The 56981-nt window shown below is 56.8% G+C and carries 52 protein-coding genes and 3 pseudogenes (2 of these 55 only partly in view); 28 read left to right on the forward strand and 27 right to left on the reverse strand.

The window, feature by feature from the left end; genetic code table 11:
- On the reverse strand, positions 1-1498 hold the 5' portion of the coding sequence (locus IMX18_RS07875) for an AAA family ATPase (protein WP_217191322.1). It extends 917 nt beyond the left edge of the window; 1498 of the gene's 2415 nt are visible here — the first part of the coding sequence; it begins with the start codon at positions 1496-1498; its stop codon lies off the left edge, out of view.
- 236 nt (positions 1499-1734) lie between these two features.
- On the opposite strand from IMX18_RS07875, the gene IMX18_RS28260 reads away from it, so the two are divergent.
- A complete protein-coding gene (locus tag IMX18_RS28260) occupies positions 1735-1908 on the forward strand; it encodes an LrgB family protein (protein WP_325169224.1) in 174 nt (57 codons plus the stop codon).
- 218 nt (positions 1909-2126) lie between these two features.
- Here the strand turns inward: IMX18_RS28260 and IMX18_RS07880 are convergent, their stop codons facing one another.
- The 3 genes from IMX18_RS07880 to IMX18_RS07890 form a co-directional block, all read right to left on the reverse strand.
- Complete coding sequence (locus tag IMX18_RS07880) at positions 2127-4301, reverse strand: DEAD/DEAH box helicase (RefSeq protein ID WP_217191324.1); 2175 nt, start codon at positions 4299-4301, stop codon at positions 2127-2129.
- Positions 4294-5958, reverse strand: a complete 1665-nt coding sequence (locus IMX18_RS07885) for a dsDNA nuclease domain-containing protein (protein WP_217191326.1) — start codon at positions 5956-5958, stop codon at positions 4294-4296. The genes IMX18_RS07880 and IMX18_RS07885 overlap by 8 nt, the downstream gene beginning before the upstream one ends.
- Before the next feature lie 684 nt (positions 5959-6642).
- Positions 6643-7011, reverse strand: coding sequence for a hypothetical protein (locus tag IMX18_RS07890; RefSeq protein ID WP_217191327.1), 369 nt, complete (start codon positions 7009-7011; stop codon positions 6643-6645).
- A 487-nt stretch (positions 7012-7498) separates the two neighbouring features.
- On the opposite strand from IMX18_RS07890, the gene IMX18_RS07895 reads away from it, so the two are divergent.
- Together IMX18_RS07895 and IMX18_RS07900 are read left to right on the forward strand one after the other, a co-directional pair.
- Positions 7499-9859, forward strand: a complete 2361-nt coding sequence (locus IMX18_RS07895) for a UvrD-helicase domain-containing protein (RefSeq protein WP_223175416.1) — start codon at positions 7499-7501, stop codon at positions 9857-9859.
- 131 nt (positions 9860-9990) lie between these two features.
- Positions 9991-10359, forward strand: coding sequence for a histone-like nucleoid-structuring protein, MvaT/MvaU family (locus IMX18_RS07900; protein WP_217191331.1), 369 nt, complete (start codon positions 9991-9993; stop codon positions 10357-10359).
- 94 nt (positions 10360-10453) lie between these two features.
- Here the strand turns inward: IMX18_RS07900 and IMX18_RS28440 are convergent, their stop codons facing one another.
- The 3 genes from IMX18_RS28440 to IMX18_RS07915 all read right to left on the reverse strand — a co-directional run bounded on the left by IMX18_RS28440 (position 10454) and on the right by IMX18_RS07915 (position 13679).
- Positions 10454-10786 carry a type II toxin-antitoxin system RnlB family antitoxin gene (locus IMX18_RS28440; protein WP_411829495.1) on the reverse strand — a complete coding sequence of 111 codons (333 nt, stop codon included), beginning with the start codon at positions 10784-10786 and terminating at the stop codon, positions 10454-10456.
- A 15-nt stretch (positions 10787-10801) separates the two neighbouring features.
- Positions 10802-11875 (reverse strand): type II toxin-antitoxin system RnlA family toxin, encoded by a 1074-nt coding sequence (locus IMX18_RS07910; protein WP_217191335.1) that lies wholly within the window; start codon positions 11873-11875, stop codon positions 10802-10804.
- Positions 11876-12101: 226 nt separating this feature from the next.
- Positions 12102-13679: a hypothetical protein gene (locus IMX18_RS07915; RefSeq protein ID WP_217191337.1), complete on the reverse strand. Its 1578-nt coding sequence runs from the start codon at positions 13677-13679 to the stop codon at positions 12102-12104.
- Positions 13680-13957: 278 nt separating this feature from the next.
- Between IMX18_RS07915 and IMX18_RS07920 the strand changes: the two genes are divergently transcribed.
- The 6 genes and pseudogenes from IMX18_RS07920 (at position 13958) to IMX18_RS07945 (ending at position 20263) form a co-directional block, all read left to right on the forward strand.
- Positions 13958-14386, forward strand: a complete 429-nt coding sequence (locus IMX18_RS07920) for a LexA family protein (RefSeq protein ID WP_217191340.1) — start codon at positions 13958-13960, stop codon at positions 14384-14386.
- Positions 14373-14693 (forward strand): annotated as a pseudogene (locus tag IMX18_RS07925) (Y-family DNA polymerase); the annotation flags it as partial. The gene IMX18_RS07920 and the pseudogene IMX18_RS07925, both read left to right, overlap by 14 nt.
- A gap of 76 nt (positions 14694-14769) precedes the next feature.
- Positions 14770-16059: a site-specific integrase gene (locus IMX18_RS07930; RefSeq protein ID WP_034039555.1), complete on the forward strand. Its 1290-nt coding sequence runs from the start codon at positions 14770-14772 to the stop codon at positions 16057-16059.
- Positions 16052-17782: a site-specific integrase gene (locus IMX18_RS07935; RefSeq protein ID WP_034039553.1), complete on the forward strand. Its 1731-nt coding sequence runs from the start codon at positions 16052-16054 to the stop codon at positions 17780-17782. The genes IMX18_RS07930 and IMX18_RS07935 overlap by 8 nt, the downstream gene beginning before the upstream one ends.
- A complete protein-coding gene (locus tag IMX18_RS07940) occupies positions 17779-19818 on the forward strand; it encodes a hypothetical protein (protein ID WP_155684878.1) in 2040 nt (679 codons plus the stop codon). The genes IMX18_RS07935 and IMX18_RS07940 overlap by 4 nt, the downstream gene beginning before the upstream one ends.
- Complete coding sequence (locus IMX18_RS07945) at positions 19799-20263, forward strand: hypothetical protein (RefSeq protein ID WP_023443007.1); 465 nt, start codon at positions 19799-19801, stop codon at positions 20261-20263. The genes IMX18_RS07940 and IMX18_RS07945 overlap by 20 nt, the downstream gene beginning before the upstream one ends.
- Positions 20264-20330: 67 nt before the next feature.
- Here IMX18_RS07945 and IMX18_RS07950 read toward each other — a convergent pair whose 3' ends face one another.
- Entirely contained in the window at positions 20331-23021 is a 2691-nt protein-coding gene (locus tag IMX18_RS07950) for an AAA family ATPase (RefSeq protein ID WP_058131653.1), read from the reverse strand.
- Between the two features lie 439 nt (positions 23022-23460).
- Complete coding sequence (locus tag IMX18_RS07955; RefSeq protein ID WP_003152690.1) at positions 23461-24018, reverse strand: TetR/AcrR family transcriptional regulator; 558 nt, start codon at positions 24016-24018, stop codon at positions 23461-23463.
- A gap of 179 nt (positions 24019-24197) precedes the next feature.
- Between IMX18_RS07955 and IMX18_RS07960 the strand changes: the two genes are divergently transcribed.
- The 5 genes and pseudogenes from IMX18_RS07960 (at position 24198) to IMX18_RS07980 (ending at position 31819) form a co-directional block, all read left to right on the forward strand.
- On the forward strand, positions 24198-25361 hold the full coding sequence (locus IMX18_RS07960; protein WP_034039546.1) for a multidrug efflux RND transporter periplasmic adaptor subunit TMexC3: 1164 nt from the start codon (positions 24198-24200) through the stop codon (positions 25359-25361).
- Between the two features lie 15 nt (positions 25362-25376).
- A complete protein-coding gene (locus IMX18_RS07965) occupies positions 25377-28511 on the forward strand; it encodes a multidrug efflux RND transporter permease subunit TMexD3 (RefSeq protein ID WP_034065037.1) in 3135 nt (1044 codons plus the stop codon).
- A gap of 4 nt (positions 28512-28515) precedes the next feature.
- Positions 28516-29949: a multidrug efflux transporter outer membrane subunit TOprJ1 gene (locus IMX18_RS07970; RefSeq protein ID WP_003152694.1), complete on the forward strand. Its 1434-nt coding sequence runs from the start codon at positions 28516-28518 to the stop codon at positions 29947-29949.
- Positions 29950-30378: 429 nt separating this feature from the next.
- Positions 30379-31347: pseudogene (locus IMX18_RS07975) on the forward strand (DinB/UmuC family translesion DNA polymerase); the annotation flags it as partial.
- Between the two features lie 25 nt (positions 31348-31372).
- Positions 31373-31819: a GIY-YIG nuclease family protein gene (locus tag IMX18_RS07980; protein WP_225903924.1), complete on the forward strand. Its 447-nt coding sequence runs from the start codon at positions 31373-31375 to the stop codon at positions 31817-31819.
- 220 nt (positions 31820-32039) lie between these two features.
- Here IMX18_RS07980 and IMX18_RS27965 read toward each other — a convergent pair.
- Positions 32040-32479, reverse strand: a pseudogene (locus tag IMX18_RS27965) (hypothetical protein).
- A 17-nt stretch (positions 32480-32496) separates the two neighbouring features.
- Between IMX18_RS27965 and IMX18_RS07985 the strand changes: the two are divergent.
- A complete protein-coding gene (locus tag IMX18_RS07985; RefSeq protein ID WP_217191257.1) occupies positions 32497-32862 on the forward strand; it encodes a hypothetical protein in 366 nt (121 codons plus the stop codon).
- Between the two features lie 19 nt (positions 32863-32881).
- Here IMX18_RS07985 and IMX18_RS28445 read toward each other — a convergent pair whose 3' ends face one another.
- Complete coding sequence (locus IMX18_RS28445; RefSeq protein WP_225903940.1) at positions 32882-33142, reverse strand: HAD hydrolase-like protein; 261 nt, start codon at positions 33140-33142, stop codon at positions 32882-32884.
- A gap of 197 nt (positions 33143-33339) precedes the next feature.
- Here IMX18_RS28445 and IMX18_RS07995 point away from each other — a divergent pair, with 197 nt between their 5' ends.
- Positions 33340-34092 carry a BrnT family toxin gene (locus IMX18_RS07995; protein WP_217191261.1) on the forward strand — a complete coding sequence of 251 codons (753 nt, stop codon included), beginning with the start codon at positions 33340-33342 and terminating at the stop codon, positions 34090-34092.
- Positions 34093-34138: 46 nt separating this feature from the next.
- On the opposite strand, the gene IMX18_RS27970 is transcribed toward IMX18_RS07995, so the two are convergent.
- Positions 34139-34768 carry a metallophosphoesterase family protein gene (locus tag IMX18_RS27970; RefSeq protein WP_225903925.1) on the reverse strand — a complete coding sequence of 210 codons (630 nt, stop codon included), beginning with the start codon at positions 34766-34768 and terminating at the stop codon, positions 34139-34141.
- Here IMX18_RS27970 and IMX18_RS28450 point away from each other — a divergent pair.
- Entirely contained in the window at positions 34763-35335 is a 573-nt protein-coding gene (locus IMX18_RS28450; protein WP_425355282.1) for a hypothetical protein, read from the forward strand. The genes IMX18_RS27970 and IMX18_RS28450 overlap by 6 nt on opposite strands.
- 571 nt (positions 35336-35906) lie before the next feature.
- On the opposite strand, the gene IMX18_RS08010 is transcribed toward IMX18_RS28450, so the two are convergent.
- Positions 35907-36293, reverse strand: coding sequence for a hypothetical protein (locus IMX18_RS08010; protein WP_217191265.1), 387 nt, complete (start codon positions 36291-36293; stop codon positions 35907-35909).
- Positions 36294-36718: 425 nt separating this feature from the next.
- Here IMX18_RS08010 and IMX18_RS08015 point away from each other — a divergent pair, with 425 nt between their 5' ends.
- Positions 36719-36937, forward strand: a complete 219-nt coding sequence (locus IMX18_RS08015; RefSeq protein ID WP_217191266.1) for a hypothetical protein — start codon at positions 36719-36721, stop codon at positions 36935-36937.
- Between the two features lie 11 nt (positions 36938-36948).
- Positions 36949-37314 carry a hypothetical protein gene (locus tag IMX18_RS08020; protein WP_217191268.1) on the forward strand — a complete coding sequence of 122 codons (366 nt, stop codon included), beginning with the start codon at positions 36949-36951 and terminating at the stop codon, positions 37312-37314.
- Positions 37315-37466: 152 nt separating this feature from the next.
- On the opposite strand, the gene IMX18_RS08025 is transcribed toward IMX18_RS08020, so the two are convergent.
- Positions 37467-38663, reverse strand: a complete 1197-nt coding sequence (locus tag IMX18_RS08025; RefSeq protein ID WP_217191287.1) for an IS256 family transposase — start codon at positions 38661-38663, stop codon at positions 37467-37469.
- Positions 38664-39009: 346 nt separating this feature from the next.
- On the opposite strand from IMX18_RS08025, the gene IMX18_RS08030 reads away from it, so the two are divergent.
- Positions 39010-40074, forward strand: a complete 1065-nt coding sequence (locus IMX18_RS08030) for a hypothetical protein (RefSeq protein ID WP_225903927.1) — start codon at positions 39010-39012, stop codon at positions 40072-40074.
- Positions 40075-40090: 16 nt separating this feature from the next.
- Here the strand turns inward: IMX18_RS08030 and IMX18_RS08035 are convergent, their stop codons facing one another.
- From IMX18_RS08035 to IMX18_RS08050, 5 genes are all read right to left on the reverse strand, one after another.
- On the reverse strand, positions 40091-40504 hold the full coding sequence (locus IMX18_RS08035; RefSeq protein WP_217191269.1) for a helix-turn-helix domain-containing protein: 414 nt from the start codon (positions 40502-40504) through the stop codon (positions 40091-40093).
- 2058 nt (positions 40505-42562) lie between these two features.
- Complete coding sequence (locus IMX18_RS28455) at positions 42563-42706, reverse strand: DUF7706 family protein (protein WP_425355283.1); 144 nt, start codon at positions 42704-42706, stop codon at positions 42563-42565.
- A gap of 287 nt (positions 42707-42993) precedes the next feature.
- Positions 42994-43263, reverse strand: a complete 270-nt coding sequence (locus IMX18_RS08040) for a hypothetical protein (RefSeq protein ID WP_217191271.1) — start codon at positions 43261-43263, stop codon at positions 42994-42996.
- Positions 43264-43348: 85 nt separating this feature from the next.
- Positions 43349-43600: a hypothetical protein gene (locus IMX18_RS08045; RefSeq protein ID WP_225903928.1), complete on the reverse strand. Its 252-nt coding sequence runs from the start codon at positions 43598-43600 to the stop codon at positions 43349-43351.
- Positions 43601-43696: 96 nt separating this feature from the next.
- A complete protein-coding gene (locus IMX18_RS08050) occupies positions 43697-44251 on the reverse strand; it encodes a DUF262 domain-containing protein (RefSeq protein ID WP_217191272.1) in 555 nt (184 codons plus the stop codon).
- 993 nt (positions 44252-45244) lie between these two features.
- On the opposite strand from IMX18_RS08050, the gene IMX18_RS08055 reads away from it, so the two are divergent.
- From IMX18_RS08055 to IMX18_RS08075, 5 genes are all read left to right on the forward strand, one after another.
- Positions 45245-45460, forward strand: a complete 216-nt coding sequence (locus IMX18_RS08055; protein WP_080671134.1) for a helix-turn-helix domain-containing protein — start codon at positions 45245-45247, stop codon at positions 45458-45460.
- 617 nt (positions 45461-46077) lie between these two features.
- Positions 46078-46353, forward strand: a complete 276-nt coding sequence (locus IMX18_RS08060; RefSeq protein WP_043935716.1) for a hypothetical protein — start codon at positions 46078-46080, stop codon at positions 46351-46353.
- Between the two features lie 42 nt (positions 46354-46395).
- A complete protein-coding gene (locus IMX18_RS08065; protein WP_043935714.1) occupies positions 46396-47553 on the forward strand; it encodes a two-component system sensor histidine kinase NtrB in 1158 nt (385 codons plus the stop codon).
- Between the two features lie 6 nt (positions 47554-47559).
- Positions 47560-49005: an ATPase domain-containing protein gene (locus tag IMX18_RS08070; protein ID WP_015270879.1), complete on the forward strand. Its 1446-nt coding sequence runs from the start codon at positions 47560-47562 to the stop codon at positions 49003-49005.
- Between the two features lie 11 nt (positions 49006-49016).
- Positions 49017-49370 carry a response regulator gene (locus IMX18_RS08075; protein ID WP_015270878.1) on the forward strand — a complete coding sequence of 118 codons (354 nt, stop codon included), beginning with the start codon at positions 49017-49019 and terminating at the stop codon, positions 49368-49370.
- Between the two features lie 45 nt (positions 49371-49415).
- On the opposite strand, the gene csrA is transcribed toward IMX18_RS08075, so the two are convergent.
- The 8 genes from csrA to IMX18_RS08115 form a co-directional block, all read right to left on the reverse strand.
- Positions 49416-49613: a carbon storage regulator CsrA gene (gene csrA / locus IMX18_RS08080; RefSeq protein ID WP_004375914.1), complete on the reverse strand. Its 198-nt coding sequence runs from the start codon at positions 49611-49613 to the stop codon at positions 49416-49418.
- 253 nt (positions 49614-49866) lie between these two features.
- Complete coding sequence (locus IMX18_RS08085; protein WP_015270877.1) at positions 49867-50889, reverse strand: DNA topoisomerase IB; 1023 nt, start codon at positions 50887-50889, stop codon at positions 49867-49869.
- A 57-nt stretch (positions 50890-50946) separates the two neighbouring features.
- A complete protein-coding gene (gene modC / locus IMX18_RS08090; protein WP_217191273.1) occupies positions 50947-52038 on the reverse strand; it encodes a molybdenum ABC transporter ATP-binding protein in 1092 nt (363 codons plus the stop codon).
- Position 52039: 1 nt separating this feature from the next.
- Positions 52040-52720 carry a molybdate ABC transporter permease subunit gene (gene modB, locus IMX18_RS08095; protein WP_015270875.1) on the reverse strand — a complete coding sequence of 227 codons (681 nt, stop codon included), beginning with the start codon at positions 52718-52720 and terminating at the stop codon, positions 52040-52042.
- On the reverse strand, positions 52720-53478 hold the full coding sequence (modA, locus tag IMX18_RS08100) for a molybdate ABC transporter substrate-binding protein (protein ID WP_054572097.1): 759 nt from the start codon (positions 53476-53478) through the stop codon (positions 52720-52722). Before modA ends, modB begins: the two co-directional genes overlap by 1 nt.
- Before the next feature lie 80 nt (positions 53479-53558).
- Positions 53559-54647, reverse strand: coding sequence for an NAD(P)H-dependent flavin oxidoreductase (locus IMX18_RS08105; RefSeq protein ID WP_054572096.1), 1089 nt, complete (start codon positions 54645-54647; stop codon positions 53559-53561).
- 43 nt (positions 54648-54690) lie between these two features.
- Positions 54691-54861: a hypothetical protein gene (locus tag IMX18_RS08110; protein WP_013973186.1), complete on the reverse strand. Its 171-nt coding sequence runs from the start codon at positions 54859-54861 to the stop codon at positions 54691-54693.
- Between the two features lie 7 nt (positions 54862-54868).
- On the reverse strand, positions 54869-55171 hold the full coding sequence (locus IMX18_RS08115; protein ID WP_004375922.1) for a DUF1883 domain-containing protein: 303 nt from the start codon (positions 55169-55171) through the stop codon (positions 54869-54871).
- Positions 55172-55331: 160 nt separating this feature from the next.
- Between IMX18_RS08115 and IMX18_RS08120 the strand changes: the two genes are divergently transcribed.
- The 3 genes from IMX18_RS08120 to IMX18_RS08130 form a co-directional block, all read left to right on the forward strand.
- Entirely contained in the window at positions 55332-55691 is a 360-nt protein-coding gene (locus IMX18_RS08120) for a hypothetical protein (protein WP_015270872.1), read from the forward strand.
- 77 nt (positions 55692-55768) lie between these two features.
- Positions 55769-56419 carry a c-type cytochrome gene (locus IMX18_RS08125; protein ID WP_015270871.1) on the forward strand — a complete coding sequence of 217 codons (651 nt, stop codon included), beginning with the start codon at positions 55769-55771 and terminating at the stop codon, positions 56417-56419.
- Positions 56416-56981, forward strand: partial view of a c-type cytochrome gene (locus IMX18_RS08130; RefSeq protein WP_054572095.1) — the 5' portion only. 349 nt of this gene lie beyond the right edge of the window; 566 of the gene's 915 nt are visible here — the first part of the coding sequence; the start codon lies at positions 56416-56418; the stop codon falls past the right edge of the window. The genes IMX18_RS08125 and IMX18_RS08130 overlap by 4 nt, the downstream gene beginning before the upstream one ends.

Consider the following 56981-nt stretch of genomic DNA (forward strand, 5'->3'; position numbering starts at 1 on the left):
TTTTTTGAAGGATTTCTTTAGTGGATGGGGTTGGAAGATAGAAGGCCTTATATTGATAGGATTGAAATGGGCCGTGCTTGGATAATTGCCAAATTGTCCTGTCTGTAATAGGGCAAATAATAAAGCAGCTCTTGATCGATCTGTACAGGGACTGAGCGTACTGGAAAACAGCTTCTTGGAATTCACGGGGAAAGTGGTCGGCGTTGTCAAAGATGAGGCATGGCATCAAATTGCGGGCACCAACGGCATGCCACAGTAAATTTGATAGATATAAGCCTGTTTCTTTTAGTCTTTGCTCCTTGATAAAACTACCGAAATCTATTTTGAATTGATTTTTGTCAGTTTCATAAAGATGCTTCATCTCTCCCTGCGACCAACGCTTATATTCTCTCCAGTAGACGCCGCGAAGGTCATCGTATGTAGGCTCATCGGGGAATAGTAATGATTCGCAAAGTTCAGATAGCTTGGTGTCTAGCCACCGAGTTATGGAGCTCGTATCTCCAGGGGATAGCCGCAGGTCAACCTTGAGCACGAGGCATTTCGACCGTAAGGTACTTTCTAAAGTTAATTTAAAAAAGCGATCTATATAGGTTGACTTTCCGGCGCCTTTGTTTCCTATAATTAGAGCGAAGTCACCCTTTTCGCTGTCGACAGCATCTCGTATATCGGCTTGCAGGCCATAGTTTGTATCAATATATGAAATTCCATCTATGATGTTCTTGGCTATTCGCTGAAGACTAACATCAGTTTCACGACTTTCCTTGCTCTCGACGAAGCAGTTAATAAGCATTTCAGAGTCTTCGTCGCCAGACATTGAGGTAAAAAATTTCGTAAATACTTTTTCAATGTCTCTTGATATTTCAGATTTTCTCATAAATTGTGGGTTGTCAGTTCTGATGTTAAGCAGGTCTTCAGCCTGACTCACCGAGTTGCCTTCCTCTTCATTGAAATAGGTCTTGAAAATATCTTTTGAAATCGCTTCCGCTGAGAAAAGCTCGTAGAATTGAAGGAAGCTGCTCTGAATGGCCTCTAGGGAAGGAAAGACTGCAATCTTGTAGTCTGATTTTGAGCGCCCGTCTCCCCTGATGGCCCAGTGCCCAACCCACTCCACGCCATTTGTTGCTGCGCAAAACTGCACGCCTGTGTCCAGGCAGTAGCCTTCAGCTTGTCTAAGTACAGGCGTAGCTGATTTAGAGCTGGGGCCGTTAAATTTGAAAAAATTTAGTGTGTCAGCTTTGGTATCAACCAAAGTCGCTGATGTTCGCTTGGCTTCTACTACTAACTTGTTTCGGCCACCTTGGAGGAGTAGGTAGTCAATTCTGCCTTCATCGAGATGTGGTTCAGTTCGGATTGACTCTCTGGGCCATCCCAAAACATCGACTAACATCTGGTCAATTAATTGAAAGCGAGCGTCTTGTTCTGTAATGATGGCGCTAATATTTTCTTCAGCATGTTTTTTTAAACGTTGAAAGGCGACGTAAGCATCATCAGATCTCATCCTGCACCATTCCCTAGCAAAAATTCTTAGCTTTTTGGCAGACCAAGATTCAGCTTAGCTGGAAACCGAGAAGTTGCTATGAATGGAGGAGTTCTTGCTCTGGAGGGGCGAGAAGCGAGTGAGGCGCCAAGGCGGCGAGTCGAGTCCCCCATCCATCACCGTGCTCTAATACCCAGAGCCTCTGATCGAATTGCCTACCTAAGGCGTTGGTAAGGTAGTTCATTCGGTACGGAAAGGTGCCTGGCTCATTGGTTGATACCGCTCGCACCCGACTTGCAAAAGGAGCCCCACTTGGCGCCGCAGCGCAAGGATTCGGTCTGAGCATTGCTCGAAGCTTTGGTCATGAGGAGGGGGCGGTAGTGAGCCTGACGATGGTGCTGTCATTCATGATTGCGAGGATTGTGGCTTGATTGCCCGATGCATTACGCAGTCCTTTTTTGTGATTCAGATCGTAGGATGCACGTGACTCCTACCAAGATGACGGAAGGGCGCTGCTATCTCTCCGAGTTCCCCAATGAGGTCGAGGACACCTGGTAAATCACGATAATTACCAGGGGCCAAGCCTGCGGTTGAGTTGAGCTGGCTGAAGATAAAGGGCGCCAAATGGCGCCCTTGTTCATGTGGCCTTCTACCGTTTTACTCGACCTAGAGCTCGATCAATGAAATGACGCTCCAGAGGCGTAAGGCGTTGAAGTCGATGTAGGTTTTCACGCAGGGTTCGAGAAGCGTCGTCAACGCTTGCCTCTTCTGCAAATGGAAAAAGTGTTCCAAGCTTATGAAGCAGTTGAACGGGGATTCCCATTTCTTCAAGCCCGGCCCATGCCGGGTGCAAGTGATAGTTTTCGAAAATACTGCGCAGATGCCCGTAAGATGCCCGGAAGTCTACGCCCCTCTCTTCGAGCTTTAGATTGACGATATCTTCAAGCAGGGCCAGTGCTTTAGGTATCGAATGGCCAAATATTCGACTAGCGAAGTTCAGGGCATGGTTTATTTGCTCGGACAACGCCTCGCTTTCGGTACCGGATGGTATGCGTGATATTTGTTGTATAAGGTACTTTTCGTGGCTTGGCGCCATTAGGTAGGCAGAGACTCTAGCATTGATAACACTAATGTTATTGATGAGCCCCAGCTTTTTAAGCGAGCCAGAGCATACGCGATCAACGAAGCGAGATAGGAGGTTAGCAAATCCTGTCTTTGGGACGCCTGAGAATAGACAGCTTTGAAATTCGCTTTCATCGCAAATTTCTATGAAGCTAAATGCTGCTTCAATGGTTTCGAACTTGAATGATGCGTGCTTCCTCAGAAAATCTTTACCTGCCTTGCTGGCTGATGTTCCAGCCTCAAATCTTGATTGGGAAAAGTCAGTCAAGTGTTCTGGCTGAATGCCGGCGAGGAAGTTTAACGGCAATTCTTCGGTTTGCTTGCCTAGAGGTATCTCTACCTCAAAACAGTCGCTTTGCTTGGGTAGATCTTCCATGCAAAAAACTTTGCCGACGAAATGCTCGCCCATCCGTCCCGCTCGGCCTTTGATGTTGCCGTGAGTGAAACGATCAATGCTAAAGTTACCGGCCCGGTTGTCGTATATGAAAACGTTTTTGGCGACAGTATTTACACCTTCAATAATGGTTGAGGTGCAGATGAGAAACGGCAATTCGCCACGGTTGAATTTGTCAATCGTGTATTGTTGCATGGCCCTGGGAAGTCCGCCGTAGTGAAGACCGATTCCATTTCGAAATGCTCGGGTGTACTCCCATTTAGGGTGGTAGTGCTGATCCAGCCACGCTAGATAGTCATCTTCTACGGATTTTACATAGCCGGATTTTAATAGGAATTTAGCAACCTGTACCGCGCGCCCTGGTGATTTACAGTAAATAATGGTAGGGCCATTAATCTGTTTTAGTGTTCTGGCTAATGCCTCGTTTTTCTCATCAACGCTATCAGGCTTGATGTTGAAAAACTCGACGTCAACTGCGACGGTGTTATAGTCGGTGGGGATGAATGTGTAATTCAGGTTGGTCTTGGGCAGTCCGCTGACGCCATTGATAAACGGGCCTGTCATGAAGAACTGCTCGGAGCAACGTAGAAGCTTGCTTAGGGCTGAGTTGAGAGCAGGTACTCGCTCATCTTCATCGTCAATCTCGCCGTCTTTCTTGCGTTTGAAAGCTAGCTTGTAGAATTCATCAAGTACAAATAAATCAATGTTCTCGAGATCGTCTCGGTCATTTACACGCTCCTGTGTGAGGACGTAGAGGATCTTTTCCTGCCCTGAGCGCTGGGTTCCATGATGAATAATCTGAAATGTTTGGCCAAATCGTTCTTCAAGTCTGCGTCGAGTCTCGTCTACCAAGGCGACAGTAGGGAGAACTATAACGAGTTTATTAAATTTGCCTGACGCTATTAGGGAGTCCACGATGGCGCTTTTTCCCATGCTAGTGGGGGCGCTCAAGATCACATTGCGCTTTTCTAGAAGGAGTTCGTAGATTTTATACTGCATGGAGTGAAAGACGATATCAGTCGAGATAGGCGTCTGATAGGCCTCAAGGACACACTCTTCCGCAAGCGATAGATCTTGGAATTGTGTTTTCAGATATGGATAGAGTCCCGATTTTCGCACTAAGTGCCGCAGTAAAGCATGTACAGCCGAGAACCGGCTTCGAGAGTCCAGAGCCCGGATAACAAGTTCTCGGCCTGAGCTTCTGTATTTGGGATTCGACAGAAGCTGATCAGCGGTTTTTAAATAGGCAAAAGCCGAGAAGCTCTGTTGTTGGAGGCTTTGCAGTGCGGATTCGTAGTGTTCAAGCACAAGCTTTCTCCAGTGCTTTTTTTACTTCGGATAGCAGTTTGTCTATGTCCGGCACAGGGTAGAGGTGGAGCTCGATCAACACCTCTCCGAATCCGCTGGTATTCAAGTCTGAAGAAAAATCGTCGAACAGTTTCTTGGTTTCTGTTAAAAGGTTCGGCTCGTACCCTGGTGTTTTGGGGTCGGTCAATAGGGCGGAGTTATAACCGAGGAAAACTATAAATCGATATCTGTTTAGGTGTGTGTCGAAGGCTTGACTGGTCTCAAGAAGCTCATCGATATCGTGTTGGAGCAAGTAAGAGTCTTGTTTGATTTCAAGGATCTTGGATCTAGCTGAGTCTATGTTGTCGGTAATATCTGTGTATAGGATGGTGCGGAGGCTCTGAAGACATTCAACTATGTCTGTGCCAGTGTAGAGATGACTAAATCCTACCCAAAGCTCATCACCCTCTGAAGCTCGAGGCACGATGTGAACGTTTTCGAGAACTTTCACTTCGAACGGCTTCTCGATGTACAACGACGCGGGTATTGGCTGGCTCGTATGATGGCTTCGGATGCAGGAGTGAAGTAAGACTTTGCCAAGAAAGTCACCAAGCTCGGCCATAGAGGCTTTTAGCCGAGATAACAGCGTTCGGTATCGGTCAGAAGTAGATATGCCATTGACGTCTGCGATTTCCTCAGGCATTAGCAGGATTTCATCAATCCACTTTATGACGCTTTCCGAAATGTAGCCATATCTGTATTTATTAATGCTGTAGTTCTGGTGCATTACTTTTCCGCACCGTGTGATGCTCCCGCAGCTTGGCGTGTGGGTATGGAAGTGGTTGAGGATAGGTTGTAGTTTTTTGTTTGCGTATATCTTTGTTCTAGTGTGTGAGGATTTTTCGTGTATTAAAATTTCAGATTTGAACCAGTCGATGAGATTGTTTCGATGGTAGGTCTTGTCGTCTTCGCAGTAAACCTTTCTCGAGAGGGCGCTTTTCTTGGTTAGCGTATAAACGATGTCTCTCCAAATTGCCTCGGCGGCGGCGTCAGAGCTCAGCGTTACCCCAACGACTTCTAGAGCAGCATTGCGGATGTTTTTAATGCCCAGTAATTCGATTTCGCGTTCCGACGCATATACCTGCCACCAGGTGGAGTCTACCCAGTGGCCAACGTCATTTTTGGATGCTGCAACAAAGTTGGAGGTTCGCTGGTTGAGGTCATCGACTAACTCCTGCCTTCCTGGCCTGCCAGCTCGTGAGGCTGGTAATACCCGTAGGTACTCCAGAAGGCCGGTTGGGCGCTCTGCGGAGACGATTCGGAACTTGCACTTGTCAACTGGAGTGGTCGCTTGCTTCATCGACTTATGTACCATCGATGAATCAGGTATGCGTTTTTTTCGCGGTTTGCCTGTGGGCTTGCTTTTGGTCGAGGCGACAGCAGTGCTTGTAGAGTTTTCGGTGATCGTGGTCGGTGTCCACTTCTTTTCGGCAGCAGCTTTGACCTGGATGAACTCTGTGAAACCGTCCCAGACGACATCTACATCGTCAACGGTCTCGACACGTACTGCACGCATGTCCCTGTCCATGAGCATCTCAGTGGCGAGCCAGGCCGCGACGCAGTCCTGATAAAGGAAGCCGTACTTCGCTGCTACGCCTCCTGAGTCGGTAATTTCCATTGCACTCTTTATCCATGGCACTTTGCTATGCCAAGCCTATGAGATTGTGCGTTTCCAGTCTACGGCTCTCCCGGTCGCGTTAGCGGCTCGGAAGAGCCTTGCCAGACCAGTAGAGCTGGGAGGATTGGTGAATGTTCTGGTGCCGTATGGCTCAGAATTACCTCGACTTATGAGAGGGGCAATTCGCGAGCTGGCCAGGAGGCGAGGGGTGGAGCGGGTTTACCGGGCGTGCTTCCGCGACAGCAAGGCGGAGGTGTTGCTGCTCGACCTCAGACAGCCAAACGAGAAAACCCGAGGCCTGTACGCGGCGGCAGCCAGTTGCGAGTAAGGAGCTGATGAGGGTGCTAGATGCTGTGAATGGCAGGTGGGGAGCAATTTGACTAGAGCGTGTTTCCATTGATGATAATTCGATACAGGTGGGTGGTATGGCAGGTAATCTGCATCAGCGACCAGATCAGTTTGGGTTAACAGTGCCTTTCCGGTTTAGGCCAGTTGCAGGTACAGGGAACTGGCCCAACCACTGATTCTGAGAATCGGGCTTGATTCAGTGTCAGTGCCGTCAACGAGCCCTTGAGTTACGGGGCAGCAGAGGGCTGGCTGGGCGAACGCTCGTCTTGATGCCGCAAAGGTCTCCCCCGAGTGCATCAACTATCATCGAGGGGGTAACTGGTGACTCTTGGTTGCCTAGCCCGACAGCCCTCGAGTGATCCTGTTGATGTACAGGAAGCGCTCTGCCGAACCACGTGATCTCCAGGTTTCTACAGCCCGTTGGACAAGCCTCGTGGTTTCGCAAAAATTGAGCTGATGCTTGGTGGAAAGCATGAATGTAGAGATCCACCATGGATTGCCCTCAACCATGATGCGAGGTTGATAGAAATAGATGGATGGGCCATTTCCGCGCCAGTTTTTCATCTTGGCTTCGGCCTGATTTCTCAGCTCTCCAGCCCTCTCATCCATGATGGAGCTCAATATCACCACGTGGTGATGATTGAGCTCCTCAACGAGGTCTTCGACATCGAGGACTGTGTGGTTCAGTACAACTGCCTGATGCACCGTTTGTCCCTCCTGCTTCTAGTGGCATTTGAGCCATAGGCTTATAGTGGCATTCAAGCCATAGGCTTACCCCTCCACACCTTGCTCGTCCAGCGTTCATCACGAACAAAGGATGCGGCCAACAATCTAGTGGCTGAGATCAGCTGCGGTGCCACCTTAATGCTCGTCACTATGGATCTTCTTTGCCACCTCGGCTTGCTGGTTGGGTATGGCACCGTGCTACCTTCCTTCGTAGTGCCCCCAGCCACAACAGCCTGAAGGCTGAATGATGATCGACGGACAGGGTGTCTGACTGTTTCCGGTGCGCTGGGGTGATTAGCGCAGAACAGCAGGCGGCTTGCCGCCTGGGTGATAGGAAATCGTAAAAGGTTGGTACCAAGTGGGATCTCTACACGAATCAGGTAACAAAGCACCTTCTCAAGGCAAGCAGAAAAGCGTGCCATCGAGTAAGCAATTGACCCCCCAGGATGGGACGTGGGGAAAAACGGTGCATACCTTTGCCGAATGGCTGCTAAAGAAAATCAACGCTCATGACACCACGTCTTGGGCGGCGGGTAATGCCTCCGGCTACGAATCTGGTTATGAAGAGGGTTATGAAGCCGGGAAGCTCGTACTCGAGCTGAAGCCGAGCGCTCGGCATACGGATGTTGCGCCAGGCGTGGACAGTAACCTGTTTGAGCACTTCGACTTCCCCATTTCGCAGCAGCTTGAGCAACGCATCCGCGCTGACATCAGAGAAAAGCTGCCGGAACACCAGCAGCCCACTGACCCTCAGTGGGAAATGATCCTGTCCAAAACCCCATCCACCTGCGTTGTTGCCGGCGCCGGCAGTGGCAAGTCCACCACGATGGTCTTGCGGCTCCTTGTGTTGAAGCACTACCTGAAAGTGCCAGAATCAAAAATCACCGTCGTGACGTTCACGCGTGACTCCCGGTTCGACTTCATCTCCAAGGTAGTCAAGGTGTTCACCAAGTGGGAAATTCCAATGGACGAAGAGAAGGGGAAATCTTTCGTTCGGACATTCCACTCTCGCATTCTTGATTTTTTCAGGTGGTCGCCGCAGCTTCAGGGCGCCAAGGCATTTGAGTTCCTCAGCAAAGACGCGACCGACGAAGACGAAGAGCCAGAGAACGTACTGGACATCCGGCTCAACGTGCGGCAGCTGGACTTGATGGATCGGTGCTACCAAAACCTCTTCGAGACTGACAAGCGCTTCCGAAAGCTCATCCTGGCCTTGTTCGAGCATGGTATCGGCGTAGGAGATCGCCTAAACCCTGAAGATCCAGAAAACGCCAAACGCATCTCTGCCATCAAGGCTTGCTCGGCTCGGGATGTTGAGGCCTGCCAGACCGTGGAGGCGTTGTGGCGAAAAGCCGGGCACTGGCCTCTGCCAGGGATTACTGCCCAGCTTAATCAGGTCACCCTCTACGGTGAGACATTCCATGCCCATGGCTATGCTGAAGACCTGAAAGCTTATGTAGTGCTTGGGCTCGACGCAAATGAGCCATCTAGCATAAAAATCAAAGATGGAAAAAAGCAGGTCAGTCTTTCCCAGGCACTGCACATGCGGAGAATTTTCTTCCAGCTCTTCTTCTCGAATAGAGTTCTCTACTTCACCAGTTATGCCGACGCGCTACATTCTCTTGAGACCTTGCGAGGTAAAGTTTCAGGGGTGCCGAAGTTTAGCTACCAGGTCGGAGGCGATATCAAGCCGGCGCCTATTATGGCAGCGTTCCACAGCTGTGCCTCTTTCTTGGAGAACCTCGGACTGGACGTGCCTACCGCCACCAAGGGCATGAACTTCAAAGAAGGTGCTATAGAGGCAAAATTCTTTGAGGCACTTGGTATTTTCTGGCCGGCATTTGAGGAATTTCTCTCTAATCAGAGCACGCCAATTTTTACGTTCAATAAAATGTTCGCGATGTTTAGTGAGCATGCCAAAGAAAACTTTAAGAATATTCCGAGTGCCATACTGGACGCCCAGATGGTTACGCTGGTTGACGAATTCCAGGACTGCGGTGCGAACACCATCAGTTGGTTGCGTGGTGTCCTAGGAGAGCTCCGACGTCGTGGCCTAAAATTCCATTCACCTGAGGGTATGATCTTCCCATCCCTCATGGCGGTCGGAGACGATTGGCAGAGCATCTACGGGTGGAGGGGAAGCTCTCCAAAGTTTTTCCTACATTTCAAGAAATACTTCCCGTCTCCTAGAACGCTGGATCTCAAGCTGCAGCAGAATTACAGGTCTCAGCAAATGGTGATTGATGCTGCGGAAAGTATCGTGAAGGATACTCGCAGCGGTGAACCTAAGCATGGGGTAGCGGCGCACCCTGACGTGAAGGATTTGCATTATCCAGTCCAGCTTTGGGATAAAGATGATAAGCAACTGGTCAACTTGGTCGAGCAGCATTACGAGCAGGGCCACGAGATCATGGTGCTTTCTCGATCCAGAAGTACGCTTAAAGAAGCTGGTCAACTGCTTAGCCGTATCAAGCAACGAGCGAAGGAGGATAAGCATCCCGACCAAATTCGACTCATGACCTACCATGGCTCCAAGGGCCTGGAGGCCGATGCCGTGTTCATGCTGGGAGACTGTGAGCAGCTAACCTCATCCGATTGGCGTAACCAGGCCTATAAATTAGCCAAGCTCGAGATGGATGGAGAGGCTAGGGCCTATGATCTTGCGCAAGGAGAGGAGGTGATGAGGCTTGCGTATGTGGCTATCACCAGAGCGAAGCTTCACTGCTACTGGTTCCTGGACGAGTCGAAGTGCGGTGTGAAGAGCTTTCCGAAGGCGTCGGAGAAGATTGACGCCGGCCAAGCCTACTTTAGCGATTTCCGGAAATAACCGAGAGTTGTCCAGCTGCCGCCGTTTTCGTTGCTCACATGTAGCGAATAGGTGGGAGCTGGAGTAATCAAACGGCCTTCAAATGGTTTACGATGTAGGCCTGTTTCTCATCACTTTTTCGAGGTTTACACATGTCCCGTTTGGCAGAATTCCGTCAGCTCGAGCAGCAGCTCGCCGCCCAGCTCGCTGAGCTTGAAGTGCTCAAGGGAAGCGCTGAGCTGCAAAAGGAAATGGAGTTCGAGACAAAACTACGTGACCTGCTCGCTCAGTATGGTTGCAGCCTGCGTGATGTGATAAACATCCTGGATCCACAGGCCAGTCACCGCACTGCTACTCCCGCTGCGGTTGAAAAAGCACCGCGTAAGGCCCGTGAGGTCAAGCAGTACAGAAACCCGCACAATGGCGAGATCATTGAAACCAAAGGTGGGAATCACAAGCTGTTGAAAGAGTGGAAATCTCAGTATGGTGCTGACGTGGTGGAAGGCTGGTTGTCTCAGTAATTTTCGACCGGCAGCTAGAGCCGTGCTCTTCTGGCGATGGCATTTTCAATGCTAAAGAATAATGTCGTTAGGGGCTGAGCCACAGAATACCTGCTCAATTCATTACAGAATCAAGTAGGTATTCTGGGTGGGTCTGAAAAAAATGGCTCTGAGTTTCTACCAGGTCTGCAGGGATGTCGGACTTTGAAATTATATTAAATGTGTTTTTTTCAAAGTCAGTTCCGTTGTAACTCATGGAGGCGAAACGATTCCACTCCTCGCCATTAGAGCAGAGCAAATCGAATATAACGACTTCCTTGCTGGAGTGGCGCGAGTTTCGCATCTCTTTAGCAATTATAGAAAGACTAGACAAGGGGTTCTCATAACTGGTAGCTGTAACTACCGTCATGACTCCAGCCCCTGTTTCTAGTCTTCGTATATCAAACATTTAGTGTCCCAATATTTAGCTATACAGATTCTTGATGTGGACGTAAGCCTCATCACACAATGCCACAGCCTGAGTGATGTTGCTAATCATACGGCTTGCGGAAGGCATTTCTTCCATATGGAACAAGCCGTGGCGCTGCCTGTTGAAGAATGTGTAAGCATCGCCCAGATGACCCTGTAGTTTAGCATCACTGATATCAGCATGGTATTGCTGCTTCAGGTGGAACTGACCACTGGTCTTGGTGAAGAAGCCTCCGAAGCTTTCTTCCTGATCTGAAAGGTTTTTTTCAGATAGCTTCTGTCTGATTGCTCCCTCCAGGGTGCGAAGCTCTGGATAAACCAGCATGCAATAGTCGGGTAGTGCCGGGCTCGCCAGCCTTACGCAGAGGCTTGCCAGAAGCAGCCTGCGCGATGTCTGCGGCAGTTTTGCGTAGCAGTCGCCGAACCTATCACTGAGCACGCTTTCCGCTACCTCGACACAGACAAACTCGGAGCGATTTTCTTCCTTTTTGAACAGGATGCATTCAAGTGCATTGACCTCCAGTAGCTCGGTGAGGAGGTAGCTCAGTTGCCGGTAGCAGCTGAGTGGACGGCCCTGGATCTGCAGCTTGTTGGTGCTTTCGTGCTGAGTAACGGTCAACTCGTCTGAGTTTTCCCTGGACTTGAGTTTCCAGATATGCCGGCGCTCAGCAGCTGAATACGAAGCGATCTCGATATCCGAACCTGCAGATTCGGTCAGTTCCTCGATCAGCGCTTGGGCATCAGGTAGATCAATACCTTTGATTCCAAGGTTGATTGTCACGAAGTCATCAGGGTGGATGGTTTCATAAAGAGCGTCCGCAAGCTTCTGTCCGAGCTCCTGATTCCTCCCCGTCTTGTAATGCAGTGTAGAAGTGCCGGTGTTGGTGAAGAAAATATCCAGCGTTGCATCTTCAGCTCCCGCCTTTCCGAAGACTACACGAAGACCGGGGCCCCCAGGCCTGTCGTTAATCCCCCTTAATTTCAGTCCATTCTCCCCGACAAAACGGTGGGTCGTGTCTTCGATGATGGAACGGTTCAGGTTGATGTCTTTGTAGTTGCGATCAGTCACGTCACAGTCCTTTGCAAGGGCTCGGTGGGGCAGGGAGCCCGGGAATATGGCACGACGAGAACCAGGCGTTCAATAGGCTCCAGCGACGGGGAAGAGTTCGCTTTCGCAGGTGGCAGATACTATGAAGACCCGGAGCTAAAGGGGTCTGCTGATAACGCTGCCCAGAGGAGCAGTGGAGGTGTGAGCGGGAGGCATGTCTAAGGCAGGCCCAACGCCGCTCGTATTCCTAAATCTCCAGAGCACCTTCTCCGGCAGTGGATGAGGCCGTTCCTTTCTTCTTCGCTGCGACTGCCAATGGATGGTTCGAGAAGTGCTGCTTGTACGTCTTCAGTAGCGACGAATTACGTGAGTCGCTGATCATTTTCAAAAGCTCATCACCCTCGCGATAAGCGATGGTGTAGCGGTCGGTCTTGTCATTTTCCGCCTGTATGAGTGCTTTGGAGGCAGAGCTGATCGTCGCGTTCGTCCACAGCTCAAAGGTCTGCTTCAGCCTGGCGTAGTCTTCGTCGTGCTTGGCAAAATCGCGCAGAACCGGAATGCGCTTCTTCAGCCATTTCTCCACTTCAGCATCGTCCACTTGGCCGGTGGGTAGGTGCCCTTTGCACTCAATGAATACGACCTCCGAACTACCGACTTCAACGAATACGTCGACCTCAGCACGTGCCCCATTTGAGCCACGTACCAGCTTGTTGATGCTGATCCAAGGTTTCTTGTAGGTCTCATCCGCCAGGTGGCCGCACAGGTATTCGAACAGGCAACCTCGCAGTGTGCCTTCAGCGCCTTCAATTTTACCTAGGGCGTTGAACAGGACATCAATCTTCTCTGGTGTCCCGAGATTGATGGCGGTGGCCTTCAATACAGAGGCCAGCTCATGTAGACCATGAGCCACGTCCGTGCCCAGTAGGGAGTCCAGCGTAGCGGCTATGGCTCCATGTCCACGAATAGCGCGCACGGCTTCTTTGTCGTAGCTATCGGCAAGGAACATCTGCAGGACAGGCGCTACCTTGTTAAAGCCACGGACGTTCAGGCACTTCTTTATGAATGCCTTTGCTGAATCTGCTGTTAACCGATTGCCCAGGTACACATCGCATACGAAAGAACCAGGCTTAGGCTTGGTTGAATTGCCTGCAACGCTCGAGCCCAGCAGTGGATACAGATAGGACGGCGCCGATAGATCCCAGTAGTTGGGCCCTGCTGAGGGGATGCTTCCTTCACCACGGATCTGTACATGGTTCCAGCTGCCAAGCCCCAGTCGACGAATCCAATCGCGCACAGCGTTCAAGGCCATGGCTTCTACCTTCAGCCTGGCATTCAGATCCACGAAAGCTTCTTGCTCTTCCTCGGCGCTGAAGCTGGCTAGGGCAACACACTCACCAATGCCAGCCATGTCGACACGCTTGATCAAATTAGCGGCGAGCAACTGCTCCATAACACGGTCTGCGTTCAGCTGTTTCGATTGAAGTTTGGGGGCGCCGCACGCGATCTTGAAGTGATCGATGGGCAGGAGGCCGCCTCGATCCTGTAGCGCCGCCAGGCCATAGCCGCAAGCATGGTTGGTAGTTTTAAGAGCGTCGATCAGGCTGTCGAAGAAATTCTGTGAACCGTACTGACTGGTCAGATAAACGAAGGAGGTACGGTGTGGGAAGCTGATTCCTTTCAGGCGCTTCGCTGAAGACCTTTGGATCAACTGCCTAGCGTTCGGTGCACTGACTCCGTAAACCTCGACAAGCCTCTCTGCGAGCGTGGAGCTGAGACTAGGCCCCCAATGCTCGAGAATGGCCTCCACTTTTTTCGACTTCACCATGGCCTCCAAGAACAGATGTCACACTGCGCTATTTATAGGCCTGTTTTACAGGCCATCGAAGGAAAACTGAAGCGCCCTAGGAGCAGCCCTTGTAATACGGGGCCTGTAGAGGAGGTTTTTTGCGTGATTCCAGTTTTGTGTCACAAAGGCATTTCAGGTGAGGCAGAAATCGGCTGCGGAATTTGGGTTGGAAGCCGATTGTCATGTTGTGGATCCGCCCGATTGACCAAAGCTGGTCAAAGCGTTTAACTGTACGAATATACAGTGATGCGTTTCCCATGATAACTGTTCTCGGCACCCTCGACCCTAGCACTACCGACCTTCCGCTGTATTCATTTCAGGTGCCTGCAGGCTTTCCATCTCCGGCAGCGGGTCACTTGGAAAAACGCATTTCCCTCGACGAACTGTTGGACGTCCGAGCGCCTCACATCTACCTGGTGCGCGTCGAAGGTGACTCCATGATCGGGGCGGGGATTTATCCAGGCGACCTTGTCCTGGTCGACCGATCCATTCCGCCAGAGCCAGGCCATATCGTAATCGCTGCTGTAAACTGCGAGCCCCTGTGCAAACGCCTTGCCCGCGAAGGCAGCCAAGTGGTGCTGCGGTCGGAAAATCCCCGCTATCCCTCAAGGTATCTGCTTGAGTGCGAGGAGCTCGAGGTCTGGGGTGTGCTGACCTACAGCGTGCGCAGTCATGCCAAGCTCTGATCGCGTCTTCGCTCTCATTGACTGCAACAGCTTTTACGCCAGCTGTGAGCGAGTGTTCCGGCTCGACCTGCGCAGCAAGCCGGTCGTCGTGCTCAGCAATAACGATGGCTGCGTGATCGCCCGGTCAGTAGACGCGAAGCCCTGGATCAAGATGGGCGAACCGTACTTCCAGATCAAAGAAAAGCTCCGTAAGTACGGCATTGTGGCGTGCTCGTCGAACTACTCGCTCTATGGCGATATGAGTGAGCGGGTCATGTCGGTTATCGAGTCCATGGTGCCGGCGTCGGAGGTCTACAGCATTGATAAGAGTAAGTTGTATAGTGCGGACGCCTAAGCTATTGAGTTCTATCTATGGACATTGTTAAGCGTCCCAGGGGCGTTGAATGGCGACGCTAGAGCGCATTCATTTCGTGCCCCATTACCTCGTGCGCAGAGAGAACGCCGTCGCATACTCCCCCAGTAGCAGCCGGCCATCCATTGAGGGCTTGCCCCAAATCTTTTGGGCAGACTATGCACCTTGGAGGGAGGCAAACCTGTGGGCAGTGGAGCGAGCAACGACTGGTGACGCTTCTCTTAAGACCGTTGCCAGTAACATGAATGGCCTTCTCAATTACGCTAAATTTCTTGAATCTCGTGATTTGCAGTGGTTCGAGTTTCCCGCTCGCAAAGCTGACCGCTGCCTGGTGCTATACCGAGGGGCGTTGATCAAGATGCGCGATGCCGGCCAGATCGGCCCATCCACGGCGTCTGAGTACATGCGCAATTGCATCATGTTCTATCGGTGGGTAAGGCATAGGGAGCTTCTTTCTCCACACGTCCAGCTGTGGCGGGAAAAACCCTACGTCGTTAAATACTTCGACCGGGTGGGGTTCGAGCGAACGATCAGCGGAACCACCACCGACCTCAGCATCCCGAACCGTAAGCGCCCAGGCCAAACGCTTGAAGATGGGCTGTTGCCAGTCTCGGAGACCGATCGCGATGCAATTCTGGATTTCGCCGCAGAGAACGCCACGCCCGAGCTCTACCTCATGTTGGCCCTTGGATTTTTTACCGGGATGCGGCTCGGCAGCATCTGTGATCTCAAGATTCAGTCTCTGGAGCGCGCCGCCCCCGACCCTTCCGCTGAAGGGCTTCTACGCCTTGCAGTTGGTCCAGGCGCAGCTCCGCCAGTGCACACGAAATTCGGTGTGACTGGCCAGGTCTGGATACCCGAAGCGTTGCGTGATGAATTGCTGGAATATGCCAAAGGCTGGCGGAGGATGGAACGAGAGGCGAAAGCCTCGCCCGAGAATCGTGATTTGCTGTTCTTGACCCGCTTTGGTAACGCCTATGGCAGGCGCGGCACCGATCAGTCATCTGCTGTGAATGTTGAGATGTCCGAGTTTCGAAAACGGGGCGTCAAAGCAGAACTACAGGTGCTCCGTAAATTCCGCTTCCATCAGTCGCGCTGCACCTTCGGTACCGAATTGGCACGTCTGGCGCTATCGGCTTGTGCCGATGTCGCTATTGTAATTGCGACGGTCAGCGACGCGTTGCTCCATGGGCCTAACTCTGAAGCCACCACCTTCAAATACATCCGATTCGTACAGGCACTGCCGATCAAACAAGCCCTCTCAAATAGCTTCATGGCGGCATTTAGCGGGATCGGCGCTGGGGCGCGGCACGATGGATAGTTCCGAATTCGACCTCACTTTCCCGATGCTTGAGTATGGGGCCACTGAAACGCCCTGGGACCTCCGGCCGCTGCTGTTTCGCGGAGGTGCAGCAGCAAAGGTGAAGCATGTGGGCCGCCAGATCGCGCAGGGCGAACTCGGCAGTCCCTTGCCGGAACGTTTCGAGCTGGTGACGCAGCTGCATGAGCACATGACTGACGACCTTGCTGGTGGCGGAAGTCGCTTCTCGGTGCAGAACAAGATCAGTGCATTGCGCCGATTCTTTGCCTGGATCGATTCAGAAAACGTGAATCTCAGTCTCGAGACGGCGGCCGACACGTTCATTCGTTGGACCGATCACTTGCTCCAGCGTCATCGAGTCGAACGCAATTTCAGCGATGGGTCCCTGTACGATCTCACCAGGCTCACGGCGACGATGCTGGACCGAGCATTGGACCGCCAAGCAAGCCTGAGCAAGAGCACACGTATTCGCAAGCCGCGCGGCAAAGGCAAGGTACATACGAGCAAAGCGGACAAGCAGAATCTGCAAAACACCTTCGCATTCGGACACCTTCTAGCTGACGTATGCGAGGCATTGACCTGGAGGGGGACAATGGCCCCCCTCCCAGTTTGTATTTCGTTACGCACCGGCCAAGTGCTGGAACTATGGTCGGGATTGCAGAGCCCCGAGAAAGTAGCGGCCCGCCGTACCAGGCCGCAAAACCAAGCGCAAATCGAAGCATCCCTGGCGGCGCGTGCCGCCCACGATGCAGATCGGACACTGCGGACCCGTTTCCCCATCGTCAATTTACGGATCGAGAGTGAATTGCTGATGTTCATCGCCCAGACCGGTCTGAACCTCCAGCAAGCACATACCCTGCGGGTTGAGCAGTTTCATTACACCAGCCACATAGACGGCTACCAGGTACGTACCTACAAAAATCGACGGGAAGGAGAAGTGCTATTCGAGATCTTTGCCAGTTATCGAGAGTGGTTCGAGCGCTATCTCGAATGGCGTTCCGAATGGTTTCCCAATGAGCCGGATGGTTTGCTCTTTCCGCTTATACGTAGCGGGGGACGAATCCTAGAAGAGGCGACGCAGTTCACGAACGTTACGCGCATCTGCCGCGAGCTTGGCATACCGATAGTGAGACCGCGAAAACTGCGCGGGACGCGCATCAACTGGTTGCTTCGGGAGTCCCAGAATCCCCAACAGGTTGCGGAGTTGGCCCAGCATACGGTGCAAACGCTGATACGCGTATATGCCGACCCCCATCCGCAGATCGCTATGGTGGAAATTACGCGCTTCCATCAGCAAACCGATCCGTCCCTTTCACCTCCTGCTCCTGGTAGATGTGTATCGGCCACACCTGAACCAGTGGGCACGATGCCGAAGAATGGTCCGCGACCCGACTGCATCAATGCTGCCGGTTGCCTGTTCTGTACCCAGCACCGGGATATCGAAAGTGAGGATCATGTGTGGTCTCTCGGTAGCTTGCGCCACCTCAAATCGCTTGAACTGGCACGCTACCGCCCATCCAGTTCGGGTAAGCACCTGACGACAGAGCATCCGGCCCTGCTGGTGATCGATCGGCTGACGGCCAAACTGCGCTTCTTCGAAGAAAGTAGCGAGGTCCGCAGGCTTTGGGTCGAAGAAGCCAGAGCGCGCATAAGTGAAGGTGACTACCACCCGGCCTGGGATGGCTTCATCCGATTGGCAGAACTGCGACAAAGATCAGCATGACGAAAAATATTCTTTCCGAACTTGGCCTCGGCATCGACTCGCCCCTAGCGATTCCTGATGCGCCGAACTACCGTCCGCCGTGCTGGCCACCGCAGCGTGATTGGCCGGTCATCATAGATGCCGCTGGCCAGGTGGTGAGCCGTTGGGGCGATGCCATTTGGCGGCTCGACCCATGGGCGGGAAAACGGCTCACTCTCAATTTCGGCGATGGCCCAGATAAGAAATATGTCGCCGCGATCGATCCTGCGAACGCCGATTTATTGCGGACCGTAATCGGCTGGTGGCTATACGGCCCCAATGGAGCCCGTGGATACCGAGGCCTGAAAACGCGCTTCGACCAGATGCGTCGGCTGTTCGTCTTGTGCACTCAAGAAGGCATTCTCGCATCCGAACTGAGTCATTTTCCGCGCGTTGCCGACCGTCTCCCGGAGGTGCTCCAGGCTTCCCGGTCCGGTGAGTTCTTGGCATTGCTGCACGAACTGTACGAGCGGCGGGATGCGCTGGGGTTCACCTTGTTGGATCGCGCAGGGTTGGCACGCCTCGCAGCGGCCATGCCCGACCACCAGAAGCTCCAGACCCCCTATATCCCGCCCCGCATTTGGCACTATCAAATCACACGCTTGCGCGAATGCCTGGATGACTTTTTGGCGCATCGAGGCCAAGTCGAGGAGTGCTTCCGCTTCTGTCTGGCTGCCTATCGGCACAACTCTGCCAGTCTCCAAGGACAACGCAGGCCACAATCGTTCTATCCGTTTCAGTGGCCGTCGGATGGATCAAACGGAAAGTGGACTGGGCGGCAGTACTACGGCCCATTCATCGACACCGCGCATCGGTTTGGCATGGTGGAACTATTTCGTCGCTGGCTGGGAGTGAGCGACGACGAAATTCGCATTCAAACTCTGAGTCGCTACCTCAACCTCGTGAGTCGATCTGGACTGTGCTATCTGCTGAACTTCAGCCTCATGCGAGTCGAAGAGGCTTGGAACCTGCGCGCCGATTGCTTGCACATAGAACGTGATCCGCAGTTTGGCGACATCCATGTATTGTGCGGACGAACGACCAAGACGATGTCGGATTCTGAGGCACTTTGGGTGACGTCCCCGTCAGCTCAGGTGGCAGTTGAAGCCATGCGTGTGGTCGCAGACCTCCGCGCAGAATGCGACTCTCCCCCCGGCGAGGCCTCGGTGCCGGATGATCCGGCCAAGCGCTATCTGCTTGATTATTGCCTTGAACCGTGGGGAACGAAGTTCACCAAGATCAACCGCACGATTCGGCCATCGATTCCGAGCTATGCCCATGTGCTTCAGTGGTTCGACAAGCTGTTCGACCGTGAGCAATTGCGCATTACGCCGGAAGATTTCGAATTGGCTCGGTTGGTGACGCCGACGCTGACCGACGAGTTTGCGGTCGGCAAAATCTGGCCGTTGGCCTGGCATCAACTCCGACGAACCGGCGCAGTGAATATGCAGGCATCCGGGCTGGTCAGCGACGCTTCATTGCAGTTTCAGCTAAAGCACGTCGCCAGAGCGATGAGTCTCTACTACGGGCAAAACCATTCCAGGGTACGGCTGGAAGAGAAGGCCCATACCTACTACGTCCGCACCATGTACGAAACTTTGGGTAGGCAGCTGCAACAGCTGACGAGCAACCGATTCGTCAGCCCCCACGGCGAGAAGCGAAAATCTGAGATTGTCCGCCTAATCTCAGCCTCTGATGCTAAGAAAGCGATCAATCTGGCTAAGAAGGGGACGGTCACTCATCGACCGATTTTGCTGGGCATCTGCACGAGCCGTACCCCCTGTCCCTATGGGGGCATCGACAATATCGCTCGCTGCGGAGGGGGCGACTCCCCCGGAGAAACCAAACCATGTGCGGACGTTCTCTATGACCCCGAGCAACTCGACGAAGTCGAAGTGTTGGAGGCGGTATTGGATGAGCGCCTGGCCGCTGCCGAGGTAGACAGTCCGCTAAGGACTTCGTTGGAAGCCCAGAAACGTAGTGTGGAGAATTATCGCCATGTCATCCGGCAAACATGAATCCGCTGACCCGGCTAAGCGAATGAGTGCCGGCGAGCAGTATCGCGCAGCGTTCGAGCGGCTGAAGAGCAACAAGCCCGAACGACTGCCGAAGGGGACGCCCGTAAGTCAGAACAACGTTGCCAAGGAGGCCGGCAGCGACCCCTCTGCACTGAAAAAAGCTCGTTTCCCCCTACTGATCGCTGAGATCCAAAAGTACGTGGAAGGACACGCTGAGCAACGTCCGCCATCAGTGCGCCAAGTCAGCTTATTAGCCCGCAGAAAAAATCGTGGACTTCGAGAACGGATCGAGGAAATCACGCAGCAGCGTGACCACCTAGCCAGCCTACTCAGTGAGGCCGACGCCACCATTCTTGAGCTGTACGACCGTATTGCGGACTTGGAGCGCCAACTGCCGGCCTCCAATGTGCTTCCTCTTGATCCGCGAGGCCACAAAAAACTTTGAAACGGAGAGCTCGCAATATTCGAAAGAAACACAGCCATGCCCGACCAGCCCGGCATGAAACGTCGGGCTAGCCGCCGAAGAGCTTCTTGCGTTGCGCGGTCCGCTCCCGGCGTAGATTCTCGTAGGCAGTTCGGCGTTTAGTCGCGTTTTTGATTAATTCCAGGACCTGGGCGATATCGCCGAGCAACTCCTCACGCGCGGGAAGCGGTAGTTGGCGCTCGCCTGGGGTGTCGTGGGCCTCGGTAGCTTCGCAGGCCCGCGCATACACTGCCAGCAACTGCTCCCACTCCTCTGCGGGGTGGCCAATGACAGCACCAAATGCTTCTACGCTCACCACATCGCTGAACGGCTGGACGGTATTGTTCAAAAAAACCTCGCGTATGGCGCGCTCGACAGTGCCTCGGAGGCTTGAGTATCCCGATGCGATTTGCCGCTCAAGCTCATCATCCGGGTCGCTGCCGACCGGAACGTTCAGCGCTTTCGCACGACTTTCGAGATCGGCCAGGCGGGCCTTGGTGTCCATCGTCGTCCACGTCAGCCCCTCGCTCACTAGTCCCGGCGACTCGTCCCAACCGATGGTCTTGTAGCTGGCCGAGCGATCAGCGCGCTGAAGCGCCATCGCGAGCTCGGTCAGGAACACCGCATCATGGGTGAACACCAGCACTTGGCGGGTCTCAGCCAGCGCTACCAAACGCCGAGCTATGGCCCGACGATATACGTGATCCAGCGACGTAGACGGATCGTCGAAAATAACGGTCGAAGTATGTGGCAGGGATTCGAGCTCGGCGAGGAACATAGCCATCCCCAACGCGCGCTGCTCGCCCTCTGACAGCACCTTGGAGGCTTTCGCCGTGATTTCCTGCAGGCGCAGCGTGACCTTGGTCACCCCCAGCTCTGTGCGCCCGCTCAGGTCGGGTTGCACCCGTCGCTTATAGCCCAGGGCTTTCAACTCAGCATTCATAGAAGCGGCCAGAGCCTCGGTCACATGCGTCGCCGCCAGGGACGTCAGTTTGCGTGACACTGCCGCTGGGTTGAGGGCGGCATGGCAGCGGCTCAATGTGGCATGGACCTGACTGTCCTGAACAAAGCGCTCCACCGCGCCAAGCTGGTTGGCGAGGCGTTGTCGGGCTTCTAGCTCTGCCAGTTCTTGGGTCAGCGCCAAGCGTAGAGCGGGATCGGCAGAGGTCCGCAGGGTATTGGCGTCGACTCGGAGCGAAGCAGCTTTGGCGGCGAAGAGACTATCGAGGTTTGCTTCGATAGGAAGCGGTTCTGACTCGGGGGACCAGTTTCCAGTTTGCAGGGCTTGGCTAACCCAAGTATGCCGGGCGGTCCAGACCGATGCCGCTGCGGTGATGGCAGCGTGTAGGTCGGGCAGTCGCTCCTCCACGTCAGCCCGTGTTGGCACATCCAGAACGTTTAGATCGACAGCCTGCACCTTCCCTAGAGCGTTCATGCGCGCAAGCGTGGCGGCTTGCGCATCCGCCGTGGCGCTGTCGGCGACAAATGCCGCGAAACGCCGCATGCGCTCCGAGGCATCCGTTGAATAAGGTTGCTGGCAGAGTACGCAGTAAGCGTCCGGTTCCAGGTGCGGGAAGGGATGTTCAGGGTATGCCGTCTGCTGAGAGAAAGCCTCAGCGGCTCGGTACATCGTTTGCCAGAGTTCAGCTCCTGTGCCTTCCAGCAGCGTGGCGGTGGGTGAGGACGTTACCGGCAACTCCATGGCGTTCAGTGTGTCTCGATCCTGAAGACGCGCTTGCGCCAGTTGCATGGCGAGATGCGCGGTTTTTTCCGTTGTAATCAGTTCCTTTGCCCGTGCTATGGCACGATCATTCACCCAGCGCTGGACTTCCTCGGCTCGACGCTGCGCCTGGTCCAAGCGTGTCGCCAAACGTTCCAAGGCCAGCGCCTGCGGCACAGGATCGCTTTCCAGTAATGTCCGCTTCAGAAACTCCAGTCGCCGGAGTTCATCGTCACCGACCGTCCCTAATCGAGCAAGCACGGCGCGGTCCGAGTCCCCACCTAATTTGGCGATGTAGCGGCCGACTTCGGTGTCACCCTTCAGCGGTTCGAATTGCCGGGTATCCAGAGCCAAGGCATTGCGTTCGGTCCCAATCCGTGCCTGTAAATCACGCTGAAGTAGGACCAGGCGCGTCAGATGAGTGAGTCCGTAGGGCTGAAATGCAGGGGTCCCTTCCGCGTCGATGTAGTCATTGGCACAGGCCGCGTCGTAGACCGAGACCGAACTCAAATGCAAATGGGCCGGCCCGTTCTGGACCCAACGTGCGGTTTCCGGAGTGCCATCCACCAAAATGGCGAAATCTGCTGATGGCAGTCTAGCTGGGGTTGCCGCCCCAAAAGCGTCGGGCAGGACCTCCACCCGATGCCGAGCGTTGCAGGCATTCTTGAAGACGCGGGCGTAGCCGGATTTGCCGGCGCCGTTATGACCAAAGAAAATGGTCATGCCCTCCGGTGCGAGGTCAAAGGCACGACCGGACGGGAAGCCGTTTACCTGGTCTAGCCCCGAGACACCCACCAACCGCACGGTTGCGCCACTTCCGGCGCCTGGTACGTCGTCCAGCGTGAATGGCCGTGCTCCCCCCGTGGTTGCGTCTTCCCGTTCTTGCTCGCGAACCATTCGCAGAATGGTCTCGATGTCATCTTGGGTTAGTTCGGCCCGGGCAAATATCCGGCGCAGTGCTTCCTGCTGCCAGGGTCTGAGTCCGCCGGCCCACCCAATAATCTCGTCCAACAATGGCATATCCGTCTCCTTTCCAGATCCGCCGATTAAAGGCCGCGCCCAGTTGGATGGCAAGTGGCCAGCGCCTTCGAGGTGCTTCGCCGTGTTCCGTTTGCCTGCCTTCCTGACCGCCACCCTAGTGGCTTGTCCGGTCGTGACGCTACACGGGCAGAATTTCTGCATGCTGGCCAGTATCAAGCCGCTCTAAAGTCCGCTACCGGAAAGCGCTGTTTAGCGGTGAGAGACGGGGAAAGTGCGGAAGCTACTACCGACGCAAGCGATGTGGTGAGCAGTCCTCAGGTATGTGCGAAATTGCACTCCTCTTGACCACCAATTTGGGTTGGCGTTGACCACGGATTGCGTTCAACTTGACCAGGGCGTGTCACTGTCACGACCGTCAGAGAACGGCCAAAAACGGACACCGCCAACCCGTTGGAAAAAAACTGAGCGTTGCTTTCCGTTAAGTTTGGTAGTTGCAAGCCCCGTTCAGGAAGAATTGCTCGATCAACGCCGCCATACCTGCGCGTGCGATACGGCCGCGGCGCTCGGCGTCTACCAGGCCGAAGATCAAGGAGGAGAAGATTTCGGTAAGCGCCGGGGCACCGATATCGATACGGAATACGCCCAGTTTTTGCCCGCGTAGAAAGAACTCGTCCAGCGTTTCTGAGTAAGGCAGCCATCGGCAGCCGCCTGCATCTAAATCAAACGTGTCCGGGCGCCACTGAAATGAGAGGAAAACCAACAACTCCCTGTGAGTCAAATGGCCTTCGATCAGGCGATGCAATGCGTCCAAGGGCGCCGACTCAAGATCGGCATCGGCAATGACCCGATAAATAACCACCGAACCATGATCCAGAAGCATCTCGATCAGGTTGTCGCGGGTGCCGCAAAACCTGTTTAGCGTCGCCTTGCTGACTCCCGCTGCCTGGGCTATTTCTTTGAACGTGGCTCGCGGGTGGTCAACGATGGCGATCGCCAGGGCCTTCAGCAATTTCTCATCGGCAGCAGTTAAATCCATCGGTCACTCTTTATCTATCGCAGGCAGATGCGGGTATTTTGCCTAGAACACTCATTTTTCTCAAAGAGGATACTAGCTTTGTTCACATCAAAATCAAATGAGTCAATATTGACTCATTTGATTTTGGTGTGCATTATGCGCGGCTTCGACTACGTACTGGCTTCGTGCTTGGGTGAGATATGAACAAATTTCGCGAGTGGATCACTTTTTCCGTGATCTCCTGTTTGGTCGCCGTGACCCTGGTTGGCTGCGACAAGCCCGAAGAGCAAGGGGAGGAGGCGCCGGCGCGTGAAGTCGATGTGCTCAGCGTGCAGACCGAGCCCTTCACCGTGGTTGCCGAGCTACCAGGACGCATCGAGCCGGTGCGTGTCGCCGAGGTGCGCGCGCGGGTGGCGGGGATCGTGCTCAAGCGCACCTTTGAGGAAGGGGCCGACGTGAAGGCCGGCGACGTGCTGTTCCAGATCGACCCTGCGCCGTTCAAAGCGGCCCTGTCGCGGGCGCAGGGTGAACTGGCCCGCGCCGAGGCGCAGTTGTTCCAGGCCCAGGCGATGGTTCGCCGATACGAGCCGCTGGTGAAGATCAACGCCGTCAGCCAGCAGGATTTCGACAACGCCAAGGCCGCTCTGCAGAGTGCCCAGGCCGACAAGCGATCGGCCCAGGCCAATGTCGAAACCGCCCGCCTGGACCTGGGCTATGCCGAGGTTCGCGCACCCATTGCCGGACGCATCGGCCGAGCCCAGGTCACCGAAGGGGCGCTGGTAGGCCAGGGTGAGGCGACTCTGCTAGCGCGTATCCAGCAACTTGATCCGGTGTACGCCGACTTCACCCAGCCGGCTGCCGACGCCCTGCGCCTGCGCGCGGCCATCGCCGAGGGCAAGGTTGCCGGCGCTAGCGACCAGCCGTTGTCGCTGCGCGTCGATGGTACCGATATCGAGAGCAAGGGCACGCTGCTGTTCACTGATATCTCGGTGGATCGCAGCACCGGGCAAATCGCCCTGCGAGGGCAGTTCGACAACCCCGAGGGCGTGTTGCTGCCGGGTATGTACGTGCGTGTGCGCACGCCGCAGGGGCTCAACCAGAACGCCATCCTGGTGCCGCAACGTGCCGTGCAGCGTTCGGCTGACGGCCAGGCCAGCGTGATGCTGCTGGGCGAGGGCGATACCGTCGAGGTGCGCCAGGTCACTACTGGCGCCATGCAAGGCTCGCGCTGGCAGATCAGCGAGGGCCTGCAGGCCGGCGACAAGGTGATCACCAGCTCGCTGGCGGCTATCCGTCCGGGCGCCAAGGTCATCCCACGCGAGCAAGGCGCCGCCGAAAAAGCTCCACAGTCCCAGGCCCAGTAAGCCGGAGAACCATTCATGCCCCTGTTTTTCATCCGACGCCCCAATTTTGCCTGGGTAGTCGCCCTGTTCATCTCGCTAGGTGGCCTGCTGGTCATTCCGTTCCTGCCGGTGGCACAGTACCCCAACGTGGCGCCGCCGCAGATTACCGTGACCGCCACCTATCCCGGCGCCTCGGCGCAGGTGCTGACCGACTCGGTGACCAGCGTCATCGAGGAAGAACTCAACGGCGCCAAGAACCTGCTGTACTTCGAGTCCACCAGCAACGCCAACGGCATAGCCGAGATCACCGTCACCTTCCAGCCGGGGACCGACCCCGAACTGGCCCAGGTCGACGTGCAGAACCGTCTGAAGAAGGCCGAGGCGCGCATGCCGCAGGCCGTGCTGACCCTCGGCATCCAGACCGAGCAGGCCACCGCCGGCTTCCTGCTGATCTATGCGCTGAGCTACACCGATGGCGACAAGGACTCCGATGTCACGGCGCTGGCCGACTACGCGGCGCGCAGTATCAACAACGAAATCCGCCGGGTACCCGGTGTCGGCAAACTGCAGTTCTTCGCCTCCGAGGCGGCCATGCGCGTGTGGATCGATCCGCAGAAGCTGGTTGGCTACGGCCTGTCCATTGATGACGTGAACAACGCCATCCGCGCGCAGAACGTGCAGGTGCCGGCCGGTGCCTTCGGCAGCACGCCGGGTTCCAGCGAGCAGGAGCTGACGGCGACCCTGGCGGTCAAGGGCACCCTGGACAACCCGCAGGAATTCGCCGCCATCGTGCTGCGTGCCAACCAGGACGGCTCGCGCCTGACCCTGGGCGACGTGGCACGCATCGAGGTCGGCAGCCAGGACTACAACTTCGGCTCGCGCCAGGACGGCAAGCCCGCCGTTGCCGCCGCCGTGCAGCTGTCGCCCGGTGCCAACGCGATCCAGACCGCCGAGGCGGTCAAGCAGCGTCTGACCGAGCTGTCGGCCAACTTCCCGGACAACGTCGAGTTCTCCGTGCCGTACGACACCTCGCGCTTCGTCGACGTGGCCATCGACAAGGTCATCATGACCCTCATCGAGGCCATGGTGCTGGTGTTCCTGGTGATGTTCCTGTTCCTGCAGAACGTGCGCTACACCCTGATCCCGTCCATCGTCGTGCCGGTGTGTCTGCTTGGTACCCTGACCTTCATGTACCTGCTGGGCTTCTCGGTGAACATGATGACCATGTTCGGCATGGTGCTGGCCATCGGCATCTTGGTGGACGACGCCATCGTGGTGGTGGAGAACGTCGAGCGGATCATGGCCGAGGAAGGCCTGGCGCCGGTGCCGGCGACCATCAAGGCGATGGGGCAGGTGTCCGGGGCGATCATCGGTATCACCCTGGTTCTGTCGGCGGTGTTCCTGCCGCTGGCCTTCATGGCGGGTTCGGTGGGGGTGATCTACCAGCAGTTCTCGCTGTCGCTGGCGGTGTCGATTCTGTTCTCGGGCTTTCTCGCGCTGACCTTCACCCCGGCGCTGTGCGCCACGCTGCTCAAGCCGATTCCTGTAGGCCATCACGAGAAGACTGGCTTCTTCGGCTGGTTCAACCGCAAGTTCACCAGCCTGACCAGCCGCTACACGAAGCTCAACGACAAGCTGGTGCCGCGAGCCGGGAGGGTGATGTTCATCTACCTGGGCGTGGTGGTGCTGATGGGCTTTCTCTACATGCGCCTGCCGGAATCCTTCGTGCCGGTGGAAGACCAGGGTTACATGATCGTCGACATCCAGCTGCCGCCCGGCGCCACCCGTGAGCGTACCTCGGCCGCTGGTGGAGAGCTGGAGTCATTTCTGATGGCCCGCGAGGCCGTGCAGACGACCTTCCTGGTGCTTGGCTTCAGCTTCTCCGGCATGGGCGAGAACGCGGCCATTGCCTTCCCGCTGCTCAAGGACTGGTCTGAGCGTGATTCTTCGCAGTCGCCGGAAGCCGAGTCGGTTGCGGTCAACGAGCACTTCGCCAACCTCGATGACGGCGCAATCATGTCGGTACCACCACCGCCGATTGAAGGCCTTGGTAACTCCGGTGGCTTCGCCCTGCGCCTGCAGGACCGCGCCGGTCTCGGCCGCGATGCCCTGTTGGCAGCGCGCGATGAAGTGCTGGGCAAGGTCAACGGCAATCCGAAGTTCCTCTACGCCATGATGGAAGGTCTGGCCGAGGCGCCGCAGCTGCGCCTGGTGATCGACCGTGAGCAGGCCCGCACGCTGGGTGTCAGCTTCGAAGCGATCAGCAGCGCGCTGTCCACTGCGTTCGGCTCGTCGGTGATCAACGACTTCGCCAACGCCGGCCGCCAGCAGCGCGTGGTGGTACAGGCCGAACAGGCCGAGCGCATGACGCCGGAAAGCGTCCTGCGCCTGCATGTGCCCAACGACAGCGGCAGCCTGGTACCGCTGAGTGCTTTCGTCACCACGAGCTGGGAGGAAGGCCCGGTGCAGGTCGCGCGTTACAACGGTTACCCGTCGATCCGCATTGCCGGTGACGCCGCGCCCGGCGTGAGCACTGGCGAGGCGATGCTCGAACTGGAGCGCATCGCTGCCGAGCTGCCCGAAGGTATCGGCTACGAGTGGACCGGGCTTTCGTATCAGGAGCGGGTCGCCAGCGGCCAGGCGACGATGCTGTTCGCGCTGGCCATCACCGTGGTGTTCCTGCTGCTGGTGGCGCTCTACGAGAGCTGGGCGATCCCGCTGACGGTGATGCTGATCGTGCCGGTCGGCGCACTCGGCGCGGTACTGGCGGTGACTGCCATCGGCCTGCCCAACGACGTGTACTTCAAGGTCGGCCTGATCACCGTGATCGGCCTGGCGGCGAAGAACGCCATTCTCATCGTCGAGTTCGCCAAGGACCTGTGGGAAGACGGCTACTCGCTGCGCGATGCCGCTGTCGAAGCCGCGCGCCTGCGTTTCCGCCCGATCATCATGACCTCCATGGCGTTCATGCTCGGCGTGGTGCCGCTGGCCATCGCCACTGGCGCCGGCGCTGCGAGCCAGCGCGCACTGGGCACCGGGGTGCTGGGCGGGATGCTCAGCGCGACCATGCTCGGGGTGATCTTCGTGCCGATCTTCTTCGTCTGGGTGCTGTCGCTGCTGCGCACCAAACCTCAGCAAACCGACAACCATCCCCTGCATAAAGCGGAGTAATGCGATGACCTCTCACTTCATGCTCCGTCGCGCTCTGCTGCCCCTGGCCATCGCCGCCCTGGCGGGGTGTTCGCTGGCCCCGACCTACGAGCGCCCGCAGGCACCGGTCGCGTCGCACTGGCAAGCCGCCGACGCGGAGGGCGCCCGTGCCCAGGCGCTGGACTGGCAGACCTTCATCGTCGATGCCGACTTGCGCCGCGCGGTGGATACGGCGCTGAGCAACAACCGCAGCCTGCGCCAGGCGCTGCTGGATATCGAAGCTGCGCGTGCCCAGTACCGCATCCAGCGTGCTGATCGCCTGCCTTCGATCAACGCCAATGCCAGCGGCAACCGCCAGCGCCTGCCTGCCGATCTGTCGCAGACCGGGCGCTCGGAAGTGACCAGCAACTATCAGGTCGGCCTCGGCCTCGCGGAGTACGAAGTCGACCTGTTCGGCCGCGTGCGCAACCTCTCCGAGGCCGCGCTGGAGACCTACCTGGCGACCGAGGAGGCGACCCGTGCCACGCAGATCAGCCTGGTTGCCGAGGTCATCCAGGCCTACCTGACCCGCGATGGTGCGCTACGCCGCATGGCCCTGGTCGAACAAACCCTGGACAGCCGCATGGCCTCGCTGGAGCTGGTCAGCCAGCGCCGTGCAGCGGGGGCCGCCACCGCCCTGGATTACCAGGAAGCGGTCGGCCTTGCCGAACAGGCTAGGGCCGAGCGCGAGAGCACCGAACGCCAGTTACGCCAGGCGGACAACGCCCTGGTCCTGTTGCTCGGCACGCCAGATGCCGCTCGCCTGCTGCCCGCGACGCCCCGCGACGACCTGATGGTGCTGCAGGACATCGCCCCCGGCACCAGCTCGGAACTGATCGAACGGCGCCCGGACATTCTCGCCAGCGAGCACCGCCTCAAGGCGCGCAATGCCGATATCGGTGCAGCTCGCGCCGCGTTCTTTCCCCGGATCAGCCTGACCGGTTCGGTGGGCAGCTCCAGTGCCGAGTTGTCCGGATTGTTCGATGGCGGCTCGCGGGCCTGGAGCTTTGCCCCGACGCTGTCGCTGCCGATCTTCGCCGGTGGCCGCAACCGCGCCAACCTGGACCTCGCCGAAGTGCGCCAGGACGCGGCGGTGGCCGACTACGAAGGCACCATCCAGACCGCCTTCCGCGAAGTGGCCGATGCCCTGGCCGCCACCGACACCCTGCGCCGCGAGGAGGCTGCCCGCCAGGCTCTGGCCGGTTCCAGCGAGGCTGCGATGGCCCTGGCTAAGGCGCGTTACGAGGGCGGCGTGGACGACTACCTGCGTTATCTTGACGCCCAGCGCAGCACCTTTAGCAACCAGACCACACTAATTCAAATCAGCACGGAACGGCAGATTGCGCTGGTTGACCTGTTCAGGTCTCTGGGCGGTGGCTGGGGCCAAACTGAACCGATGGCCGGGATCGGCGCTGAGTGAGCAAAGCCAGGAGTCCTGCATCCGAAGACCGGACTCTGGCTCCATCACCGGTGAGCTACTGGTCATCGACGGGGCAATCGTCTGATCGAGAATAAGACTGTCTGACGACTGGCAGGCCTATGGATTATTGGTGGCAGCAGCTAACGGCTCTATAAAGAGCTGCAAAAAATCACTGTAACGCATGATTGACTGACTGCTTCTGGCCGGTTTCTGCCTGTTGCGTCTCTGCTGCCCACTGGCCAAGTCGGATGCACGCGGTGGTCAGTACCAATGCAATTGACTGGTCAAATGGGTGCAATTGCGCAGGTATGGACTTCAAGCCCCAATTTCCTGGAAAAGAGGTTCTTTCTATGGACATCCGACATCAGAGATTGAGTAGCGGAATGTCTGAGCTGAAGTCATGTCCATGGCTGTTCTTCTTTCCTTTACATCGACGAGGCCTTTGCCGACCTGACAGGGATGCCTGGTGATCTTGAGCTCCTGGGCAGAAAGATCCGGGCCGAGGTCTACCGACGAACTGGCATACCTGTGGGTGTTGGAATCGCATCCACAAAGACCCTGGCCAAGCTGGTGAACCATGCTGCGAAACAATGGCAGAGCTACACTGGTGGTGTCGTCGATCTTCGGGACAAAACCAAGCGTGACTGGGTGCTCAAAAAATGCGATGCGTCCGATGTCTGGGGTATTGGTCGACGTATGTCGGCACACCTGGAGGCAATGGGTATCCGAACCGCGTGGGAGTTGGCGCACGCCGATGCCTGGGCGCTCAGGAAGAAATTCAGCGTCGTGATGGAAAAAACAGCTCGTGAACTCGCCGGCACTGCGTGCCTGGAACTCGATGATCCCAACCCGCCGAAGCAGGAAATTTGCTGCAGCAGGATGTTCGGCCAGCGCCTGACCGACCTCGCTCCCATCAAGGAAGCTGTCTCAACATACGCCTCACGTGCCGCTGAAAAACTTCGGGCCCAAGAGTCGCTGTGTAAGCGCATTCGAGTCAGCATCCGCACAGGTATGTACAACCCCGACGAGGCCAAGTACGCGAATGGTGTGCTTATTGAACTGCCGCACCTTACCGACGACACTCGTCTGCTCACCAAGGCTGCCCTGGATGGCGTAGAGCGTGTTTACCGTGAAGGCTTTCGATACAGCAAGGCGGAGGTGCTGTTGCTTGACCTGAGCCAGCGTGGGGAGATCACAGTTGACCTCTTCACAGCCTCACAGCCTGAGGCGAGTGAAAAACTCATGGGCGTCCTGGACACCGTGAATGCCCGGTGGGGACGCGGAACCATGAGGTTGGCCAGCGTGCCGGTCGACCCCTCCTGGGGCATGCGGCGCGAGATGATGAGTCAAAGCTTCACGACCAAAATGGACGAACTGTGGACGGTCTACTGTAAGTAGAAACGATCAGCGGAGAGGGACGGGGATGATCTATTTCTTCATCGAAGACACGAACGAGAGCGTGAAGATTGGCCGGGCCAAGAAGATAGAGCATCGAAGAAAAGCGCTTCAAACCGGCAATCCCAGGAAGCTCCACCTGTTGGGCTGGATCCACACTGAAGAAGGCGACGATGTCTCTCTGGAGAAGGCTCTCCACAAAGAGTTTTCAGAGCGGCGAGGCTCTGGCGAATGGTTCGATCTTGACCCTGCAGACGTTTTAACGGTCTTGGAACGGCATGGTATCAATGGCTTCGCAGGCCTATCGGGAAAATCGTTTGAGGTCATTGGCCATGACCGGGACGGAATCCCTGAATATCACGGGGTGTGGACGTGGGGGGATTTGGAGCATTACGAGTGCTGCCCATTCTGCGGCAGCATTCTGTGGAATGCATTATCAGGAAGCCTCCTCCATGTATCACTGCCTGAACTGTGATGAGCTCACGATTTTTGATTTTTTGCGACATCCAGAGGAGGAGTGAGCTCTTCGTTCCTGTACCGTTTTGCGTCCAAAAGAAAGCCCGCTGAGGGGCGGGCAAGGGAGCATCTATCACACGTAGGGATCACTGGAGTATCGGTCTGCTCATGTGAAAAGGACGTGCAGAGAACGTCAGCGAAATACAGGTACACGCCTGCTGATGAACTTTGATGGAGCTTTAGCTGAACATGCCGGCGATGATCCTTGCATCGAGGAGGGCATGGTGGGGCAGCTCTTGGCCGTCATTGATAGGCTTTAGCGTCGTCGCGTCTGTGGGTTGATTTCGGACATGCCGAGGCCAGCGCCCCTCATCATAGGCAAGTTCGCAAAACAGCGGCCAGTCGTAAACAGGGGCATCAGTGACGATCTCGACTTCTTCCTTGAACGTGGCCAGGAGGAGAGAAGTGCCACCCTGGCGTCGATGATGGGCAGTGAGTAGCTCCCACCCCAGAGTTGTGGCAGGACGATTTCCACGACGAAATCGCTGCAGTCTTCCATGTGCCATGAATCTGGCAACTCAGCGTAGAATTCGCTCCCGTCTTCAGCCACCAGGGCAAGTGAGATCAATTTCGCTGCCGGGGACAGCTGAGTGAATTCGCAATCTAGGAAGAGCTTCATGCAGAGATTTCCGTCCCATGAGTGGTAACCGTATCGACATTCGCCAAGAGGCCGCTCTGTGGAAGGCGGCTCTGGATCATTTTGGGCGAGATGAGCTGTATAAGATGGTCGTTGAACTGTGGCAAAAAGCGGGGCCACCTGCCAGGCCAACAGTCGAGTTTATCGACGAAGATGAGGTCGGGCCTGAGCTGATTAATTTGCTGAAAATTGCCCAGGTGGAGGTTGGTGGGGGTGTACCGTTCCGTGAGGACTTTCCGAAGCGGGTCACCCTGTACAGCCGGCACGCGCAACACCTAGTAGATGGCCTGCTAGAGAAGATGCCTGCCATCGAGCTGACGAGGACTATGCGAGCAGCGCGGCTGATCAACCAGTTGGGTATGTAGTCTCGAGACAGCGTTCTGGCTACCCCAGCACCAGCCCAGCGAACTGCTCCAGGTTACAGATTGGTGAAGTGTCCGAGCGATTCAGGTAGTGCCCCTCAATTCCAACAGCTCGGGCACTTTCTCGATCATACCGGGCTGAGTCACCCACCATAAAAACCTCAGGTGTATCTGTTCCGCTAGGCCGTCCTGACCTGGCCTCAACCATCTCCAGCAGGTTTTGGTAGATCCGAGGATCAGGTTTGGCAACGCCGACCTCGAAGCTGAATGCGTAGGCGTCCATGCTCGGGAACAGTCGCTTCACTGCCCCGCCACAGGGCTTTGGAGAGGTATCATGAAGCCAAAGCAGCCTGGATCATCGGTTCGGCATTGGAGCGATTTGCGGAAACCAGTGCCAGACGCTGACGGACTATCAACTGGGTGCGCTAGGCGGGCCCAGCTTTCGGAGCCATTAGCTCCAAAGCATGGCCTTGTTTTTATATGACAGCTTATTACAGAGTTGGATTAGCTGTTTCGCTTAAAAACTGGATGGGGCGGAAGTGCGATATGAATGGGCTTCATGATGGTGTGCCTTGCGAAGAAGGTCGTAAAATTCTTCAAGATATTTCGGAAGATGAGTTCTTGGAAAGAGCAGCGGGCTATAATGTTCCGATAAAAAGGAAGCGGTTACTTTTTAATATAATAAAGCGTCAGGCTTCGTGCGAGTTTTATGAGTGGGTGGATTGTAGTCGTTTGGCTCTCAAGATTTTAGTGCCTGAGAGAGTAGAGATCTACAATTGTGGAGGCCATATCAATTCAAGTAGTGAGTTTTATGAGTTCGATCCAGTGAAAAATGGAGCGAATATCATCAAGCACGGGCTAGGGTTTCGAGAGGTTGTGAGCTACTCGGAATTATTTGGTACTTTAAGCGTCCCCTGTCCGGACGAGAATGACGGTTATCGCACTGTAATATTCTCAGATCTAAATACTGGGCCTGAAGGGAGGAGGTTGAATTTTCCATTAAAAAAGGTAAGTGGCACAATATATACTTTATCCGTTGCGCAAAATCTTGGTGGGCGATATCGCTTTATATCCTCTAGGAGGCTGAGTGGAAAAAAATACGCTCAAGATATGATGCAGTCCTTTAAGGGGATTTATGACGACGATCCGGTGAAAAAGGCAGAATTCGTTTCAAGGTGCTCGGCCATAATTGAACAGCACTTACTGCCTAGACGAGATTTCAAAAATCAGTAGGCTGCTAGGGTTTGGCACTGTTTTAGTATTCAGAGGTTAGTTTTCGCTAGTAAGTTTCTTTGTCGCTAATGGTGGAGCTGCCGAACAGTCGGATGTTTAAGTCCTCTGTCGGAGTGCCGGCGTATCGTTGCTGCAGCTCTTCCAGTTTTGCTGAGCGGCGCTCCCCAGTGAGAAGACTCAATCCATGGAGAGCATTCACCAGTTGCTGCATGCCGGCGATCTCGTCAGCCATGTTCAGCCAGGCGGAGCTGATCTGCTTCGCTCGGACTTCTGCTTCACGGCTAGCGATTTGGGACTCGAGCAGTTTGTTTGCGTGCACTAGGGTCTTCAGTGAGGTCAGCGATCCCTCAAGCTCAACCAGCTGTTCACTAAGCCGATCAGCTTGATCCAGGCCTACAGGCACGCCGTCGACGTAGATGGTGTCGTCCTGCACGGAGTAGATCGCCAATGAGCCATCTCCGCCACCTGTTACATCCAGGGCAAGGACATTCCCGAGTCGAAGTGCATGCGGTATCCATGTGTGGCCAACGCACACGCGCCATGCGCCTGAAACACCTCCACGATGGTGCTTTTTAATCCGCTCGCGGCCCCACAGTGCGACGTCCTGGAACTGGGGGTTATCAATGCTGCTGGTGAAGTCGTTCCAGCTCAGCCCTACAGGCACGTCTGCGTGCACTACGCCGACCAGGCCCTGTACTGTCTCCAGTTCAATAGCCAGCGGCTAGCTCTCGAGCTTTGCGATGATCATGGGCTTCGAGTCGTCGTCTATCGTAAGCCACCATCGCGCACCATGGGCCGAGTATGGGAGAGCGGGGTTTTCGCGATAGGCATCGATGAGCATCTGCTCGTGGTTGCCCTTGACCGTGAAGAACCAGGGTTCACCCAAAAGCTTCAGTCCATCGAACATGCCTGGGCCACGGTCTATGAGGTCTCCCACGGCGATCATGCGGTCGACGGACTGGTCGAATCCAAGCGCCTTGAGGCCCTTGTGAAGCTCGATGCTTTTGAAGTGGATATCGCCTACGACGAAGTCTCGACCGACCAGGTTCTGGGCAAGTTTGAGCAGATGAGGCATGAGCTGCAGGCGCTCCAAAATCAGTCTGAAAGACCCGAAGATTTTACCTTGATGGGCTTGCGATGGGGGCAGAGAGTCGGCATTTCAACGCTTCAGCTACCGCCCCCAAATGGGAACATAAGGGCGTTTTTTCAGCTTAATGTTCCCGTAAGGGGGCAGTATCTGTAGCGCTGATCTGAGAGGACTGACTAAGCGCGTCGGAAGCAGGCGCAAACGCGATTGAAAGCACCAGGCGCTTGGGTTACGGTGGAGGTGAAGTCCAATCTATGGAGAGTAGTCATGGCCCGTCGCGAAGAAGACTGGATCTAGGCACCATCAACACGCCCGAAATTTGCGTCTGCCAAAACGGCGTCACCCTCACCAGTGAACATCGACCTCGTCCAGCGCTCACGTTTGATCGCTGAGAAGACGGCGAAGAAGCATGGCTCGCACAGGTGGAGTTCGTAGGCCTCGCCCGCATGAGGCGACCAGCCTCCAGGGTGCGCTCAGCTGGCCATAGTCTGGTTGGCATCCTTGGCCACAGCGGTCGCAAACAACTCTGATTTCCTCGCCAGCGGTGGTCGGTTCATCGCTTCTCACGGATGTCCTGGCTTTCGCTCACGCTCTTCCAGTGGCTCAGGCGCATCAATCATCACGGAAGGTTTGCCATTTTTGGTCACGATGAAAACGTGCCCTTTCGCGACAAGCTGGGCGATTCGCCTGAGGCGCCTCCGCGCTTGGCTCATGGATATGACCGTTATCACTGTGCTGCTCCTGGGTTGTCGTGTCCCTCGTGCTCAGGGCAGAGCGTACTCTCCCACCTGCCTGCTATCTGCTTGCCAGGTACGCCACACAGCTCGCAAATCTTCAGTGATAGCTCCGCTGCCTGGCTTACGGCACCCTCGCAGTAATAGTCGCCACCGTCATAGAAGAAATGCAGCTCGCCAAACTTCGACTTCACCTGTGCCACCACGACCTGCGGCACCTCTGGATGCCGATCCAAGTGCTCCTGAAGCGTGTCGCACAGGGAAACCAGAAGCCCATGCCATCCACGGCTGCAGTAGATGTCATCCACAGAAGGGTCAGAGAACAGCAGGGGATAGCGTTCTCTGAACTCTGCGAGGGTGATTTCGGGCGGTGTGTTCACATTCATGGTGTCCTGAGTTTGAACTTTTGGGTGGACTGATATCGCAACTGGCGAACAATTTCAATGGAGCCTATCAAGCTCTCATGTGACTGTCGAGGCAACTTAAGAGTATGCAGTTGGCATACCCTTAGTTGCGCTAGACAATATTGGTGGAGGTGTTGATAATTGTGAGGTTTAATATTTTTCGATATTGCTAGGCATAGATAGTCCTGTACTGAAAATTGTGTAGAGACCAGATCTCGATGGCATTGGCTGGAGACTGAGAGAGCCAGCGACTTGGTGTGAGGGCTACGCCGGCAAGCGGAGCGCGCAGGAGCGAGGATGGAAGCCCGCAGGGCCGAGACGCCGCCACCTGGCGAGCGGCTTGGTTCACGACAGCCGACCCGCCAGGGCGCGCCCGACCACGACTAATTTTTGGAGAACCCATGAGCAGAGACGCCAATGACACCGTGTACTGCAGCATCCAAATGCCGATGAGCCAGGGCCGAGAACTCCTGAAGCTGGTAGCAAAGCTTCGCGCCTCCGGAGCTCATCCATCCCTCGAATCGGTCTTCAAGGAAGCCGAGGAGGAATTGGAGATGTCCATCGAGTTCGTCGAAGAAAGGCTTGCCGGCGAGGGCGGGCTCGGTCACAAGTCCGAGTAGGGATCCACGCCATGGCCAGTGATGACGATCTGCACCTTCGCGAAACCGCATGGCGAAAAGCGCTGTGGACGCTCGCAGATCTCGCACTTGGTGATCCGCGAGCCACTGACGCCTTAATCATCCTCGATGGCATCGACCCCCAGGAACAACGAGGCTCACTCCCATCAGTACCGTCCACCGAAAGGGCAGGTGGAACCTTGATTGTGCGCGACCTAGACATTCCGCAGCCATGGCGAGAGCGCTTTCACTGCGCGAGCCGAGGCTCAACACGCCTAGTGGAAGGCGCGTACTACCGGGACTGGGAGAAGTTTGTCAGCGAGTGGAAGCGAGAAATGACCCACCTAGAACTTCACAGGCGTGCACGTAAAACCGGATGAGGGTAAATAGTACATGACGTGCGCATTCTTAGGAGCATGCTAAGATCAATAAGGAGCACCTTGGAGTGAGCAATCATGCTGACAGGGCTGGGTATGATCGTGTCCCAGGGAGTGGTGTAACTCATCATGGCTCTGGCCACTAAGTTTGCCGTTTAGTTGATCACGGCCGACAGCTTGGCCTGTGGATTATCGCTGACCGCCTCGAAGGCCTCCAACTGCATATAGCGTCGTTGCAGGCACCACTCGTCGTTCTGCTCCAGCAGCATCGCGCCTACCAGCCGTGTGATTGCAGGGTCGTTGGGAAAGATGCCCACGACGTCGGTGCGCCGTTTGATTTCAGCGTTGAGCCGTTCCAGTGGATTGGTGCTGTGTAACTGCTGTCGGTGCGCTTTGGGAAACGCCATGTGTGCCAGCACTTCATCCTCGCAGCCGTCCATGAGCGTCGCGATCTTGGGGTACTTCTCACGCAGCTGATCGGCGACCAGGCGCCACTGCTGGTGGCATTCGGTACGGCTGTCCTGGGCGAAAACCGTGCGCAGGAGCGCCGCCACCATCGTGCGCTGGCCCTTGCCGACATGGGCCATGGCGTTGCGCATGAAGTGCACGCGGCAGCGCTGCCAGGTTGCGTTGAAGACCTTGGAAACAGCTGCCTTGAGGCCTTCGTGGGCGTCGGATATAACCAGCTTCACTCCACGTAGGCCACGCCGCATCAGGCTTCGCAGGAAGTCCGTCCAGAACGGCTCGGCTTCTGATGGGCCAACACGCATGCCCAGGACTTCACGGCCACCATCGGTGTTCACGGCCACAGCGATTATTACGGCGACCGAGACGATGCGCCCGGCCTCCCGCACTTTGACGTAGGTGGCATCTATCCAGAGATAGGGCCAGTCGCCTTCAAGCGGTCGGTCAAGGAAGGCGTGAACGCGCTCATCGATCTCACCAGCCAGCCGTGACACTTGGCTTTTGGAGATGCCGGTCATGCCCATGGCCTTGACCAGCTCGTCCACCGAACGCGTTGTAATGCCTTGGATGTAGGCTTCCTGGATCACCGCCGCCATGGCCTTCTCGGCGGTACGTCGAGGTTCAAGAAAGCCAGGAAAGTAGCTGCCTTGGCGCAGCTTCGGGATCTTCAGGTCAACGTCACCGGCGCGGGTTTGCCAGAGGCGATCACGGTAGCCATTGCGGCTGTTTGTCCGGTCTGGGCTTTTGACATCGAAGCCGGCGCCGCACAGGCCTTCGACATCGAACTCCATCATGCGCTGGGCAACGAACTGGATCATTTGCTTGAGCAGATCAGCGTCTGCCCCTTTCTCAACCAACTCGGTCAATGCGATAGTGGGCTTGGTCATCGTGGCTTCTCTGGTGAAGGTTAAGTCCGCAAACTCAACGTTAGCCAAGAACCACGATGACCATCCTCTTTCGCCCGCAGGGCGCCTTCGGTTGGTTCAGTTACACCACTTCCCGGGACACGATCTAAATTCTGATTTGAAGCTGGTGAAAATCTGCCTTATCAGGGGGGAGGGCTGGCGGCACGATGCCGGTATCAGCGTGCATTCAAAATGCTTATCAAGCTACGAGTGTCCTCCAAGCCTATCCAGAGAATTGGTGCATGTCGAAGTGCTATCATTGCGTGCTTTGCCGTCGCTGAATCTCGCAAGATCTTGATGGCCTATTAGGGAAATATGGAGGTACAAGGTGGTGCAGGTCATTACAGCGAATGCCCGGCTGCGTAGAGGTATCCGCTCTCTTCAAAAGTCTCTGATCGATCAGGCTGAGCCACGCGGGATAGAAGAATGGGCATTCCCGAGTGGAGATAAAGCACCATGCCGCACATATGCCTTGGAGACCGATCTGGGGGAGATGCTATTTGCTGTGCCTCCGCCTTGGCATGGTCGACAAGCACACCTGTTCAAGCTGGGTTACGACGGTGGCACGCTGTCACCAGATGCTGAGATCAACATTCCTGACGGCCTCAACCGTGGTGTTTCGGGGGTGTTGGTAGCTGCTCCTCAGGGTGAAACCCTCATCTGTCATCGGGGCACCTTCACAGCGTTCCGTGGTCGGGTACCTCGTCAGTACGCTTTTGAGCACTTTCACGACTGGCTTATAGAGGTAGACGACGACGGTAAGACGGCAGATGTGATTGCTGTGTCTTCAACGAACTCACCCAGCATCGCGAATGACATCGCAGAGTTCCTATTCAAGGTCAAACGACTCAAGGAACAGAGAAAAGCGGAGCTCGGTGGGGATGCCCAGGCTGCAGATGAAGCCATCGACGACGAAGATGGATCGGGTGCTAAATGGCGGGAGCAGGAAGAGTTCGAGGGCAGCAAATCCTATACCCCAAGCAGCGATACCTGCGAGTACCAGTATCTCCATGGCCCACTCTGCAATGCCCTCCATCGCAAGCTGGATGAGCTTGTTGAGGGGCATCCGGAGCTCAAGGTTGGTAAGCATCAGGTCGATTTAGCGTTAGTGGACAAAGCTACTGAGAAAGCCAAGGTGATTTTTGAGGTCAAGACCAGCGCCTCAATGTCGGCCCAGCTTTACACCGCATTTGGTCAGCTTGCGTACTACAAGCACCGCTACGGTGAGGCCAACACCAAGCTCATCTTGGTGCTTCCAACAGGCACTGCATCTGACTTCGCTGCCGCCGAGTTTTTCGCCCAGGCCAACATCCAGGTTGTGTTCGGTGAGGCCGGTGTGTTTGAGAGCAGCAAGGGCGAGAGCCTGGAGGAAATGCTTAGCAGCATCTTGTAGAGGTAAGCCAGGATGTTCAGTCCATGAAGGCCAACTCGGTCTGCAGTGCATTCGAAACCCCGGTGCTCTTCCCTTGAGGCCTTCGTTGGCCTTCGGAGGGAAAGGATTCTCGAGCGTCGCTCACCGAAATTTTCAGGCCGCTCAGACCTCCATTTCGATGTAGCTCGGCAAGCTCCGACCTCAGTATTGAAATCAAGTCGGTCGCCGGCTGTGCGGTATCTTCACTCAATGTGAGCGTGAGTAGCGTCAGAGGACTGAGCCCTAGGCGCTCACTCACTTGCTCGAGCTTGTCCAGGGTGATGCTCGACTTACCGAGCTCAAGCTTAGAAAGATAGGTACGGCTGGTGGTGTCAGCGAAGTCTCTCTGGGTGATATTTCGCTTGCAACGCAGTGCGCGAAGCACGCTGGCGAAAGAGGCTTTGAGCGTCATGCTTCAGTCTCGGCGGATTTGCTATCTCGATAGGAGGCTACGTATTCAGCTTTAAGCCTATCACGGCTGGAAAATGTTCACTCCCATGCGTATACCTTGAATGACGTCGCCATCGGTCTCCACAAGGCCGCTATTCGAGGACAACAATGTGAACGTAGGCGAGCTGATTGAAGAGCTGCGGAAGTACGATCCTGGCCTACCCATTCTGATTCCGCGATCTGATTGCTCCGCACTGGAAGACGCTGTTGCGTGTTACCAGGACGTCGTGCGTGAAGGGCGGATTATGGGCTACGAGTCGCTGAGCTGGTTTCCTGGGGAGCCTGAAGATCCGGGTGCTGAAAAGCACCGGGTCGTCGTCATCGACACCTCTCTGCCTTTCCCAACGTAAGAGAAATGACCATGAAGTGGAAGCAGGTGGGATAACTGCGAGGGTGGGGTGCCCACCGGCATTGCTTCGGTAGCAGTGTTCTGTAAATGCATCTGGAATCGGTCAGCCCATGGGGCACGCTCGACCAACATGGACGCTTCCCGCTGCGGTACCAGTGAAAGCATCTAGCGGCAGGTAGAAAAAAACCGCCATTTAGGCGGTTCAGGGTACTGCTCGGGGTCTCTGGCTCTTCCGGGCGGGCTTTCGGCGTGCCAGTGAAGAGATCTTTTCCTCAGGGTTGAGGCGTTGGTGCCAGACACATACAAAGCAACCCTATCGGTAAAACGACTTCGTATCAACTTTGGCTAGGTCGTAGCTACTGAAAGGCCTGGGCGGCCCTTCTCCGGAGGAGTACAAATGTGCTCCTATGCTTAATCAGGTGGACAAACTTTGCATACTGGCTTGCCTAGCCTGGTGATCACAAACGTCTCGCCTTGCTGGACGAGCTTCATGATCCTTCGCCACCGGCGCCGAGCTTGGCTCTTGCTCATGACCAGCTCCATTCAATCCCCCAAAGAACAGTCGACTAACAAATTTCTAGTCTGCTTGCCGGCAAGCTTTCTGCAAAGCTCTGCCGCGTTTGAGCAAAGACGCAACGTCTCGCGTAATGTTCCCAAAATGGAGCATTAATGGCGGGTTGATGGGTTAATGTCCCCAAATGGGATCATTATGAGTAGCGATGATCTGCCGTTTTTTTGAGAGTGCACCAGCTCACAGCTTGGTAGGTGAGCCTCCGGAAACAACGCAAGGTCATGATCATGCCTCTCGTGATCCTAGCCTGTGTAACGTACTTTTCGGAATGTAACGTCGTCGCTGTTACATTCCAAAAAGTACGTTACAACGACCATTTCTAGGCAATTTGGCGCATGTGGGCGTATGCAACCACGAGTACCTCGTCCAGATGTTCTGGCCACCGAGCTATTGTGAGGTGTAGAGGTAGGCTTCAGCATTTCGAACTGCACACCTCCGGCAAGCGGAGCGCGCAGGCGCGAAGATGGAAGCCCAACGGGCCATGACGCCACCGTAGGTGAGAGCGGCTTGGTTCACGACAGCTGTCCCCGAGAGGGGCGCGCTCAGAGTGCAGAGTGGAAACGAGTCCGAGGATTTATGAGCCGAGATGTCCAAGAAACGCTGTACAGCAGTGCTGCTGATGGCGACCTCCATCTTCTCGAGGTTGCAAGGCGAAAGGCACTCTGGGCACTCGCTCACCTGATACCCGGCGATCCACGGGCTGACGCTGTAATCCAAGTCCTGGACGACATTGAGTACCAGGAGCAATCCCTACCCATCTACAGGCAGGCCCTGGGCGCTGACGAGGTTCTAAATATTGTACCCTCGGAACCGCACCCTATCGGTATGGCCATAGTCCGAGATGAAAACATCCCCCAGCCGTGGCGAGAACGATTCGAATGCGCGAGTCGTGGTTCAACCCGAGTAGCTGAAGGCGCCTATCTACATGATTGGTTGAAGTTTCTTTCAAAGTGGCAGCAGGAAATGACCTACCTTGAACGCCACAAAGCAGCCTGTGATCGAAAGGGGTAGGGCGTCTTGCCCCAATTTAATAAGGGGATGCGCCCTAGCGGTAAGCCGAGGTCTAAAGCGTCATAGCTAATTGGGTGATACCGACGGGATCAGCGTGGGTTGTAACCACTACGGGCCCAGGCATTCTGCACCTTTCCGACAGCGGCTCGGATTGAATAGGCTTCGACATCATCTATTGCGCACCCACGAAACTTGCTCCAGTGGGCCCGTTTAAAGAGTTGGGCGAGTGCCATAGCCCTCTCCGTGGCTCATGAAGGCATCCGCCTAGCAGCCATCAATCTCGAAAATCACTCTGACGTCACTGTGCTGGTTCAACTTGCTCATGGGGATGCTCCATTAGCGGCAGGTAGGCCCACGAGGTGGCTCAAGTTTGAAAACTTCCAAAGCCTGTAGGCCAAGCCTCCGGCTGCGGCAATATGCTCTTCATCACCAGACGGAGCGCGCAGCCAGGATGGCGGAGAGGCTAGGATGGAAGCCGTCGAGGTCAAGCCAGCTGACCCCGAAGGGGCGCGCACTGACTTCAATTCTCGCTTCGCATTGTGTTCATGAGATGCATGTAGATTGTCACCAGTCGCTCTATCCAGCGCGGAAACAATGCGGTCGATCCACGCTTGATCATCAGGCCCATGAGCTGGTGCCAGAGCTGACGAAATGCCGCCAGCCCTGAATCCCTCATCTTGTTACTAGGGTCAATTTTGGAGGGAAGCAGGTGATTTCCATCCACAAGCCCACTTGCTTTGATCTTGGCAAACAGTTGTTCCTTAGCGTCATGGCTCAACGCCAATTGCACGGAGGGGCGAACTTTAGTAGGGGGGAGAGAAAAATCCGAAGGAAAACAATATACCCTCGCGGGAAGTAGGTCAGATTAGGCTGGTCTAGGCGTCGGATTTTGGCAAATTTTTGCGATGCAGCGGTGAGACGAGATCTCGATAGGCTTCGCGACTCTGCAGTACCTGATCGCGGATTTCCTCCGGATCAATCGCCATCCCACCTCGGGCCGTAGTGCGGAGCGTCTTGAGCTGGTTGACGGCTTGAATGAACTCCCGCTCCTTGTCTTTCTCAGCTTCAGATCTGTTGTCCGGAAAAGCCGAGTCCCAGAGTCGATCAAGAATTTTCAGCATATTCATACCAATCACTTACCAGAAGAGGGCTTATGGCATAAGACCTACACTGGCCGCAGCCAATTTGAGTCAGGGAACCGGGTGGTATCGAAGCGGTAGGGCTTACTCTCTCCGCAGCACCCAGAGCGTTTCTGCGTCAGGTGCATGCATAGTGACTCTGATGAATGGTATAGCGAGAAACCGTCGGCGTTCCGAGTTCGGTAGTTCCGACCAGTATCGTAGATTTCCAGAAGAGTCTTTAACAGGAATGCGGTCGCGGAAATAATGCTCGAGTGCTGTCAAGCGCTTTTGGCCATCTATGAGTAGATTGCTGTAAGGCTCATAGCACCCATCAACAATCTGGTGCCAGGAGTTTACTATATAAGTTCCCAGGTATCCTCCTCTCCAAGCCTCAGTAATAAAGCGTTTTTTCTGCTCATCACTCCAATCCGGCCTTGATTGCCATTCAACAAAAGGGTGACCCATCGCAAAGCTACTGGCCCACGGATAGTCCGCCTGATAGATCAATTCAGATGTCGAAAAGGTTTGATAATTTCTAAATAAATGATCTAGGTCATGCAGGTATACAGTGGTATGCATCACATTGATCGGCATGCCAATCTGAAAGGCTGATCTGATTTCTGGGTCTCGAGGCTGGGAAGCATTTGTAGATTGCATGGAAGTCACTTTGTCGTTGAGTTAACGATGCGTTGAATAGGGTTTCAAGATGGCGTGACTTTAGCACAGAAAATCAGGAAAAAACGCGCCGATATTGGTTTCTTGGCAAGTGAGCCGGATTTCGCGTCGTAAATAAACCATCAGTATAGTTTGGCATAAACCGCTAGTATATTTTTCGACGGTGTATGGATGTGCTGTGATCTGCTCGTTCTGAAGCTCTCATGAAATTTTTTTTCATACCCCCCCCTTGAAATGTTTTTTCAAAAACGGAGCTCTATTATTTTGTTAGCAAAAAAAAGCAGAGATCTCTTATTTTGCAGATTTTTTGATGCCATTTTGAGATCATAAATTCTGCTGTTTTAGGTGGATGTTGATAGCTCAGGTCTGCATGCCACCCTTGCCTCGCCCCATTGCTCGCTACTTCACCTCACGCGCATGCGCGTGAGCGTGGCTTGCTTTTGAGCGCCGCAGGCGCATCGCTTTTTTTCAGCGCCGTAGGCGCTGGCTTGATTTTGACCTCAAACAAAAAAAGTGCCATTTTTTTAAAGAAAGTACGCGGAAAACATACCGTTAAATTGTTGGCTTTATAGTGCTGGGCGCATACCCGTAGAGGTCGCAAGCATTCGGGGGTAGCTAATGCTGGTAAAGGCAGCTTCGCTGTATTTGCTTCATACAGATGGTGTGCGGTGGAAAGTTGTTATCGTAGAGTCGGCGCGGGGTGATCCATTGCGGCGATGATCAATCCTCGAGTACCCAGCCCCCCCGCAGCTCTCATTCACCGTTCAGTGGGTTTTCAATTATCTCTATAAAGGTATGCGTCTGGCATACCCATCTGTGTTTGCTAGGGTTTCAGGCCAGTCAGTGAGTATGCTGCTGACACACCATTTGAAAATGTGTCTCTCGTGCCTTGACGGTTGGCTGTGCAAACATTTAGCTTTAATTGACGCCTAGGGAGGGGTGCTTTAGTGAAAGTGAATATTTGAGAGGGTTTTAATGATCGCGGCTGATAAATTGGCTAAAGAGTTTCTCGACGTGCATGAGACTGCAGACGTCCTTGGTGTGTCAAAAGAAACCTTGAGGTTTTGGCGGTATACTAATAAGCACGCGAAAGAAATTCCTGCGTTAAAGCATGTTTCTCGTCGTATTTATTACCGCACCCAAGATGTTGTGGCATTTTCCAAAATTATGTATTGCCCATCTGGTTGCTGACCGCTACCGAACCGCGAGCATGATGCTCATACAGGCCATGGCACGATGCTCTGGCTAGCAAGAAGCCCAGATCAATCTGGGTTTTTTTGTGCCTGGAGGGCGGGTTTGGTAGCCGATTTAATGATGGAAAAAATTTTAGAAAATATAAGATTTTTCGAGGAGGAGGCGCTTTGGGCTTACGAGAGCTGAGGAAAGCTTACGAGAGCTGAGCAAATTTTAAGTGCCGGCTACCAAATGGCTACCAAGCTCTCAAAAAGACCAAAAATAATGAAGGATATAGAGGATGAGGGCAAACGCTAGAAGCTTGGTTGTACGTGGTCTACAGCCCTTTATGTAGGTGCAATGGCATGACATAAAAGGTGTTGACAGTCAGCAGATTTTAAGTCTGCTGTGTATACCAATTCCACCACACTCGCACGCTTGAAGGGGCCGTAACGACCAGCTCACTTCTAAGCAGAAGGGCTTCGCAATCAAGCGCGCTTTATAACCCATTGTTATAGTTGAGTCAACCACAGCGCCTATGATCAACAGAATGAAGGTCGATCGAATGGGCAATTGACACCTTGCTATCATTACGCCACTGTTGCCCTTTTATTGGATCCAAAGAGTGTGCGGTGATGACTCTGTCCGATACTCCCGAGCGTATAGTGCACCCACGGCTATTGTGGCGACTTTTGTTCGTGCTGGTCGTCGTGCTGGCGGCATTTCTCTACCTGAGCCTGATCAGCCTGGGCGGTTATCTGCTGATGCTTGGGTTCGATGCCGAACACTCTCAACCGCAGCGGCTGATGGCCCTGGCCGGTGGAGGGCTTATCCTGCTGGTCGGCTTGTGGCTGCTGAAAGTGGCGATGCCTCGGCGCATCAGCCTTGTGCTGGTTGAGCCTGGGCGTTGAACCTCGCAATATTTTCCCTCCTGCTGTGCCGGTGGAGTTCGCATGGTTTCAGCTGACTGTCTCGATCACCCTGTCATGACTGCCCAACGCTATGAACAGCTGGTTCAGTCGGTGGTGGATTACGCCATTTACATGCTTGATCCTTCCGGCCATGTGGTGTCGTGGAACGCAGGCGCGCAACGTATCAAGGGGTACCGTGCCGATGAAGTGATCGGCCAGCATTTCTCGTTGTTCTTCACTCCGCAGGATTGCACCGAGGGCCGCCCGGAGCGCTTGCTACGCCAGGCGCTGGAGCAGGGCGAGGCGCAGGATGAGGGCTGGCGCGTACGCAAGGATGGCACGCAGTTCTGGGCGCTGGCCGCCCTGGATGTGATTCGCGATGACCAGGGCCAGATTGTCGGCCTGGCCAAGGTGACCCGGGACATCACCGACCGCCGCGAGTCGGCGCTGCAACTGGACGCGGTGCGCGCCCAGCTGTTCCAGGCACAGAAGCTGGAGGCCCTCGGCCAGTTGACCGGTGGCCTGGCGCATGACTTCAACAACATGCTGACCATCATCATCAGCTCGGCGCGCTTGGCGCTGGCCACCCAGGACCCGGCACGCGCCCAGCGCATGTTGCAGCACATTCTCGATGCCGGGCAGCGGGGCACCGAGCTGACCCAGCAGTTGCTCAGCTTTGCCCGCCACCGCAAGCTTGATGTGGCTTGCGTCGCCCCGGCGAACCTTGTTGCCGCCACCCGTGGTCTACTGGAGCATGCGCTGCCTGGATCGATTGACCTGGAGGTGGTGCTGCAACCGGACCTGCCCCTGATCGAGGTGGATGCCGGGCAATTGCAGATGGTACTGCTCAACCTGTTGTTCAATGCCCGCGATGCCATCACGGGGCAGGGCCGGATCGGCTTGACAGTCGAGGTGGTCGAGCTGACCGGTGAGGTGGAGGGCCTGCACGGCGGGTTTGTGCGTTTCGAGGTCGAAGACAGCGGCGAGGGCATCGCGCCAGCGGTACTGCCGCGGATCTTCGAACCGTTTTTCACTACCAAGCCCTTTGGCAAGGGGACTGGCCTGGGCCTCAGCCAGGTGTATGGTTTTGCCAGGCAGAGCGGTGGTGCCATTTGCGTCGACAGCGAGCCCGGCCGGGGAACTTGCATGCAGCTTTACTTGCCAATCTATCAGCACACGGACAGCCAACTCGACAGGTAGAACACCATGGCACAGGCACTCAGGCGGCTGGTGACGGGGATCGATGGGCTCGATGCGTTGCTCCAGGGTGGCCTGGTGGCTGGCGCGTCCTACATCATTCAGGGCCCGCCGGGGGCGGGCAAGACCATCCTCGCCAATCAGCTGGCCTGCGGGCATGTGCGCGGTGGTGGCCGGGTGCTGGTGGCCACCTTGCTCAGCGAGTCGCACGAGCGGCTGTTCCAGTACCTGGCGACCCTGGAGTTCTTCGACCCGGCGCTGGTAGGTGATCCGATCCAGTTCGTCAGTGCCTTCGATACCCTGGAGCAGGAAGGCCTGGACGCCGTGGTACGGCTGCTGCGCCAGGAAATCGCCCGCCAGCAGGCCAGCCTGCTGATCGTCGATGGCGTGCTAAATGCCCGGGTGCGTGCGGAAACCGCGCTGGATACCAAGAAATTCGTCTCTGAACTACAGGGCCATGCGGCCTTTGCGGGCTGCACCGTGCTGCTGCTGACCAGCGCCCGGCTGGACGAGGGCAGCCCGGAGCACACGATGGTCGACGGGGTGATCGAACTGGGCGAGCAACTGTTTGGCAGCCGCGCCGTGCGTCATATCCAGCTGCGCAAGACGCGGGGCAGTGCGGCGTTGTCGGGGCGCCATGAATGCCTCATCGATGAAACCGGCATGCATGTATACCCGCGCCTGGAGTCACTGTTCAGCCACCCCAGCCAGGCGGGCAGCGCCACCTTGGAGCGCATCCGCAGCGGGGTGGCGACCCTGGATGAAATGCTCGGTGGCGGCCTGGCCACGGGCTCGGTCAGCCTGCTGATCGGGCCCTCGGGTATTGGCAAGACGTCATTGGGCCTGGCATTTCTCGGTGCCAGCAGCCCGCAGGCGCCGGGGCTGCATTTCGGCTTTTACGAAACGCCGGAGCGCCTGCGTATCAAGGCCGCGTCGCTGGGTTACGATTTTGCAGCCATGGAGCAGGCAGGCATCCTGCAGCTTTGCTGGCAGCCGACTACCGAGGGCCTGCTGGACCAGGTCGGGGCGCGCCTGCTCGAGCGGGTCGAAGCGCAAGGCAGCAAGCGCGTGCTGATCGACAGCCTGGGGGCGTTCAGCCGCCTGGCCATCGACCCGGCGCGGCTCAATGCGTTTTTCCGCGCCTTGGTCGGCGAACTGCGCGCGCGCGATGTCAGCGTGATGCTGACCTGGGAAATGCGCGACATTTTCGGCGCGGAAATCAGCGCCCCGGCCCCGGACCTGTCAAGCATCGTCGACAACTTGATGCTGATGCGCTTCGTCGAGCTGGATTCGCAGCTGCGGCGCATGCTGTCGATCCTCAAGGTGCGTGACAGCCACCATGACCCTGCCTTGCACGAGCTGCTGATCGGGCCGCAGGGCATTACCCTGCGCAAGGCGTTCGAAGGCGCTTGCGGTGTGCTTTCGGGAACGCCGGTGCCGCAGGGGAGCGGGTGACGAGGCGGGCGATGAACACCATCCTGATCGTCGATGACGAGTACCTGATTGCCGACATCCTCGGTTTTGCCCTGGAGGACGAGGGTTTTCTGGTGGAAAAGGCGAGCAACGGCTACAAGGCGCTGGAGGCACTGAAGGAAAAGCGCGTTCAGCTGGTCATCACCGACTACATGATGCCACTGCTCAACGGTGAGGAGCTTGTGCGCTCGATGCGTGAAGACCCGGCCTTGAGCGAGTTGCCGGTCATCCTCATGAGTGGCGCGCAGGCCAACCAGGGATGCCCGGAACTGTTCGCCGCGGTGTTCGACAAACCGTTCGACATGGACTGTATGATCGCCAAGGTGCGCGAACTGCTGGGCACCTGAGGCGCGGCGCGATCAAGCGCGTCCGTGCGGCTTGAGGCAGGTCGCTCAGTGCGAGTCGTCGTGCTTTTCCGGGGCCGGGCTGCCGGCCTGAATACGCTTGAAGATCTCTTCTCGATGGACCTGGACGTCTTTCGGTGCATCGATACCGATCCTCACCTGCATCCCTTTGACGCCCAGAATGGTGACTTTGATGTCATCGTTGATGACGATGCTTTCGCCAACCTTGCGGGTGAGTATCAGCATGTAGTTCTCCTTGGTGATGTAAAAGTCCGTCGGGCTAGTTGCCACGGCGGCGGGAGCTTGTCCCTCTTCCTTCTCATTAAAGACGCTTTCGGCGGATAGTAATTCCCCGACAGACAAATTCTGTTGCGTGTCTTCAGTCGCAGGTGCCGAAGCAAACCGCCAGCGGTTTGTCGGCCAAGGTGCTCGGTGGCAAGAATAGGGGGCTTGGCGGCCAATGGGAAATTTCTTCGCATCATGGTGTGAATAGACCGGGTTAATGGTCATCCTGTTCCTCGAGTGCCTGAAGAAATAACAGCAAGGCTACTTCTTCACGGTCCAGGCCTTTGCGCACACGGTTCTTCGGCAAGTTGGCCAGGCGCCCCAGGGCATAGTGTTCAAGTACAGCCGGGTGAATGTAACAGCGCCTGCACACTGCCGGTGTATTGCCCAGGCGTGATGCTACCTGACGGACGATGGCGGCGACCTGGCGCTTGGCTTCGCTCTCGGGCTCCCAGGCCAAGGGCCTCAGCAGGTCCAGGGCGAGGCTGCTACCGGCCCAGGTGCGGTAGTCCTTGGCGGTGAAGTCGGCACCGGTCAGCTGCTGCAGAAACTGGTTGACCTCGCTGGAGCCGACGCTATGGCGCTGGCCGTCGTCGTCCAGGTACTGGAACAACGCTTGGCCGGGCAGTTCCATGCAGCGCTTGAGCAGGTTGGCCAGGCGCCGATCGTTGAGGCTGACGTTGTGCTCGACGCCGCGCTTGCCGCGGAACTGGAAGCGGATGCTGCTGCCCTTCACCTCGACATGGCGGTTGCGCAGGGTGGTCAGTCCATAGGACTGGTTGTCACGCAGGTAGCGCTGGTTGCCGATGCGGATCAGGGTGTGGTCCAGCAGGCTGATCACCAGCGCCATCACCTTTTCCCGGTCCAGGCCTGGCCGGGCAAGGTGGTCGTGCAGCTGTGCGCGCAATTTCGGCAGGGCCTGGGCAAACGCCAGCATGCGCCCGTACTTGTGCTGGTCGCGTATTTCGCGCCACTGCGCGTGGTAGCGGTATTGCTTGCGGCCACGGGCATCGCGACCTGTGGCTTGCAGGTGGCCTTGCGGGTCGGCGCAGATCCACACCTCGGTATAGGCCGGTGGGATTGCCAGTGCAGCGATGCGGGCAAGGGTATCGCTGTCGCGCACTCGTTGGCCGTCGGCATCCAGGTAGATGAAGCGCTCTCTCCAGCGCCGCCGGGTCAGGCCCGGCTGGCTGTCGTCGACGTAGTGCAGGGTGCGCGGCAGGGGGCAGTCAAGCATGGTTGGCAGGCCTCGATCAGGTCACTGATCAATGGACACCAGCGACGGGGCCGATGCTCAGCCCAGCAGCGCCACCGACTTGATCTGGGCAAACAGCACCTGGCCCGGGTGCAGGCCGAGCTGGTCTGCCGAGAAGCGGGTGATGCGCGCGAGCAAGGCGTTGCCGCCAGCATCCAGGCTGACCAATACATGGGCCGGGTTGGCGGCCGGGCGGCTTTCGCGCACGCGCACCGGCAAGCGGTTGAGAATGCTCGAAGTGCTGTCAGCTGCCAGGGCCAGGCTGACGTCACGCGCCTGCACCTTGACCCGCAAGGTGCTGCCCATCACCTGGGCAGGGTGGGTGATACGCAACAGCGGCCCGTCGTTGCCGGGCAGGCGCAGGTCGAGCAGGTCGTAGTGCGCGTCATGTGCCACCACCAGGCCTTCAAACACCACGCCGGCATCCTCGCCCTCGGCCAGCGACAGGTCGAGACGGGCCAGGGTTTCGCCGATCGGGCCGCTGGCCACTGTCTGGCCTTGCTCCAGCAACACCAGGTGGTCGGCCAGCCGCGCCACTTCTTCCTGGGCATGGCTGACATACACCAGCGGGATGTCCAGTTCGTCGTGCAGGCGTTCCAGGTAGGGCAGGATTTCGCGTTTGCGCGGCCCGTCGAGGGCAGCCAGTGGCTCGTCCATCAACAGCAGGCGCGGGCTGCTGAGCAGGGCGCGGGCAATGCCCACCCGCTGCGCCTCGCCACCGGACAAGGTCGCCGGCCGGCGTGCCAGCAAGTGGCTGATACCCAGCAGCTGGCAGGCCAGGTCTAGGCTGACCTTGCGCTCGGCAGCGGCCACCCGGCGCCAGCCGAACTCCAGGTTGCCGCGTACCGACAGGTGCGGGAACAGGCTGGCCTCCTGGAACACGTAGCCTACCGGGCGCAGGTGTGGTGCCAGAAAGAATCCGCGGGCGCTGTCTTCCCAGACTTCGCCGTTGACCTCGATGTAGGCGCTGGCGGCCCGTTCCAGCCCCGCCAGGCAACGCAGGCAGCTGGTCTTGCCAGAACCGGAGTGGCCGAACAACGCACTGATGCCGCGGCCGGGCAGGTGCAGGTCTACGTCCAGGGTGAAGTCGTCGCGTGCCAGTTGCAGGCGCGCCACAATCGATGCGCTCATTTCAGCTCCAGCCAGCCTTGCCGCGGCGTCCTGCGTAAAGCAGGAGCAGCACCAGGAACGAGAACACCAGCATGGCACCGGCCAGCCAGTGCGCTTGCGAATAGGCCATGGCCTCGACATGGTCGAAGATCTGCACCGAGACCACGCGTGTCTTGTCGGGGATGTTGCCGCCAATCATCAACACCACGCCGAACTCGCCCACCGTGTGGGCGAAACCGAGGATGCTGGCGGTGATGAAGCCCGGACGGGCCAACGGCAGCACCACGTGGACGAAGGTGTCCCAGGGGCTGGCGCGCAGCGTCGCGGCCACTTCCAGCGGGCGCTGGCCAATGGCGCCGAAGGCATTCTGCAGCGGCTGGACCACGAACGGCATGGAGTAGATCACCGAGCCTATTACCAGGCCGGTAAAACTGAACACCACGCTGCCCAGGCCCAGCGCCTGGGTCGCCTGGCCCAGCCAGCCATGTGGGCCGAGGGCGATCAGCAGGTAGAAACCGATCACTGTGGGTGGCAGTACCAGCGGCAAGGCCACCACCGCGCCCACCGGCCCGCGCAACCACGAGCGCGTGCGCGCCAGCCACCAGGCGATGGGCGTGCCGACGATCAGCAGGATGAGGGTGGTCATGCTGGCCAGTTTCACGGTCAGCCAGATGGCACCCAGGTCACTGGCATCCAGTGGCATCAGATTTCATAACCGTAGGATTTGATCACTGCCGCGGCTTTCGGGCCTTTCAGGTAGTCGACCAGGGCCTTGGCGGCGGGGTTGTCCTTGCCTTTTTCGAGGATTACCGCGTCCTGGCGGATGGGTTCGTGCAGGGACGAGGGAACGATCCAGGCCGAACCGCTTTCGACCTTGCCGTCCTTGTAGATTTGTGAAAGGGCGACAAAGCCCAGCTCGGCGTTGCCGGTGGATACGAACTGGAACGCCTGGGTAATGTTCTGCCCTTCGACCAGCTTGGGCCGGGTGGCTTCGGTCAGCTTCAGCTTGTCCAGCACCTGTGTGGCGGCCAGGCCGTAGGGCGCGGTTTTCGGGTTGGCAATGGACAGGTGCTTGAACTGGTTGTTCTTCAGCACTTCGCCGTTGGCGTCGACATAGCCGGGTTTGGCCGACCACAGCGCCAGGGTGCCGATGGCGTAGGTGAAGCGTGAGCCCGGGGCAATCGCGTTTTCCTGCTCGAGCTTGGCTGGGGTGCTGTCGTCGGCAGCGAGAAATACCTCGAACGGCGCGCCATTCTTGATTTGTGCGTAGAACTGGCCGGTGGCGCCATAGGCAGCGACCAGCTTGTGGCCAGTGTCTTTCTCGAAGTCCTTGGCAATGGCCTGGATAGGGGCTGTGAAGTTCGCTGCGACCGCGACCTGGACTTCATCGGCCCAGGCAGTGTTGAAGGCAAGCAGGCTGGTCAGGGCGGTGGCAGCCAAGTGGGGTGGGCGGATACGCATGAAGACAGCTCCTTGGGGCTTATCGTTATATCCTTAACTATATAGCGGTAGGCCATGGGCCGGGAAGGGGCCAGACCTGCTTATGCAGACGCCTGGCGGCCGATCATGGCCAGCGCCTTTTCGGCAATCTCCCGGGTCAACTCACCCGCCGGCATATGCCTGCCCAGCCGCAACGCCTGCCCCGACCAGAGGTTGCTGAAATCGCTATTGCCCTGCGGATCCGTAATCGCCCGCAAAGGCATCAAGGCCCCGCCGGCCAGCGGGAAGTGCGGGGCCAAATCGCTCATCGGCCCCAGCTCGCGCATGATGCGGTTGTTGATGCCACGCGCCGGTCGGCCGGTGAACAGGTTGGTCAGCGCCGTGTCGCTGGCAGGTGCGCTGTCCAGGGCCTGGCGATGCGCCGGCGACACCTTGGCCTCGGGGCAGAACAGGTACGCAGTTCCGATCTGCACTGCCGAAGCACCCAAGGCCAATGCCGCCAACAGGCCGCGGTGGTCAGCAATGCCGCCAGCGGCAATCACCGGGACGCTGACCGCATCGGCCACCTGCGGCACCAGCGCGAAGGTGCCGATCTGGCTGGTGATATCGTCGCTGAGGAACATGCCGCGATGGCCGCCCGCCTCATAGCCCATGGCAATGATCGCATCACAGCCGTGATGCTCCAGCCACACGGCTTCCTCTACTGTAGTGGCGCTGGACAGCACCTTGGCACCACTGGCCTTTACCCGTTGCAGCAGGCCGGCATGTGGCAGGCCGAAGTGGAAGCTCACCACCTCCGGGCGCAGTTGCTCGACCAGCTGGCAGCTATGTTCGTCGAAAGGCGCCCGGTTGGACACCGGTGTGGGCGCCGTGAAGTCGGCTCCCACTTCGCTGTAATAGGGCTGTAGCGCCTGCTTCCAGCGTGCATCGCGCTCGGCATCGGGCGCTGGCGGCTGGTGGCAGAAGAAGTTCAGGTTCAACGGGCGGCCCGGGCAGCCGGCGCGGAAGGCAGCGATCTCGGTGCGCACCTGGTCGCCCGTGAGCATGGCGCAGGGCAGGGCGCCCAAACCGCCCGCCAGGCCCACGGCAATGGCCATGCCCGAGCCCGTCGCACCGGCCATGGGGGCCTGCAGAATGGGCAACTCGATGCCCAGCAGGTCGAGGATGCGGCGGTCGGGCCAGTGGCTCATGCGATTCTCCTTGCGCGGGCGGGCGGTACGGTGGGGCGGGTATTTACAAGGCTTTGCTGACCTGGATGTCGCTGATCTTCTCGGCGTCTTCGCCGTGAATCTTGCGCAGGGCTTCCAGGGCTTGTTCGAGGGAGGCGTCGGGCATCAGCGCGAAGTCCCAGCGGCGCTGGCCGTCGAGCTTGTACTTGATGACGTACTTGGTGGTCTGGGTCATGGTGGCCTTATCTGAGTTTCGACGATGAACGACGGACGATCTTGATCTTGTGGGTCAAGGTTGGCTTGCGGGTAACCGAGATCGGGCGGGTGGTCACGGTATCGATGGTGATGTTCCAGAAACCGGTGCTTGGCACGGTGATCTTCGCCGGGAACTTGTCGAAATGGCCACCGTGGTAGGTATGACGGCCGCCGTTCTTGAAGCTGCGGAAGTTGGCGTCGTTCATCAGGCGGATATTGCAGCGCTGGGAGCACTCGATGACGACGATATCGTCCTCGTTCAGGTGCTCGCGCTGGTGTACGAATTTCATGTGATGCTCCGCAAGGATTGGTTCTGCAAAGGCAAAAGATACCACGATGTCGGGTTACACTGCCGCGCTGTTCCGCCAGGCATAGATAAATCTGCCAAAGCAGGGAGCAAAACAGCCTGGCTGTGGTCAAAGCGGATTCTTGAAGGCAGAGGTGCTGCAAATGAAGTGGATGGTGGCGGCGTTGGCGATGACGCTGGGTGGCTGTGTGAGTGTTACGGAACTGGAACAGTCGCATGAAACGCTGGATGTAATCTCGGGCAAGTCCCCACGCGCGTATGCCGATTGCGTCAAGCAGAAGCTGGCCGATACCCGGGACCCGCTTGTGGAAGAGCAGCGTGGCGATGGCCTGCGGCTGATCGTGCCGCAAAAAATCAGCTCGGGCGTGGGCCCGGCGGCGCTGGTGGATATCGACAAGCGTGGCAGCGGCAGCAGCATCAAGTTGCACGAGCGGCTGAACAATTTCCCGCTGCGCCTGGGCGACGTGCGCACCGCAGCCACCCAATGCATTTCCGGTAGTTGATCCAGGGCAACTGATCACGCTCCTTTTACTTATATGTTTTAAGCCTAAGCTTATAACAATAGAAAGGGAGATTCGTGATGACACCGTTGAGTCGCGCCTTGGTCGGCAGCCTGCTGATCCTGGCCTGGCCCACGGCGCATGCCGCCGATGGCCAGAAAGTCTTCACCCAGGGTGGGGCCAACCCCGCCGCCATGGCTTGCCTGGGTTGCCATGGCCCGGACGGCAAAGGCATTGCCGCTGCCGGCTTCCCACGCCTGGCCGGGCTGCCGGCCGCTTACCTCAGCAAGCAATTGCATGATTGGCGCAACGGCAGCCGCAAGCAGCCGGTGATGGAGCCGCTTGCCAATGCCCTGAGCGAGGATGAGATCGAGGCGGTCAGCACCTATCTGGCCAGCCTGCCGGCAGACCCTGCAGGCGACCTGCGTCGCCAGCAGATCGCCGATGACCCCACCACCCGCATGGCCCTGTACGGTGACTGGAGCCGGCAGATTCCTGGTTGCGTGCAATGCCATGGCCCGGGCGGTGGCGGGGTTGGCGAACACTTCCCGCCCTTGGCCGGCCAGCCCGCCAGTTACCTGGTGGCGCAGCTCAATGCCTGGCGTGACGGCACGCGCAGCAATGACCCCAACCAGCTGATGGTCGGCGTGGCCAAGGCCATGACCGATGACGAGATCAAGGCCGTTGCCGAGTTCTTCGCCCGCCCCGCCAGCCAGGAGGTCAAGCCATGAAACCGATGATTCCAGCCCTGCTGCTGCTGGCCATGGGCAGCGCACACGCCGCCCAGATTGCCATGGAAGACCAGTCGCAGTTGAAAGTGCCTGGCGTGCAGGCCGCGCCGCAGTTCGTGCCACCAGCGGAAAGCGAGTTGCCTGACAATGCCTTTGGCAAGATGGTACGCGAGGGGCATGCCTTGTTCGTAGACACCCGCAGGTTGATGCCCGAGGCTGTGGGCAACGGCATGAACTGCAGCAACTGCCACCTTGACCAGGGGCGGCTGGCGCATTCCGCGCCGATGTGGGGGGCGTACCCGATGTACCCCGCCTACCGCAAGAAAAATGACAAGGTCAACACCTATGCCGAGCGCATCCAGGGCTGCTTCCAGTTCAGCATGAACGGCAAGCCGCCTGCGGCCGATAGCCCGCAGATGACGGCGCTGGCGGTGTATTCGTACTGGCTGTCGACCAAGGCGCCGACCGGCGTCGAGATTGCCGGGCGCGGGTACCCGGAGGTGCCGCAGCCAAAGGGCGGATACGACTTCAAGCGCGGTCAGCAGGTTTATCGTGAGCAGTG

Origin of the sequence: Pseudomonas shirazica (assembly GCF_015168335.1) — a bacterium.
In the GTDB taxonomy this organism is placed as follows: domain Bacteria; phylum Pseudomonadota; class Gammaproteobacteria; order Pseudomonadales; family Pseudomonadaceae; genus Aquipseudomonas; species Aquipseudomonas asiatica.

What these genes read in the sequence shown, in the direction of transcription:
- modB (WP_015270875.1), bottom strand. Translation starts at nt 52,720, where the DNA reads ATGCCACTGGATGCCAGTGACCTGGGTGCCATCTGGCTGACCGTGAAA.
- IMX18_RS08025 (WP_217191287.1), bottom strand. Translation starts at nt 38,663, where the DNA reads ATGACCAAGCCCACTATCGCATTGACCGAGTTGGTTGAGAAAGGGGCA.
- IMX18_RS07920 (WP_217191340.1), top strand. Translation starts at nt 13,958, where the DNA reads ATGATAACTGTTCTCGGCACCCTCGACCCTAGCACTACCGACCTTCCG.
- IMX18_RS07955 (WP_003152690.1), bottom strand. Translation starts at nt 24,018, where the DNA reads ATGGATTTAACTGCTGCCGATGAGAAATTGCTGAAGGCCCTGGCGATC.
- IMX18_RS08055 (WP_080671134.1), top strand. Translation starts at nt 45,245, where the DNA reads ATGATCGCGGCTGATAAATTGGCTAAAGAGTTTCTCGACGTGCATGAG.
- IMX18_RS08110 (WP_013973186.1), bottom strand. Translation starts at nt 54,861, where the DNA reads ATGACCCAGACCACCAAGTACGTCATCAAGTACAAGCTCGACGGCCAG.
- IMX18_RS07950 (WP_058131653.1), bottom strand. Translation starts at nt 23,021, where the DNA reads ATGCCATTGTTGGACGAGATTATTGGGTGGGCCGGCGGACTCAGACCC.
- IMX18_RS07965 (WP_034065037.1), top strand. Translation starts at nt 25,377, where the DNA reads ATGCCCCTGTTTTTCATCCGACGCCCCAATTTTGCCTGGGTAGTCGCC.
- IMX18_RS08020 (WP_217191268.1), top strand. Translation starts at nt 36,949, where the DNA reads ATGGCCAGTGATGACGATCTGCACCTTCGCGAAACCGCATGGCGAAAA.
- IMX18_RS08060 (WP_043935716.1), top strand. Translation starts at nt 46,078, where the DNA reads ATGACTCTGTCCGATACTCCCGAGCGTATAGTGCACCCACGGCTATTG.
- IMX18_RS08085 (WP_015270877.1), bottom strand. Translation starts at nt 50,889, where the DNA reads ATGCTTGACTGCCCCCTGCCGCGCACCCTGCACTACGTCGACGACAGC.
- IMX18_RS08070 (WP_015270879.1), top strand. Translation starts at nt 47,560, where the DNA reads ATGGCACAGGCACTCAGGCGGCTGGTGACGGGGATCGATGGGCTCGAT.
- IMX18_RS07900 (WP_217191331.1), top strand. Translation starts at nt 9,991, where the DNA reads ATGTCCCGTTTGGCAGAATTCCGTCAGCTCGAGCAGCAGCTCGCCGCC.
- IMX18_RS08050 (WP_217191272.1), bottom strand. Translation starts at nt 44,251, where the DNA reads ATGCAATCTACAAATGCTTCCCAGCCTCGAGACCCAGAAATCAGATCA.
- IMX18_RS08035 (WP_217191269.1), bottom strand. Translation starts at nt 40,504, where the DNA reads ATGACGCTCAAAGCCTCTTTCGCCAGCGTGCTTCGCGCACTGCGTTGC.
- IMX18_RS07945 (WP_023443007.1), top strand. Translation starts at nt 19,799, where the DNA reads ATGTCATCCGGCAAACATGAATCCGCTGACCCGGCTAAGCGAATGAGT.
- IMX18_RS07995 (WP_217191261.1), top strand. Translation starts at nt 33,340, where the DNA reads ATGACAGCTTATTACAGAGTTGGATTAGCTGTTTCGCTTAAAAACTGG.
- IMX18_RS28455 (WP_425355283.1), bottom strand. Translation starts at nt 42,706, where the DNA reads ATGGCACTCGCCCAACTCTTTAAACGGGCCCACTGGAGCAAGTTTCGT.
- modC (WP_217191273.1), bottom strand. Translation starts at nt 52,038, where the DNA reads ATGAGCGCATCGATTGTGGCGCGCCTGCAACTGGCACGCGACGACTTC.
- modA (WP_054572097.1), bottom strand. Translation starts at nt 53,478, where the DNA reads ATGCGTATCCGCCCACCCCACTTGGCTGCCACCGCCCTGACCAGCCTG.
- IMX18_RS08115 (WP_004375922.1), bottom strand. Translation starts at nt 55,171, where the DNA reads ATGAAATTCGTACACCAGCGCGAGCACCTGAACGAGGACGATATCGTC.
- IMX18_RS08075 (WP_015270878.1), top strand. Translation starts at nt 49,017, where the DNA reads ATGAACACCATCCTGATCGTCGATGACGAGTACCTGATTGCCGACATC.
- IMX18_RS08045 (WP_225903928.1), bottom strand. Translation starts at nt 43,600, where the DNA reads ATGAATATGCTGAAAATTCTTGATCGACTCTGGGACTCGGCTTTTCCG.
- IMX18_RS07970 (WP_003152694.1), top strand. Translation starts at nt 28,516, where the DNA reads ATGACCTCTCACTTCATGCTCCGTCGCGCTCTGCTGCCCCTGGCCATC.
- IMX18_RS08105 (WP_054572096.1), bottom strand. Translation starts at nt 54,647, where the DNA reads ATGAGCCACTGGCCCGACCGCCGCATCCTCGACCTGCTGGGCATCGAG.
- IMX18_RS07980 (WP_225903924.1), top strand. Translation starts at nt 31,373, where the DNA reads ATGATCTATTTCTTCATCGAAGACACGAACGAGAGCGTGAAGATTGGC.
- IMX18_RS28440 (WP_411829495.1), bottom strand. Translation starts at nt 10,786, where the DNA reads ATGTTTGATATACGAAGACTAGAAACAGGGGCTGGAGTCATGACGGTA.
- IMX18_RS08015 (WP_217191266.1), top strand. Translation starts at nt 36,719, where the DNA reads ATGAGCAGAGACGCCAATGACACCGTGTACTGCAGCATCCAAATGCCG.
- IMX18_RS07930 (WP_034039555.1), top strand. Translation starts at nt 14,770, where the DNA reads ATGGCGACGCTAGAGCGCATTCATTTCGTGCCCCATTACCTCGTGCGC.
- IMX18_RS07960 (WP_034039546.1), top strand. Translation starts at nt 24,198, where the DNA reads ATGAACAAATTTCGCGAGTGGATCACTTTTTCCGTGATCTCCTGTTTG.
- IMX18_RS08065 (WP_043935714.1), top strand. Translation starts at nt 46,396, where the DNA reads ATGGTTTCAGCTGACTGTCTCGATCACCCTGTCATGACTGCCCAACGC.
- csrA (WP_004375914.1), bottom strand. Translation starts at nt 49,613, where the DNA reads ATGCTGATACTCACCCGCAAGGTTGGCGAAAGCATCGTCATCAACGAT.
- IMX18_RS08125 (WP_015270871.1), top strand. Translation starts at nt 55,769, where the DNA reads ATGACACCGTTGAGTCGCGCCTTGGTCGGCAGCCTGCTGATCCTGGCC.
- IMX18_RS07915 (WP_217191337.1), bottom strand. Translation starts at nt 13,679, where the DNA reads ATGGTGAAGTCGAAAAAAGTGGAGGCCATTCTCGAGCATTGGGGGCCT.
- IMX18_RS07935 (WP_034039553.1), top strand. Translation starts at nt 16,052, where the DNA reads ATGGATAGTTCCGAATTCGACCTCACTTTCCCGATGCTTGAGTATGGG.
- IMX18_RS07885 (WP_217191326.1), bottom strand. Translation starts at nt 5,958, where the DNA reads ATGGAAATTACCGACTCAGGAGGCGTAGCAGCGAAGTACGGCTTCCTT.
- IMX18_RS07985 (WP_217191257.1), top strand. Translation starts at nt 32,497, where the DNA reads ATGAGTGGTAACCGTATCGACATTCGCCAAGAGGCCGCTCTGTGGAAG.
- IMX18_RS07940 (WP_155684878.1), top strand. Translation starts at nt 17,779, where the DNA reads ATGACGAAAAATATTCTTTCCGAACTTGGCCTCGGCATCGACTCGCCC.
- IMX18_RS08120 (WP_015270872.1), top strand. Translation starts at nt 55,332, where the DNA reads ATGAAGTGGATGGTGGCGGCGTTGGCGATGACGCTGGGTGGCTGTGTG.
- IMX18_RS28445 (WP_225903940.1), bottom strand. Translation starts at nt 33,142, where the DNA reads ATGGACGCCTACGCATTCAGCTTCGAGGTCGGCGTTGCCAAACCTGAT.